Source organism: Xanthomonas sp. 4461 (assembly GCF_024806475.1).
GTDB lineage: Bacteria > Pseudomonadota > Gammaproteobacteria > Xanthomonadales > Xanthomonadaceae > Xanthomonas > Xanthomonas arboricola_F.
Genome location: NZ_JANTYV010000005.1, coordinates 115,344 through 173,014, shown reverse-complemented (window position 1 = coordinate 173,014; position 57,671 = coordinate 115,344). Strand labels below are relative to the sequence as shown.

Here is a 57,671-nt window from a genome sequence, read left to right as displayed (position 1 = left end):
ACGCAAACCGAACACCGCCGACTGATAAGTTAACCTGACCCCGTTACTCGTCGAAGCCAAGACCCGCCGCTTTGCGGGCGTCAGGCCCGCGCATCGACCACGCAAGCCGAGCGCCGTCGATTGATAAGTGAACCTGACCCCGTTATTTGAACCTGGACCCGTTATTGCGCCGTTATTGCGATAACTGAACCTTACCCCGTTATTTGGTTATTCCGATGGCTTCTTAGCAGGTCGCCTTGAACGCCCGGCCTTCGCTGGTAATCGCTTCTTTTCAAGCTGCTGCTCATTGAACGGAAGGCTTGCCTGAGCTTTCCCGCCGCCCGACACCTCTCCGCGCTCGAGTAGGTGATGAGTACGATCAGCCAATCTGAGAAACTGCTCCAAAGCTGATTTTAGCGCGATTTCACGAACTGAATTATCCGGACGTGCTCGTTGCTCAGGCTCTGCAATTTTTAATTCAATAGCCAGGCGAAACTGGCAAACCGCACCCGGCACAATTTCAATTGATAGTGTGCGTGCAGCTAAACGTGCTACTTCTGATAACACTTGTATCCCGCTAAACGTTTGTGAAAGCCATGCATACTCCATCCAACAGATATCACAGACAGAGGGCTCATCCAAGCGGAGCTTACCTCTAAGCTGGCGTTCGACACCCTTGACCGCCCTCGACCACTGGGTGTCCCAACCGTTAGCACCAAGGAGTGAAGCCATGAGCCCAAACCAAACAAAAGCTAAAGGGGCAAATATCGGTGATTTGCGTAGCAGGAAGGAATGACTTGTTCCTCTACCTACAAGAAATGCGCCCGCAGCAAGAGTCGCGGCGGCAAGCTGCTTGCTTGAACCATGATTCAAGTCAACATCGAGTGCTTTAACCAGCCGCTGGAAGGCAAGTACTCTTTCCTCAGCAGAATCTCCGAACAACTCTGGGAAGCCACTAATCTTTGGAACAATTCGCCCCCCATCGACGCCTGTTGCATAACTAGCCGCTGCACTCAGCACCAATTCAACAATGTCTCGGATGTGATTCCCTATTCCAACATCCGCGCTTATTAGAGCCCATATGGAATGCAGCTCAGTGCTCACTACCTGCCGCCTTAAGAAACGGCTATCTGCTTCGACACTACGGAGCCGTTCGCTACAAATCTTAAGAAGTTCAGAGCGGCCATAAGCCATGTCTGCCCGCGCTATGGCTGTCGAGAAACACGCAGAAGCACGAGACAGAGGCACCGATGAAACGTCTGTATCTATCTCTCCTTGAGCAAGAATTTCCCCGAGAACAACGCAAGCCCACCTATCCGCGCGAGCATCGACCTCGCTACCAGCGTATTTCTTAACAGCCTTCCAATCATCATTTGAAATTACACGGGCGAACTGACTTAGCGGAAAAGACTCAGGAGCATATACTTTCAACCATGAAAGAACTTCTGGGATCTCCTTGTCTCGAAGGACAAACAAGGATGGCGGATAATAGTCTCGCGACTGCACCCCTTCACGAGAATACCCGACAGTAACGCCCGCCCCCAGAAGGTCGTCCGGCGTAGGCGAACCACCTCCTCGCGCATTTACCTCCCCAAACGCGAGAGCTGGCACATCATCCTTGCTGGCGGAGTACCATATTAAATCGTGCCAACTCATGAATTCCCCTCAGAAAAGAGAGCGTCAAGGTCCATGTGTGTAGGTTCTGCAAACGCGGCTTCCAGCACATGACTTGTTGGTCCTGTTCGATATGCGTTCAATGCAGTTTTTGCTCGAGTTACTGCAGTATATGCCAACTTCCTGCGGTTGAGCGGAAATTTATTCAATTCCTCAGCACCATAAATATGGACAGCCCTAAACTCAGTCCCCTTGGCTGCATGCATTGTCATGATATGAATAAGCTTATCACCGCCAAAGCCTCCTCCGCCGTAGCCGTGCAAACAAACTTTATCCTCAAATTCTGTTCCGACGAAACGCTCCATCAACTCAATTGCACTATTCTTTCGACCGCAGAATATGCCAATACTATCGCCTTTGAATGCATCTAGCTGAACAGAGATCAGGCCACACATTTTATCGAATTGCGCATCCCTGCTGTCGCACTCATGCATCTTGGCAGTTGCTGTTCCGTATGTCTTCGCCTTGTAGTTGGCAGTAGCGGATAGCGTATCGCCACCGTCAACTGGTGGGAGAATTCTATCTGCAACTTCCGCGACTCGCTGACCAATTCTGTAGTGCTTTTTAAGAGTGAACCTCTGCAAGCCGAGCTTATCCGCTATAGAGAGTCCATCCTTCTCGTATAGACCTTGCCGAACATCTCCGCAGACACAAATTTTATCCGAGAGCTCAAGCAGACACTCTAACTCGTCAACCGAGAAGTCTTGTGCCTCATCAACAAATATGCCGCTATAAAGCTTGTTTGCTGGGAGCTTGCTTCTAGCATCACGAACAAGGCTTAACGCACGCACTCTTGTCTCGTCATCGAACTCATTACCGTCATACACGAGTGCTTCACCAAGATATTGGCGAATGTGTTCATTTGCCCAAGAATGATAAGTGCGAACTTGGTCACCCGAAATTAGTCCCTTGCCTTCAACCCCACTTCTCATGAAGTCAGCGAGCGACCTTGTGAATGAAATGATCAGTACGTTTTTCTCGCCTTGCCCGGCTATGAACTGCGCCCTTAAAAGTAGCAGATTTGTTTTTCCAGACCCTGGAGGCCCCTCCAGCATCAACCTTCCCGCCGAAGGAACAAGAATAAAAGCCTTCTGCTCATCGTCCAACTCATCTTTCTTCCGCCACCAGCTCGTATCCATTCGCGGTTACCCTAGGCTTTTGAGAATGCGAATGTGCCAATATCGATGCCATTCAACATACTCTTATCTGGTGAAGACTCAGTTATATCGAGTGCTTTTCCTAACGCCGCAGCAAGACTGCAGGCTACAGCATATGCGGAGACTTCTTCAGCTTCATTGATTGTTGCAACGCAGATAATGAAGCTCTCAAGTGCATCCACCTGTACACTACCGCCAACCCGCAGCACGGCAGACGCCCCAACATCGGCGGATTTACGTTGAAGGCCATCCTGCCAAGAAAAGTACAAAATGACCTGCAACTGACAGTCAGTACCGAGGGCAAATTCAAAGACATACTTGTTCGTTGAGTTGATTTGAGATTGCTTAAGTGTGAACGGAACTTTGTTTGTACAAACGGCCGTTAGCTCGGTTCGGATTAACTCACAGAATCGCTTTGTGAACTCCGACCTTTCGAAAGCTAGTCGTGAATCGTTCGCGACATGTGCATGCAAACCAGCAGCGCCCTCTTCCTTGGTTAGCCGAACACGCAGTGTGGACAACTGATCAGTTGATGCCTCTAAGTCAAAGTCAGACCAATCCACCAGACTTAGGCGCGTGCTAAGGTCCTTCACAAGACATCGTGCCGCCAAGGCCTTGAAGGCCGCAAGCCGCGTAGGATTAGCATCAGGAAAGCTCGGTACACGACTCAAGACTGCCCGTGCAACTAACCAGCGATTCCCAAGACTCACTTCTTGCTGAAATAGTGGGGATTTCACAATGAGGTCATGGAGTACGGCCCCTACTTGATACAGAGATAAACCTTTCCACAAGGTTGGAGAGGGAGCATCTAGCCGGAACAGATACTCTGGCGAGCTATATTGAGCCGTGGCTATGAAGGGACGGAGAGCACCATGGTCAGTAGCAGAAACGGCCTCCTCTTCGTTGAGTACCAACTCACGCGCGACGCCTAGATCAATGAGCTTGAGGGCGCTGAAGTCCGGAGAAACGTGGATATTCTCTGGCTTAATGTCGCGGTGCACAATATCGAGCCTTTCTAAATAAGTGACAGCCTCTACTAGCTGCTTAATTAGTACCGCGACTGAGGAGTCTGGCACTTGTCCGAGGACTCTCTTAAGCTGCGGCCACTCAAGAAACTCCATTTCAACGAAAGCTGTACCGTCCGCTTCGTCAACTCTGAGAATTTCAACCAATGTCGGGCAGGCATGGCCAATTAACGCACGCTGCAATTCCAGCCGCCTTTTCTCGGCTGCGAAGGTTGGACCGACTAAAAACGCAGGGTCGTAGACCTTGATAGCCCTTGGACCCCATGGAGTTTCGACGCGGTAGAGAGCGGCAGATCCACCCGAATCAACGAATTTCGGCCCAACGTACCCTTCGCGAGTGAGTAGGTAACAGTTCAAGCGGGCCTCAACATCGCTCCTTACTTCTGGCGTCATCTCTGGCAAATGGAACCCCCTGTTCGCATGTCGGCATGAACACTATACCCGGACTGTCTAAGGGTATGCTCTGTACCGACCAAGTGGCCGTACCCGCGAAATCGAAAAGGACGCCGGCATCAGTGCTGGTAGTGGATAGCCAACTGTTGACCTAGTTACTGATACCCATAGCAGAAAGCTAGACACAAAAAACCACCCCTTCTCAGGGGCGGTTCTCTTCAGGACATTTTCCACCCTGCCATTCATCAAATGACCACAAATTAAGTCATTGATACTTTAGCGGTCTAGGCAGTGTTTGAATCTGCGTCTCCCACCATGTAAAAGCAAGCGGCTTAGATCAATCAAACCCCAACAGGATTCGCCTTCTCAGGATCAATCTTGTACTGCTTGATCGCCCGGGCAACATCCTTACCCGTCATCTTGCCATCCTTAGCAAGCGCGGCAATCGCCGCATGTGCGATGTAGTAGCGGTCCACCTCGAAGAAGCGGCGCAGGTTGGCACGCGTGTCCGAGCGACCGAACCCATCCGTGCCGAGCACGGTGTAGGTCATCGGGACGAAGGCGCGGATCTGGTCGGCAAAGGCGCGCACGTAGTCCGTTGCGGCGATGGCCGGGCCCTGGCGGCCTTCCAGCAGCTGGGTGACGTAGGGCTTGCGCTGTTCGGCCTCCGGGTGCAGGCGGTTCCAGCGTTCGACGTCGAAGCCGTCGCGGCGCACTTCGTTGAGGCTGGGGCAGGACCAGATGTCGGCGGTGACGCCGAAGTCCTTGTCCAGCAGCTCGGCCGCGGCAATGGCCTCGCGCAGGATGGTGCCGCTGCCCAGCAGCTGCACGCGCAACTCGCCCTTCTTGGGCTTGCCGGCGTCCTTGAGCAGGTACATGCCCTTGATGATGCCCTCGGCTGCGCCGTCCGGCATGCCGGGGTGGGCGTAGTTCTCGTTCATCAGGGTGATGTAGTAGTACTCGTCGATCTGGTCTTCCATCATCGCCTTCATGCCGTGCTGCATGATGACGGTGACTTCGAAGCCGAAGGTCGGGTCGTAGCTACGCACATTCGGGATGGAGCCGGCGATGACCTGGCTGAAGCCGTCTTCGTGCTGCAGGCCTTCGCCATTGAGCGTGGTGCGGCCGGCGGTGCCGCCGAGCAGGAAGCCACGCGTGCGCATGTCCGCTGCCTGCCAGGCGATGTCGCCCACGCGCTGGAAGCCGAACATGGAGTAGTAGATGTAGAACGGCAGCATCGGCACGTCGGAGACCGAGTAGCTGGTGCCGGCGGCCATCCACGAGGCAATCGCGCCCGGCTCGCTGATGCCCTGCTGCAGCACCTGGCCGGTCTGGTCTTCGCGGTAGTACATCAGCTGGTCGGCATCGACCGGCTTGTACTTCTGGCCGAACGGGGCATAGATGCCGATCTGGCGGAACATGCCTTCCATCCCGAAGGTGCGCGCCTCATCGGCCACGATCGGCACGATGCGCGGGCCCAGTTCCTTGTCGCGCAGCGCGATGTTGAGGCTCTGCACGAAGGACATGGTGGTGGAATAGCTGCGCTCGCCGCTGTCCTTGAGCAGGCGCTCGAACTTGTCGAGCGTGGGCGCCACGAACGACTTGCTGGCCTTGGGACGGCGCTGCGGCAGGAAGCCGCCGAGCACGTTGCGGCGTTCCTTGAGGTACTGCACTTCCGGGGAGTCTTCGCCGGGGTGGTAGAACGGCACCTGGCCGTCTTCCAGCTGGGCGTCGGTCACCGGGATGTTGAAGCGGTCGCGGAAGTGCTTGACCGCCGCGTCGTCCAGCTTCTTGGTCTGGTGGGTGGGGTTAAGCGCCTCACCGGCCGAACCCATGCCGTAGCCCTTGACCGTCTTGGCCAGGATCACGGTGGGCATGCCCTTGGTGTTCACGGCCTGGTGGTAGGCGGCGTACACCTTGTGCGGGTCGTGGCCGCCACGGTTCAGGCGCCAGATGTCGTCGTCGGACAGGCCGGCGACCATGGCCGCGGTCTCCGGATACTTGCCGAAGAAATTCTCGCGGGTGTAGGCGCCGCCGAAGGCCTTGCAGTTCTGGTATTCGCCGTCGACGGTTTCCATCATCAGCTTGGTCAGGACGCCATTGGTGTCCTTGGCCAGCAGGGCGTCCCAGTAGCCGCCCCAGAGCAGCTTGATGACGTTCCAGCCGCCGCCACGGAACACGCCTTCCAGTTCCTGGATGATCTTGCCGTTGCCGCGCACCGGGCCGTCCAGGCGCTGCAGGTTGCAGTTGACCACGAAGATCAGGTTGTCCAGGCCTTCGCGGCCGGCCAGGGCGATGGCGCCGAGGGTTTCTGGCTCATCCGACTCGCCGTCGCCGATGAAGCACCACACCTTGCGGTCGGACTTCTCGATCAAGCCGCGGTTTTCCAGGTAGCGCATGAACTGCGCCTGGTAAATGGCGGCCAGCGGGCCCAGGCCCATCGACACGGTGGGGGTCTGCCAGAACTCGGGCATCAGCCACGGGTGCGGGTAGGAGGAGATGCCCTGGCCGTCCACTTCCATGCGGAAGTTGTCCAGCTGGTCCTGGCTGATGCGGCCTTCCAGGAAGGCGCGGGCGTAGATGCCCGGGGCGCTGTGGCCCTGGACGAACAGCAGGTCGCCCGGGTGGGTGTCCGAGGGCGCGCGCCAGAAGTGGTTGAAGCCCACGTCGTACAGCGTGGCGCTGGAAGCGAACGAGGCGATGTGGCCGCCCAGATCGCCCGGCTTGCGGTTGGCCCGCACGACGGTGGCCATGGCGTTCCAGCGGATGATCGAGCGGATCTTCCACTCCAGCGCGGAGTCGCCGGGGTTCTTGGCCTCGTTGGCCGGTGCGATGGTGTTGACGTACTCGGTGGTGGGCGAGAACGGCAGGTAAGCGCCGGCGCGGCGGGTCTGCTCGACCATGCCTTCCAGCAGCTGATGGGCGCGCTCAGGGCCTTCGACGTCGATGACGGCCTTGATCGATTCGAGCCACTCCTGCGTCTCGAGCGGGTTCGGATCGTTGTGCAGCACTTCGTTCAACCAGTTCATTAGCGCTCCCGGGGGGACACACCCCGCGGGTGTGTCGACATCGTGAATTCGTGAACCCCCAAGTGTACCGCACGCACCTGTTGCCATTCCTCGCTACGGGGGCGTATGGAATGGGACGGTGTTGTGCGATGGGTGGGGTCTCGGCGCCGACTGGAGCGAGGATCCGGCGCAGCGGGCGCTGCCGGTGTACGACCAAAGGATGAGGGGCGGTGGCCGGCGCAGCGCGGAACGTACCAGACGTAGGAGCGCACCCGGGCGCGACGGGCATTCCCGGTAACGCCCTGTCGCGCCCGGGTGCGCTCCTACGAGGTGGCGGGGTCTTTTGCGGTCTTTGGCAGGAACAGCCGGCCATCGGCGCTGGCAGGCAGGTGCTGTCGAGGGAGCGATTGCGCGGCCCAATGTACGTCTCGGCACAGCCATTCGTAGGAGCGCACCCGGGCGCGACGGGCTTTCCCGGTAACGCCCCGTCGCGCCCGGGTGCGCTCCTACGGGGTGGCGGGGTCTTTTGCGGTCTTTGGCAGGGACAGCCGGCCATCCGCGCTGGCGGGCAGGCGCTGTCGAGGGAGCGATTGCGCGGCCCAATTCACGTCTCGGCACAACCATTCGTAGGAGCGCACCCGGGCGCGACGGGCTTTCCCGGTAACGCCCTGTCGCGCCCGGGTGCGCTCCTACGGGGTGGCGGGGTCTTTTGCGGTCTTTGGCAGGAACAGCCAGCCATCCGCACTGGCAGGCAGGTGCTGTCGAGTGAGCGATTGCGCGGCGCGGCTCGCGTCTCGGTACGCCCATCCGTAGGAGCGCACCTGGGCGCGACGGGCATTCTCGGTAACGCCCGTCGCGCCCGGGTGCGCTCCTACGGGGTGGCGGGGTCTTTTGCGGTCTTTGGCAGGGACAGCCGGCCATCGGCGCTGGCGGGCAGGTGCTGTCGAGGGAGCGATTGCGCGGCGCGGCTCGCGTCTCGGTACGCCCATTCGTAGGAGCGCACCTGGGCGCGACGGGCTTTCCCGGTAACGCCCTGTCGCGCCCGGGTGCGCTCCTACGGGGTGGCGGGTTGGTCAGAACGCCTGCAGCGCTTCGGTCAGCTGGCCGTTGTTGTTGACTGCGCCCAAGGTGTAGCCCTGCCAGCCCGGGTAGGCGTTGGGTTCCCAATAGAACACGCCGAGCACGCGCGAGCCGATGGCGTTGCTGCGGCTGAGCAGGTTGGTGAGCATGGCGCGGGTGGTGGCGGCCTGCTGCCAGTCCATGCCGACCTCGGCCACGATCACGTCGCTGCCGTAGCGGCTGATCATGTCGCGCATGTTGGTGTCCAGCTGCCCGTTGGTTTGCTGCCAGCTGCTGGCCTTGGGGTAATGCGACATGCCGATGACGTCCCACTTGCCGCCGGCCGAGCGCAGGCTGTCGAAGAACCAGCGGAAGTTGGCGTTGTCGTAGCCGTTGGCCAGATGCACGATGACCTTGGCGTTGGGGTACACCGCCTTGGTGGCGTTGTAGCCGCTGTTGATGAACTGCGCCACGTTGGCGAAGTTCACCGGCTGCGTGCACTTGTCGCAGAACATGCCGGCGTTGATCTCGTTGCCCACCTGCACCCAGCTGACGGTGATGCCGTTGTCCTTGAGGTACTTGAGGATGCCCTGGGTGTGGCTGTAGATATCGGTGTTGAGCTGGGCAACGGAGTGGCCGGCCCAGGCCGCCGGGCGGTGCTGATCGTCAGGGTCTGCCCAGGTGTCGCTGTAATGGAAGTCGATCATGATGCGCATGCCCTGCGCGGCGGCGCGCTTGGCCTTGTCGAGCGTGTCGCGGCCGTCGTTCCAGCCGCCGGAGGGGTTGACCCACACGCGCAGGCGGATGGCGTTGCCACCCACGTCCTTGAACAGCTTGATGAAGTCGGTGGTCTTGCCTGCCGCATCGCGAAACACCTGCGGCGGGTTGGCTGCAGCCTGCTGGTTGAGCCAGCTGACATCGGCGCCCTTGGCGATGCCTTGCGCGCCGGCACCGGAACTGACAAGCCCCAGCAACAGCACCAGTAGCAAACGGCTGTACCCGGTACGAAAAATGCGCATGAAACCCTCTCCCTTGATCGATGGATGTCGCGCCAGGTGGCGCCCTGCCTGATCCCCCCGAACCCGCCGCGCGGTGGAGCGATGCGGGCGATGCGCGCGACGGCCAGGCACGCCGCGAAACGGGGGCGATTCCAGCACGGCAGCGCAATGCGGTCGCGCTCGCTATAGCTGTTGCGCGATTGCGGCATAGTTCGCGGCCGCAAAACGCTTGCGCCAGCGAACTGGCGCTATTTTCGCCAACGCATTGTTGTGCGGGTGCAACAGAAAAACGGCACGGGAGTGCGCAGCGGGTGTGTGACTGGCGATCCGTCGCTGTGGCGACCGGCATGGTCGATTGTTGGCGACAGCACCAGCATCCTGCTTGCTGCGATGCCATGCGGCAACACGCTGCAGGCTTCCCGGCACCGCGTTGCGTTGCTGGCAGCACACACCACTGCCGCACGCTCGCCGCGTGCATCGGCTGCGGCTCATGGCTGACTCTGGAATGGCGCCCTATGGCGCGATGACCGTCAGCGGCGCCACGCGGCAAGATGGGCGATGTCAGCCCGGCAACAGTAGCCTGACGAGGGAGAGCGATCCGCGTTTTTGACGCCCTGCCCGCTTGGTGCGCTCGACAAGCTTGCGCCCGTAAATGGGTAGCGACCGAACGAAAAACGCCGGACACGCCGGCATTTTTTCTGTGCACCATTCGATGGCGCAGTTGGCAGATCGAAGCGTCGTCGCATCAGGCCTGCGGGGCGGGCGCATTCACCATCAAAAATTACCAACAGCACGTCGCGAAAGGCCATCCGGTGGTGCGGACGGCGCGCCCAGAACCGCGGTGCACGCGTGATCCATGCCGATGCCGGGCAGCAGCGGCGTCCGCCTGACAGCTGCACAGCCGATTTTTAGGCTGCGCAACGCCACGCCGGCATGCGCGCACTCAACCCAGCGCGCGTGCGCCCTGCTGTTGTTGCTGGGTCTGCGCCTGCTGCTGTTCCAACGCTACCGACTGACGTGCGGCGTTGTCGGCCACGCGCTGGCTGCTCTGCTCGAGCGGCGTGTTCATGGCGCTCACGGTGTCGACGCTGACGCGCAGCTGCGCCGGATCATCCACGCGGCCCTGTACCGCGAAGGTCCGTGCGGCATCCGGGCTCATCATCACCGCGTCGATGCGCTGGCCACCGGCAGCGTGCATCTCCGAGGCCAGCGAGCCGGACAACTGCGCACTCTGGTGATCGGGGCTGCGCCCGGCACGCGCATCCTGCGCATGCACGCCACGTTGCGCATCCTGGAACAAGGGGTTGCCCACGTGCCCAGGTTGATCGATGCGCAACGAGGTGTGGTCATTGCCATGCTCGCGCGCGTCGCGCTTGGCCGGCTCGCCAGGAGCGAGCGGGCCGCGGATGGCGTCGATGGCATCCTGGCCCAGCCCCTTCGGCCCGCGGCTCAACAAGGTGATCCCGGTCCGGATCTCGTCCAGGTCGGATCGGTACTCGTCGATCATTCTCTTGTTTTGATCCGCGAGCTGACGCGCTCGCGGGTCATTGAGCGGAGATCGCTCGTCCAAGAAGTTCTTGATGGTATGCGAACCCAGCGAACTGACAGCAGAGGCCACAGGTGAATCGGGAATCAGGAAGTTCACTCTGCTGTTGCTGTAGCCCAGGGCGCCGAGCGTTGCGATCTCGTTGGGCCTGGCATAAACGCGCACTTCTCCATAATGCGGAGAGGCTGCGCTCACAGGATCGGCGGCCATGACGTGGTTGACGACGCTAGTACCGCCTTCCGGAATGCGATACGCCAGGCTCGCTGCGCCGTAGGCGTTGAAGGTTTCCCCTTTCAGATCGAAGTGGTGCGCGCTTACCTGCGCAAGCGCTCCGCCTAGGGAGTGACCAGTCACGCTGACCTCGGGAGCGTGCCCGGTACGCTGTTCCTGCTTGGCTGCATAGCCAAGTGCACTTTTTGTCAGGGCTATCGCATCTTCCGCTTGTGGATTGATGCGCTCAAGCACCATGGAGCCATCCGCCTGCACCGCGTCACGAAGGATTTCCTCGGTGCCCCGGTGCGCGACGACGATATCTCCGCCGCTAACGCGCTGGTAGATCGTCCCCTGATAGCCCGTTTTTCGATTGTTGACGTGCTCCAGAATTTCGTAACTCTCGCCGCCAACATCCACTCGCTCACGGTCGGCAGGGCCACGCTTACCGACCTTGTGATCAACGTAGCCCTCGTTTGAAAGAATGGCGTACTGCTGCGAGGTAGGTTTCACGGCGAAATCTCTTTGGCGACAAGCGTCAGCGAGAACAGTTGATCGCGCAGTTCCGGCTTGAAGTCCTGCGCCGATGGCAATCCGTTGTCGGCATAGTCTTCGATCTCTTCCTTGGGATAACCGCCCTTCCAGAAGTACAGGGTGACCGGTTTGCCAGCAATGACATCCTTGGTCTCAATGAATGGCAAAAAAGCGGTTTCCTCTTTTTTTCCACTGGCCTTCAAAGCAACCCGCGTGCCGGTCATTTTCCAGTGGCATACCCCGCGGCCGTAATAATCTTCATCCAGCATGAGATCGAGGTGGATGACGCCTTGATATTGCTGCTCGGAGACTTTCTTCAGCACCACCGGCTCGCTGCTCGTGATGCGCTGTCCAACGCCTGTTTGCGGATGAATCTGGCCGCATTCGCTGTCGTTGCTGACGTCGTACTGTGCATACCCATTCACTGCCGCAAACGGACCTGGCGCCTTATCCAAGGTGAGCGTCAACGCGTAGGCCTTGCGCGGGCTGGGATTCAGCTTGGCAAGGCCGCGGCCGCCTGCCTCCACGTCGGCTTCTGCGGTGGCCTCGGTTGCGGGGGAAAGGGTCTGGGTCATGCTGGTCTCCGGGGCGTTACAGGCCGTAAGCAGTAGGGCCAGCAGGCTCGGTGTGAGAATCAGGCGCAAGGCCGGCCTCCATGGCGATAGGGGGCTCAGGCTAGTTCGCTCGAGCTGGTAGGGTCAATTTACGGGAGCTGAGGATGAGGCCGCCGTGAGCGGGCATCGGGCAGTTGTCGCCGGCGGGAAAACTGCGATGATCGGCGCTATCCGCCAGGGGAGCGTGTTATCGCCACGGTTCTCACATCGCCCGCCGACAGCGTGGCTGTCACCCCGCGCGTGCATTGGCGGCATAGCCTGCGCATGCGCGTATTGCTCGCCGCCACCGCGGTACTGGTGGTGTTGCTGAGCGTGCTGGGCACGGTGTTCTACCTGGGCGCGCGCGCGGAACTGGTGGAAGCGGCGCGCGTGGAAGTGGACGGCTTGACCGAGCAGACCGCGCGCAGCCTGGCGGCGATGCTGGATTCGGTGCAGGTGAGCGGGCGCACGCTGGCGGCCAGCAGCGGCGCGGTAGGGCTGCAGCCGTTCAACCTGCGCGCGTTGTTGCTGGCCACGCTCAGTGGCGACCCGGATATCGGTGCGGCGCGCCTGATCATCGAACCGCGAACGCAAAAAGCCGGCGATACCGGGTTTGTCTGGTACGTGCATCGCAACGGCACGCGCACCGTCGAAAAGTCGGTGGCGGAACTGGGCTACGACTATCGCGCGATGCCGTGGTACCTGCGCACCCAGCGCGAAGGCCGCGCGTGGTGGTCCGAGCCGTACCTCAACACCAATGGCGGCAACGAGCTGTACACCAGTTACAACCTGCCGCTACGGCGGCCGGGCGATGCGCCGGATGCGCCGCCGGTGGGTATGGTGAGTGCGGATCTGCCGTTGCGGCATCTGCGCGAGATCATCGACCAGTTGCCGCGCGATATCGGTATCCGGCCGATGCTGTTGTCGCCGGAAGGCATGCTGGTGTTCAGCCCGGATCCGGCGCTGGATCTGCACACCACGCTCGATCGCTATGTGGCGCGTTCGCGGCCGGATCTGGCACCGTTGCAGCGTGCGATGGCGGCCGGCCAGCCGATCTCGTTCTCGCACACTGCGCCCGACGGCGAGCGCTTTTTGACCCATAGCGCGGCAGTTGGGCACAGCGGCTGGACGTTTGTGCTGTCGGCCTCGGAAGGCTATGTGCTGTCTGGCCTGAACTGGCTGGCGGCATGGGTGGCTGCGGCGGCCTTGGTGGGCGCGGGCGTGTGGTGGTGGCTGATGGTGGGGATCACGCGCAAGTTGACGCGGCCGATCGAGGAATTGACCGACACCGCCGAGCACTTCCGTCGTGGCGAATTCGAGTACCCGTTACGGCACATCGAGCGCAATGACGAAGTGGGCGTGATGGCGCGCGCCTTCGACAGCGCACGCGATGCGATCCGCCACCATATCGCCGAGATCGGCGAGATGACCGCCGCACGCGAACGCATGCACAGCGAGCTGCAGATTGCGCGCGAGATCCAGCAGGCGATGCTGCCCTCCGGGCGCACCTTCGACCGTGCGAGTTCGCATCTGGAAACCTGCGCCTGGCTGGAGCCGGCCAAGGCGGTGGGCGGCGACTTCTACCACTTCGTCGAAACCGAGCCGGGGCTGCTGTGGTTCGTGGTCGGCGATGTGTCCGACAAGGGCGTGCCGGCGGCGTTGTTCATGGCGCGCGCGGTCAGCGTGCTGGAAATCGCCGCGCGCCGGCACACGCGCCCGGACGGCATCCTGATCGCCGCCTCCACGCGACTGGCCGAGAACAACGACACCTGCATGTTCGCCACCGTGCTGTGCGGGCTGATCAATGTGGTGAGCGGCGACTACTGGCTGGCCAGCGCCGGGCACGAGCCACCGTTGCTGATCGACATCGACGGCAAGGCATCTGCGCTGGCGCTGGAAACCGGCCCGCCGCTGGGGATCGAACCGCAGGCATCGTTCCCGGTGCTGCAGGGCCGGATGACCGCTGGGCAGACCTTGTTGGGGTACACCGACGGGGTGACCGAGGCGATGGACGAGCACGGCGCCAGCTACGGGCTGAAGCGGCTGCTCGCCACGCTGCACCCGCGCCGTAGTGCCGCGGCGCAGTGCAAGGCAGTGATCGCCAACATCGCGCGCTTTACCGGCAACGCCGAGCCATACGACGACATCACCCTGCTGGCGATCCGGCTGCGTCAGGAGCATGCTGGACGGGTCGCAGAGACCGGCCGGGGCGTCCCCGGAAAGGCAACCAGCCCATGAAGTTCGATCTGGCCATTGCACCGTCGCTGGCCCAGCTGGCCGGCGCCAACGACGCGCTGGAAGACTCGCTCACCCGCGAGGGCCTGCACGCCGAACGTATCGGCCAGATCCGGCTGATCGTGGAAGAGCTGGGCTGCAATGCACTCACCCACGGGCAATGCACCGAACAGCCGCTGCGCCTGCAACTGCAACTGGACCCGCAGGCGCTGGTATTGGAAATGCACGACCCCGGCACTGCGTTCGACCCGTGCGCTGCGCCAATGCCCGATGTGACAAGCGAGCTCGACGATCGCCAGATCGGCGGTTTGGGCTTGTTTCTGGTGCATCAGTTCGCCGATCACATCGACTACCGCCGCGATGGTGCATACAACATCGTGCGCGTCACCCTGCTGCACCCGTACGCCCCTGTCCCCGAGGCTTTGTCATGACCACGCTCGCCATCCAGATCGACCCGCCGCAAGACACCCGCCAACGCGTCATCCTGACCGGGCGGCTGGACACCCACACCTACCAGGACCTGGACGCGGCGCTGTCGCCGCTGCTGGGCACCTTGATCACCACGCTGGTGCTGGACCTGTCCGCGCTGGAATACATCTCCAGCGCCGGCATCCGCTGCATCTTCAAGGCGCGCAAGGCGCTGGCCACACGTCAGGGCAAGGTGCTGGTGGCCAACCCGCAGCCGCAGATCCGCAAGGTGTTCGACATGGTCAAGGCGGTGCCGCTGAGCGATGTGTTCGCCTCCACCGAAGAGCTGGACGCCTACCTGGCCGCAATGCAGCGCAAGGTCATCGAACAAAGCGCGCACAGCGATGCGCCCATCGTGTCGCATTTCGCCGAAGCCTAGAGCCGCATCGCCTGCGCGCACACGTGGGGACGTGTGTGCGTGCGGCATGTGGGCGTGCTTGGTTAGGCTATGACGCCCTGCTCGTTGCGTCGCAATGCCTGCACTGATCATTTTCGATTTCGACGGCACCCTGGCCGATTCGTTCGGCTTCTTTTTGAGCACGCAGCGCGCATTGGCCGCGCGGCACGGCTTTCGCGCAGCGCAAGCGCATGAAGTGGACGCCGCGCGCCGGCTGACCACGCGCGCGCTGCTCAAACAATCGGGATTGCCCGCCTGGCGGGTGCCGCTGGTGGCGGCCGACTTCATCCGCCTGATGCGCTCTGCGCCACCGGCCGCGCTCTTTCCCGGCATTGCGCAAACCGTGAGCGCGCTGCACGCCGGCGGCACGCGCCTGGCGGTGGTGTCGTCCAACTCGGTGGACAACGTGCAACGCGCGCTGGGCGAGGAACTGGGCACGAAGTTCGCCGTCATCGAGGGCGGCGCGCATCTGCTGGGAAAACAGCGGGCGCTGCGACGCGTCTTGCGTGCGACCTCGCACACCCCGGCGCAGGCGGTCTACGTGGGCGACCAGGTCGCTGACTGGGAAGCGGCCCAGGTGGTGGGATTGCCGTTCGCCGCGGTGGCCTGGGGCTATGCGCATCCGGACGTGTTTGCGGGATTGGCGGGGGCGCAGCTGATCGAGCGCGTGGAAGAGCTGCTGGCACTGGGGGTGCGCTAGCTGCGGCCACGCCTAGCCGCGATTGGGGTACCTGCTTTTGACGACGGAGCCGTAGGCAGGGTCCGCACTGAGCGACGGCCGGTCATTGGCACTGGCACCCCCTTCCTGGCCCGGCTCTGGCGCTCGCTGATGTTGGTGTTTGCGTAGTGAGCGGATGCTGTGTTCAGCGCTGTTGTTCTTGCTGTTGTTCAAGAGTCACCCGCCTGAAGGGTGCGGAAGCGTTTGACTTTGCCGTGGCCTAAGCGCTGTAGCTTTGGCGTTGTGGTTTAAGCACTGACGCTTGAACGCTGCGCTTGAAATTTCCTCAGGGCCAACAGGTGCATCTGTTGGAAATCCCTGGTAACCGTACCCTCATCCGCCCTTCGGGCACCTTCTCCCGGAGGGAGAAGGAACTGCACTCAGCGAGTCTGGCGCCGTGCCGCGCATGGCGCGCGTGGCACGGAGGGACACCCTTGAACACTGCGACGTGCGCCGCATGACCTTCCGAAACTACGCGCGGATGTCTATACCCCGCCCGACCGCGGCAATGGCGCCGGCACGTTCAACATCCCGCCCGCCGCCACGTAGGCCGCCAGCGCCTGGCCCTGGCTCAACAGATGTCCGTGCATGGTGCGCTCGGCCCCTTCGGCATCGCCGCGTCGCACGCAGTCCATCAACTGCCGGTGCTCGGCCAGCGACTGCGCCATCCGCCCCGGCGTCAGCAACTGCCGGCCACGGTGCATCTTCAAGATGCGATGCAGATCGTGGGTGACCCGGATCAACCACGGATTGCCTGCGTACTGCTGCACGGTCTCGTGGATCAGATAGTTGTTGCGGTAATACTCGGCCAGATCGCCTGAAGCGGCAGCCGCCTCCATCGCCGCATGCAACTCTTCCAGGCGCTGCACACCGGCCGCATCGATGCGCTTGACCGCGTCATGCGCGCAGCGGCCTTCCAGCATCGCCATCACCGGGAACAACTGATTGAGATCTTCCAGCGTCAGCCGCGTGACCCGGCTGCCGCGGCCTGCATCCAGTTGCACCAGGCCCTCGGCCGCGAGCAGCTTGAGACTTTCGCGCAGCGGCGTACGGCTGATGCCCAGTTCTTCGGCCAGTGCCGGCTCGTCGATCCATTCGCCCGGCGGCAGCGCGTAGTCGTAGATCTTCTGGCGTAGGCGCTCGGCCACTTCCTCGTACAGCGGTACGCGCTTCTTGGCGTTGCGCGAATCAGGGGCGAGGGTCATGGCGGGCAGGTCGTCGGCAGCGGATCGGGGGCGCCCATTCTACGGGCGCGCCCGCCGACCCTGCCCACCGGCGGCAATCTCACAGCCAACCCGGCACCACGAACAGCAGCCACGCCGCCAGCGGCCCCAACAACACCACCAGCCCGCTATAGACCAGAAACCGGCGGAACAGCCCGTCGCGCTCTTCCTTGGCCGCCGAAGCCACCACCAGCGCGCCATTGGTGGAAAACGGGCTGACATCGACGATGGTGGACGACACCGCAAGCGCGCAGATCACCCCGGCCGCACCCAGCTGGCCCTGCATCAGGAACGGCACGGCCAGCGGAATGGTGGCGCCGAGCACCGCCGCCGACGAGGCGAACGCGGACACGATGCCGCCCACGTAGCACACCAGCAACGCGCCCAACAACGGCATGCCGATGTGCGACACGCCGGTACCGATGTAGTCCACCGCGCCGGCCTTTTCCAGCACCGCCACATAGGTGACCACGCCGCTGATCAACAGCACCGTGGACCAGCTGATGCCATCCACTGCGCCCTTCTGCGCATTCGGCGAGATCAATGCCAACGCCACGGCCACGGTGATCGACACCAGGCCGACGTTGAGGTTGTAGACCAGCGCCGCCACGCCCAGGCCCAGCAGGCCGATCAGCGTGATCACGCGGTCGCGGGTGATGGACACCGCCTCCAGCGCCAGCGGGTCGGTGGACAAGGTGCCGCCGCCGGCCGCCACTAGCGCTCCGTGGCCTTCGATGGCAAAGCGACGCGGCGATGCCTGATCGCCACTGACCGGCACGTACTGCGCATCGGCCAGCGACACTTCCTGCCGCCGCATCAGCTTGAGCCCGCCGAAGGCGCAGAAACAGATGATCGCCATCATCAGATTGAAACCCAGGCTGGTGAGAAATACCGCCATCTCGGTGACGTCCAGCCCGGCTTTTTCGACCACCTTGTTGGTGATGCCGCCGTACACGCTGATCGGCGAAAAGCCGCCGCCCTGCGCGCCATGGATCACCAGCAGGCCCATCATCAGCGGATTGATGCGGTACTGCTTGGCAAAGCGCAGCGCCACCGGGCCAATGATGGCCACGGCCGCCGGCCCCAGTGCACCGAAGGCGGTAAGCAGGCCGGTGATGACGAACATCACCCACGGGATCGCCACGATGCGCCCGCGCACCGCGCGCACCGCCCAATGCACCAATAGATCGATCGTGCCGTTCTTCTGCGCGATGGCGAACAGATAGGTGATGCCGACCAGGGTCAGGAACAGGTCGCCGGGAAAGCCGGCCAGCACTTCCTTGCCATCCAGCCCCACCCACACGCCACCGACGATGAACGCCAGCGCGAAGGCCACTGCACCCATGTTGATGGGCAATGCGGTGGCCACGATGAACATGAGTACCAAGCCAAGAATCGTTGCAATTTGCGGGGTCATGCGCCCTCCCAGACACCTGATACGCGTACAGCACGGATGGCCACCCGCCACCCAAGGGTCACGCCGTGTACGACACCTACCTGGTGGTCATGCCGCGCGTTCGCATGCGGCATTGACCCACTCCACAACGCCTTGGGTGCTATGGAAATCGTCGACCGACCGCGCTTGGCAGCCCGGCAGGATCTCGCGCGCCATGCGCGCCAGCGCGCTGCCGGGGCCGAGTTCGAGAAACACGCGCGCACCGCGTTCGGCGGCCTGCACCAGCACGTCGTGCCAGCGCACGGTCTGCGCGATCTGCGCGGCCAGGCTGTCGATCACCTGCGGCGGCGTGGCGACAGCTCGCGCATCGATGCCGGCCAGTACGCGCACCGTCGGCGCGCGAATCGCCGCCTTGGTTAGCGCTGTGGCGAAGGCATCGGCCGCTGCGCGTAGCCACGGCGTATGCGCAGGCACGCTGACCGGCAGCACGCTGACGCGTGCGCCGCGCGCCTGCGCCTCGTCGCCCAGCGCCTGCAAGGCGGCGCGCGGCCCACCAAGCACGGCGTGGTCGTCGCCGTTGATGATGGCCACTGCTGCACCATGCGTCTTGCATAGGGAATCCAGCGTGGGCAGCGACAGGCCGGTCACGGCCATCAACCCGGCATCGTCGGGGCTGGCCGCATCCATCGCGCGCGCGCGGGTGGCCGCGAGCTGCAGACAGGTCTGGATATCGATGCTGCCGGCCACTGCGTGCGCAGCCAGCTCGCCGACGCTGTAACCCAGCACCAGCAGCGGTGTCGGCAGATGCGCGCGCAGCACCTGCCACTGGGCCAGGGTGCCTGCGCATACCAGCGGCTGGGCGACGGCATTGGCGTAACGGCCAGGGTCTGCGGCAAGGGTTTGCGGCGCGCCGCCAAGCACCTGACCTGCTGCAGCGAACACCGCGGCGGCGGCGGGCGCATCGGCAATCCGCGCGAACATGTCGGCGTGCTGGCCACCCTGGCCCGGGCAGAGGATGGCCAGGGTCATGCTGTGCGCCATCTGCATGCTGTCACACGACCGCGATGACGACGCGCACGTGCGCTGCCGGCGATGTTGCCCGGCGCGTGGTGCAAGCAAGCGGCGGCGTCTGTGCGACATGACGCGAAAGCGTGCAGCGTGCACAAGCGCGCTTGTGCGGCGGCGAAGGGCAGGCGACTGCTCATACCGTCTCCTGACGATGCAGGAACCACGCACACGCCAGCAGGTCCGCACTGCCGCCGGGGCTGAGGCGACGCGCCACGAAGTGCCTGCCGATCGACGACAGCCGATCGCGCCAGCCCGGTTGCGCGATACCGCCGTCAGCGAGAAAGCTGCGCGCCTGCGCCTTGGCATATGCCAGACCGTCTGCGCCGCCACGATGCAGCAGATTGAGGTCGTCGACGTGCGCAACCAGCTGCATCAAGGTCTGCGCAAGCGCAGCGTCCTGCGTGGCGCCGCTGTCCAACGCGGCGCGCAGATGCGGCAGCGCGATCTCGCGCAGTAGCGGGTAGCCCGCTGCGGCCTGTTCGCGGACGCCGCCAACCTGGTACTGCGCACGCACGCGCTGGCCATTGCTGCGCGAGTCCAGCGGCGCCGCGCGCAACGCCGCGCTCCACACCTGCACACCGTTGCAGACCGCCTCGGCAGATGGCCGGTGGCCGTGCGCCACGCGCAGGCGTGCGGCCTGTGCGGTAAGCAGGCCGAGGCTGAAGATCGCGCCGCGGTGGGTATTGATGCCGCCGGTGGCGCGCAGCATCGCCGCCTCGGCCGCGATGCCCAGATCGCGCAGGCGTGCGAAGGGAGCGTTGTCGCTGCCGGCCTGCGCGATGGAGACAAAATAGCCACGCAAGGCGAACAGGCTGCGCAGGAAGGTTGCGGCATCCATGTCGGCATGGCTGCCACTATCGAACGGCGTCACCAGCCCGGGCTTGGGCGCGCAGGCCAGTTCCGCGTGCAGTGCGCCAACGGCAAGCCGGCCGAGCCGGTGCGCAAGGCCGCGCGGCGCGGCAGGCACGTCGACACGGCGGATATGGCGCGCGTGTGCGCTCATGCCGCGCTCCTCAATTGGAACAACGCAGTCCGCGCCAACATGCGGCAGCCGTTGCCGGATTTCACCAGCACCTGCTGTGCATTGCCGGCGTACTCGCGCCAGTTCACTGCGATGTCGCCGGGAAGCAGCAACTCGCCATCGGCGCGCACGCCGTGGCGGTGTTCCCAGCGCTGCAACAGCGCAACCACTGCCTGCGCCTGCCCGGGCGTCTCGATGGACCACAACAGATCCAGATCCGATTGCACATGCACATACGTCAAGCCCGTCAACGCCTGCCACGCAAAACTGCCAAATACGCGCGGATGCAGTGCGTCAGCCTGCGCGTGCGCTTGCAACGCCTGCAACGCGGGCTGCAGCGCGCCGGGTGCGTGGGCGATCACCGCATCCAACGACAACGGTGGGCTGCAGCGTGCGATTTCCACGACGCTGGCCTGCAATGCCAGACGTTGCTTGCCCTCGGCGGGCGGCAACGGCACGCCCAGGCGCAGGCTGCCCGGCGCTTCGGTCCCGTCGCCACGGGCCACCACCGCCGGCAGGCCTGCGGCAAACCAGCGCTGCAAGCGCGGCTGCGCGCCAGGCGTGTGCGCCTGCCAATGCGCATCGTCGCGCAACCACACCAGGGCGTGGCGCGGCGCCATGCTCAGGCCTCGCCCGCTGCCACGGCGGCAGCGACATCGCGCGCCAGGGTGCGGCCGCCGCGCTGCGCGCCCAGTGCGCGCCGCTGGTCGCCATCGACGGGAGCGGCCAATGCGCCGAGCAGCGCCTGTGCCAGATCGCCGCCCCACAGCGAGTCCACCGCGCCCATGCGCACATAGTTCTCCACGCCCGGCGCAAACACCGGCGAGCTCTTGCTCAGCGCCTGCAAGGTGTCCACCGATTGCTTGGTGACACGGGACATCGCACGCAGATCCATCACGCGCACCTGCGCATCCGGCAATGCATGGATCTGATCGGCCATCAAACCGAACGACAGGAAGCCGCCGCTCACCGCTTCGCCATAGACCAGCGTGACAAGCCGCGCGCCGCGCCGGCGTGCCAGGTCCAACGCACGCGCCAGATGCGCAAAATAGCCGTTGATGCCCAGCAATTCATCGCGACGTGCGAGGCGTTGCCCAGCGGTATCGGCCAGCATCACGATCGGCCGCTGCGGATGCGCACGGGTGCTGGCCAATACGGTGGCAGCCAGGGCCAGCGCGTGGTCCACGCCCACTTCCAGCCTGTTGGCGGTGCCGATCACCGTGACCTCGCCGGTGGCGGTGGTGGCGCTGCCGGTAAGCACATCGTGGTTGCGCGCGATGGCGTGGCCTAGCGGAAACAGCTGGTCGAGCAGTTGGCTCAGTTCCATGGTGTGCTCCGATCTGCAGTGGCCGCCAGGAAGGCGTCGGTGTCCAGCAGCGGCAGCCGCTGCGGATCGGCGATGCCCTGGCGCGCCCAGATGTCCAGGCCGTCGCGGCAATCGCCATACGCATCGATGCGCGCAGACAGTTGCTGATGTGCCTGCTCCAGGGCGTGCAGCGCTGCATCGCCGTCGGGCTCTGCAAGTGTGTCCAAGGTGCTCGCCGCGGCATCGGCAAACGCCGCGATGCGGTCGGCCACAAACACCTGCGCCTCGCCCAGCAGATAGCGGTGTTTGCCACCGGTCACGCGCCAGACCAGGGCGCGGTCGCGCGCGTCGAACTCTTCCACGCCACGCACGGTTTCGATCACGTCCGGGCCGGACAGCGACAGGCGGCCTTCTTCGGACATAATCACCGTGCTGCAGCAGCGCGCCACGATGCCCATGCCGCCGAACGCGCCATTGCCGCTACCGATCAGTGCCAACACCGGCACGCCGGCCGCGCGCGCGCCCAGCACGGCGCGCATGACTTCGGAAATCGCGATCAGGCCGGCATTGGCTTCATGCAGACGCACGCCACCGGTGTCGAGCAACAACAGCACCGCTGCCGGATGCGTGGCTGCCGCGCGTTCGAGCAGGCCGGTGAGCTTGGCGCCATGCACCTCGCCGACGCCACCGCCCATGAAGGCGCCCTGCTGCGCAGCGATCAGCACCGCGCGGCCACGCAGGCTGCCCTCGCCCACCACGATGCCGTCGTCGAAGGCCCCCGGCACGTCGAGCTGCGCCAGATGCGGGCTGACCAGGCGCCGACGCGGGCCGACGAATTCGCGAAAGCTGCCGGCGTCCAGCAGCCCGTCGATACGCTCGCGGGCATCGGCTTCGTAATAGCTGCGCTCGGCCATGGGGATGGTGGTGCTCATAAGGGTCTCCCGACAACAGGCGTAGGAGCGCACCTGGGCGCGACCGCGGCATTACCGGGAACGCCCGTCGCGCCCGGGTGCGCTCCTACGAGGCCGCGGGTGCGTGCTGGAAGGCGGCGGCTCATGCGGCCGCTCCCTGCAGCACATCGATCGCCTGCTCCAGACGCAGGCTCACCACCGCCGGCGTGGCGCCGACATCGTTGATGCTGATGCGCACATCGCGCAGCGGATGGCGTGCGGCGAAGTCGCCCAGCACCGCTTGCCAGATCGTGCCGAAACCGCGTGCGGCGGTCAGGACTTCGATCTCCATCGCACCGCCCAGCGGCACCCGCTCGACCAGCACTTCCAGGTTGCCGGAGGCGACCACGCCTACCAGCGCATGCTCCAGACCGGTGCGCGCACCGTGCTGGCCGTCAAAGCGATATCGCAGGGTTTCCATGCTGAGCCCTTACCAATTGCGGAAACGTTTCGGCGGGTCGTACAACCCACCGGACCAGCGCACCAGATCCTTGACCGTGCGCGCGGCAAGCAGATCGCGGGTGGCATCGCGCGGACGGATGCCCAGATCTTCCGGCCGCTTGATGACGCCCCGATCGCGCAGGTTTTCGACCATGCGCTTGTCGCGCCCCAGGCCCACGGCGGTATAGCCGGACACCCCGCGAATCGCCTGCTCGCGTTCTTCCGGTGTGCGGCACAACAACAGGTTGGCGATGCCTTCTTCGGTCAGCACATGGCTGACGTCATCGCCGTAGATCATCACCGGCGGCAGCGGCATGTTGGCGCGTTCGGCCAGCTCCCAGGCATCGAGCCTGTCGACGAAGGCCGGCGCCATGTGTTCGCGGAAGGTTTCCACCATCTGCACCACCAGCTTGCGCCCGCGCGGCATCTCGCCCGGCCGTGCAGCTTCGCGTCCGGCCTTGAGCCAGGCAGCGCTGGCATGCCGGCGGCCGCGCGCGTCCGAGCCCATGTTGGGCGCGCCGCCGAAGCCGGCAATGCGGTCGCGCGTGGCAGTGGAGCTATTGCCCTGCAGATCGATCTGCAGCGTAGACCCGATGAACATGTCGCAGGCATACAAACCGGCCGTCTGCGATAGCGCACGGTTGGACCGCATGCTGCCGTCGGCGCCGGTAAAGAACACATCCGGGCGGGCGGCGATGTAGTTTTCCATGCCCAGCTCGGAGCCGAACGAATGCACCGATTCGACGAAGCCCGATTCGATCGCCGGGATCAGCGCCGGATGCGGATTCAGCGCCCAGTGGCGACAGATCTTGCCTTTCAATCCCAGCGATTGCGCGTAGGTGGGCAGCAGCAGTTCGATTGCTGCGGTGTCGAAGCCGATGCCGTGATTGAGCCGGTCCACGCCGTACTCGGCGTAGATGCCCTTGATCGCCATCATCGCCATCAGCACCTGGATCTCCGAGATCAACGCCGGGTCGCGGGTAAACAGGGGTTCGATGTAATTGGGCTTGGGCGCTTCGGTCACGAAGTCGACCCAATCGGCCGGAATATCCACGCGCGGCAAGGTGTCGAGAATTTCGTTGACCTGCGCGATCACGATACCGCCCTTGAATGCGGTGGCTTCCACAATCACCGGCGTGTCTTCGGTATTGGGGCCGGTGTAGAGATTGCCGTGGCGGTCGGCGGCCTGCGCGGTGATCAGCGCGATGCGCGGGGTCAGGTCGATGAAATAGCGGCCGAACAATTCCAGATAGGTGTGGATGGCACCGATCTCGATGCGGCCTTCGCCGACCAGGCCGGCCAGACGTGCGGCCTGCGGGCCGGAGAACGAAAAATCCAGGCGTTTGGCGATGCCGCGCTCGAACACGTCCAGATGCGCGGCCAGCGACAGCACCGACTGCACCATGTGCAGGTCGTGCACGCGCGTGGGGTCCACCTCGGTCAGGCAGCGCGCCAGGAAATCGGCCTGCTTCTGGTTGTTGCCCTCCAGGCACACCCGGTCGCCGGGCTCGATCACCGCCTCCAGCAGCGCCACCACATCGTTGGCGGCAACCACGCGGCCTTGCGGCGCCAGCGCGGCGGCACGCTGCAAGCGCTTGCGTCGGCTTTCGGCCTGAGTGTCCCACTGTCGACTCATCGCGATGCCTCACCGGGCCGGGCCCGTAATGTCGAAGTAATTACATCGTAATTATAGAGCTCGATCGTGTCTAGACGCGTTGCAGCATCGGCGCAGGACGTGACGACAGCCAGTCAGCAATGCGACAGCCAGACGCTTGCGGGCGCCGCCACTTCGATATATCGTTTTCGCGTGCTTCGATATATCGAATGAACATGACTCCCCGCCACCACAAGGTCTTGGCCGATCTGGATGCGTCAGATGGACACGCCTCCGGGCGCGGCGGTGCGCGCACCCGTCCGCTGGGGCATGGCGATCTGCGCCTGCTGCTGCTGGCCTTGATCGAGCAGCAACCACGCCATGGCTACGAGCTGATGCGGCAGATCGCGGCGCTGTTCAAAGGGCTGTACACACCCAGCGCCGGCGCGATCTACCCGGCGCTGGCGCAGCTGGAAGCCGACGGTTGGGTGCAGACCGATCTGGAGCAGGGCCGCAAGCGGTATCGGATCACCGACACGGGCCGCAGCCATGCCGCCGATCAGCGCGACGCCATGGATGCCGCACTGGCGCGCACCCATCGCCGCGCCCGCGAGCTGATCAAGGCACAGACGCCCCCACCCATCCGCGAGGCGATTCACCGCATCAAGCACGGCCTGTTCGCACGGCACGGGCAGTGGAGCGAGGCCGAAACCGAACGGATTGCCGCACTGCTCAACGCCGCCGCCGACGGCATGGAGCAGGACGCACGCTGAGTGTTGAAGCATCGACGCCAGTCGATCGCCACTGGGTGCCGTGTCGCAACGCCACCGCATCCGCCTCCCCCACCAACACCGCGCCTGTGAGCGCGACACCATCAGGAATCGCACCACCATGGCTGCACACACCAATACCCAAGTTCGTCGCGACACGCGGCTACGCGACGTGCAGGTGATCCGTTGCGAGTCGATCACTCCGCAGATGCGCCGCATCGTCTTCGGCGGCAGCGAGCTGGCCGGCTTTCAAAGCGAAGCGCCGGACGATCACGTCAAACTGTTCTTCCCCAATGCCGATGGCGCCTTCGTGCTGCCGACCATGACCGCGGAAGGGCCGCGCTATGCCGAAGGCGCACTGCCCTCGCCCGGGCGCGACTACACGCCGCGCGCCTTCGATCCACAGAGCGGCGAGCTGAGCATCGATTTCGTGCTGCATGGCGATGGCGTGGCATCCAGTTGGGCCGCACACGCCCGACCCGGCGACGCGCTGACGATCGGCGGCCCGCGCGGCTCGTTCCTGGTGGCCGACGACTACGACCATTACGTGCTGATCGGCGACGAGACCGCGCTGCCGGCAATCGGCCGCTGGCTGGAATCGATGCCGGCCGACCTGCACGCAGACGTCTTTATCGAAGTGGCCGATGCCGACGAGCGGCAGGAGCTGATCAGCGCCGCCGATGTGGACGTGTACTGGCTGGAGCGTAATGGCTTCGATGCCGCCAGCAGCACCTTGCTGGAAGACAGCCTGCGCGATTACGAGCCACACGACGGCGACACCTTTTACTGGATCGGCGCCGAATCGATGCGTGCGCGGGCAATGCGCAAGTTCGTGGAAGAGCACCTGGGCGTGGACAAGGAATCGATCCGCGCAAAGGGGTACTGGAAGGCGCATCCGGCTGCGGAGTGAGGTCAAGCACTCTTGCCTCTGCCGATCAGTGGAGAGTGGCGAACAAACTACGTCGCATCTGACGAACGCCCAACCTTCGGAGTCGGAAACCTCGACGTGTAAGACCACTGGGCTGGCTTGCGAGACGGTCTGTGCTGTTACTTCTGCCGTACCAGCGCGTTCAAAGCGCGGTACGGCGCATGCACATCAGTGATGACTGGAAACGGTCCTGCACCTGGGTTTTCTGCATCACCTCGAGCCGAACGCATCGTCAATAAGAAGCGCGTGCCTACGACACAGCCCGCGCCGCAATACTTTCCAGATCAATTGGCTATCTCGTTTGAAATCGATGCAACCAAGCATCAGGAGGCATCCATTGCGAAGATAAATGCGATTACAAGGTGTCCCAGATGCTCATTAACATGAGCCGAGCACCCAACACTGTAGGCTTGAAGCGATGCTTGACGAGCCAGACGCCTGAGCTTCATGAAAGAGACACCGACGGTATCGATCGTCCGATCTAAAGTTAACTGCAGAGGTTAGCCCGGACTTGCTATGCGCTCATGCAACACGGATGACACCTCGCACGCTGCATACTATTCCTCGGCGACAGGTCGCAATATCGATAATGCATCGATACGCAGTCGTCACTGGCTCAGGCTGTTTCAAAGGATCCGCCCATAAAGTAAGGGCTTGATACGTACGAACACGCATAGAAAGTGGCATGAGATACAACGAACGCAGGATGACCCGATCATCATCAGTGCAGACTTACGTTCGGATGGCAACGTTGAACAAGCGAACACAGCAACTATTGACACCCATAAATTCGCTTGTTAGAACGCAAACTCAAGGATTTCTAAATCTTTATCTGATCGGTGCACTATCACCCGATGGACCTGCTCAATCGAGAGGCTTCCCATGAAAGATATGAAGACAGATGAACGTCGCCGTTTTTTGATGGGAGCAGTTGCCATCGCGCTTTTGGCAGCCTCGCCTACCGCTGCTTACTCGGCTCAGCGAGCAGACACCACCGCCCTTCAACAGGCAACGCCGAGGAAACAGATATTAGAAGTGAAGGTTCGAGGTGATCTGAGCGGAAGGGAAATCGACCTTCAGCTAAGCCCAGGCGAAATCTCGCCAGTCCTGATTCTACCCGACAATAGAAAATACCGCGTCAAAGCCTCCATCATCCGTACGGACCACCTATTTGGTGACATCTACGCACCGGTGCTGGCAGATGCAAATGGAAGGACGCTTGCAGAAATGAATATTGCGGGAAACACGACCGCGACCTTCAGCGATCACCGCGTTCAGATATATCTACTTCCAATCGAGCAAGCCGCCTGATCAGGGATGATGCTCTCAAGGGTTTAGCTGCTTGAAATTTTCTCGAAAAAGTTAGGGCCCGCCAATGGCGGGCCCTAATGTGAGCTATTGCCTGATTACTTCGCAGCAGCGTCGCCGGCCTTGGCCTGCAGGGCCTCGGTGGTGATGCGGATCTTGACTTCGTCGCTGACGTTCGGGGCGTACTGGCCAACGCCGAAGTCGCTGCGCTTGATCGTGGTGGTGGCATCGAAACCGGCCGCAGGCACCTTCTTCATCGGGTGCTCGCCGGCACCGTTGAGGGTGACGTCCAGCACGACCGGCTTGGTCTGATCCTTGATGGTCAGGTCACCGGTGACGGTCAGCTTGTTGGTGCCAGCCGCTTCGACCTTGGTGCTCTTGAAGGTGGCGGTCGGGAACTTGGCCGCGTCGAAGAAGTCGCCGCTCTTCAGGTGCTCGTCGAACTTGGCGGTGAAGCTGTTCAAGCCGGACAGCGGCAGGGTGACCTGCACGGTGGACTTGGTCACGTCGGCCGCGTCGTACACCAGGGTGCCGTCGACATTGCCGAAATGCGCGCTCGGGTTGGAGAAGCCGAAGTGGCTCCACTGCGCGATCACGTCGGTGTGGCTCGGATCCAGGGTGTAGGTGCCGGAGGCCACTTCCACGGCCGGAGCGGTCGAGGCGGCAGGCGTCGCAGCCGGGGCCGGGGTGGTGGCAGCGGCATCGGCCGGCGCAGTGGCGGCCGGGGTTTCGGCGGCCGGCGTGGCGGCGTTATCGGCCGGCTTGGAGCAGGCGGCGATGGCCAGGGTCAGGGCGAGCGGCAGCAGCAGTTTGTGGGTGGTCTTCATTGAAACTCCTTGAGATGAGGGACCGCATTGGATCAACGCGGATGGAACGGACGCAGACGGACGAGGACTGCAGGAAACTGTAGAACGGCAAACCTATCTTGCACGGCAGTGGTCAGAAGGCGAAGGACGGCTGGCCCGGAATGCGCAGTGGACACATGGCATCGGCCGCCTCCTGGCATCGGCCGCGCTCACTGATGGGTGGGCGCAATCGCTTGATCGACGACACACAGCAATACAGCAATACATGGAGCGATCGGTATTGGGCGGCCACCATGACGACGTGCCATGAGCGCAGACAGACACGCCGAGGCATTGATGTCGCAGCGGAGACGCCACACGCGGCGTTGCTCACTGCAGAGCATTACTCAAAGCGCGCCGCTTCATCGAAGCTCAGGCGCGGCGAGCGCGGGAACAGCCCGGCCGGGTCGCCGTAGCCAAGATTGATCAGGAAGTTGGACTTGATCGGCGTGCCGGCGAAGAACGCTTCATCCACCTTGGCATTGTCGAAACCCGACATCGGGCCGGCATCCAGGCCCAGCGCGCGCGCGGCCAGGATCAGATAGGCGCCCTGCAGCGAGCCGTTACGGAATGCGCCACTCACGCGCATCTCGCGCGCACCGTCGAACCAGCTCTTGGCATCGGCATGCGGGAACAGGTACGGCAGCTTTTCGTGGAAGTCTTCGTCGTGCGCCACGATCACCGTGACCGGCGCGGCCAGCGTCTTGGCCGCATTGCCTTCGGACAGCGCCGGCTTGAGCTTCTGCTTGCCCTGCGCCGTGGTCACGAACACGAACCGCCCCGGCGAACCGTTGGCCGCCGTCGGGCCCCACTTCAACAGGTCGTAAAGCTCGCGCAACTGCGCCTGGCTGACCGGCTTGTCGAGAAAGGCGTTTTGGGTGCGGGCGGTACGGAACAGCTGATCCAGTGCGGCAGCGTTGAGCGAATCGGACATGAGCACTCCAGAAGAAGGGATGGCGCGACGGTAAGCTGTGGCGCCGGCACCAGTGTGAAGACCCGCAGTGTAGAGTGGCGCGATTGCCGCCACACGCGTTCAATCTGAAACAAATCTATGTCGGATCTGAAACGATGGCGGTGACCTGGGCGCTGAGCGACGGCCGCGCCGGCAATGCACGCCAGGCCGAGGCACTGGCGCGGGCATTGCGCCCGGGGGTCTTCCAGCCAATCCATCTGCACCCTCAGCCGCCCTGGCGTTGGGCGGCGCCGCGTGTGCTGCCCGGCGCGCAAGCTGCTTTCGGTGCCGCATTCGCCCGGCAACTGCAGCAGCCGCCCGCCCTGGCCATCGGTTGCGGCCGCCAGGCGGCGCTGGCCACCCGGCTGCTGCGCGCCCGCGGCAGCCGTAGCGTGCAGATCCTGGACCCACGCCTGGATGCCCGCCACTGGGACCTGCTGATCGTGCCCGAGCACGATGCGTTGCGGGGCGAGAACGTGCTCACCCTGCTCGGCAGCCTGCACCCGGTGGACGATGCCTGGCTGGCGGACGGGCGTGCCGCTTTCCCGGCTCTGGGCCGCCTGCCCGGCCCACGGCTGGCGCTGCTGGTCGGCGGACCCACCACGCAGGTGCCCTGGACAGCGCAGGATCTGGCCACGCTGTGCACGCCGTTGCGCGCGCAACTGCGCGCGCTCGGCGGCAGCCTGCTGGTCACCGTCTCGCGGCGCACGCCAGCGGACGCAATCGCCCCACTGCGAACGGCCTGCAAAGGCGTGCCACACCTGCTGTGGTGCGACGACCGCGACGGCCCCAATCCCTACGCCGGCCTGCTGGGGTGGGCCGATGCCATCGTGGCGACCGCCGACTCGGTCAACCTGTTGTCGGAGGCCTGCGCCACGCGCGTGCCGGTGACGGCCGCATTCGGCGACCGCGCCAGCGGGCGCGTCGGTCGCCATGTGCAGGCGCTGCGGCTGCGTCGGCGGCTGCGTGCAGGCGATGAAGTTTTAGGTGCCGCGGCCGATATCCTGCCGGTGCGCGAAACCGAGCGCATCGCCCTGCAGGTGCGCGCGCGCCTGTCGCCGTGAATCACGCGCCCGACGATGGCGCCCGACACAAGGATGCTGCGATCGATGAAGCCACCAAGGAGCAAACACGCCATCGGACGGGCGGTCACGCTGGCACTGCTGGCCGCCTTGCCGTTGGCCGCAGCCGCAACGCCTGCATGCGTGCCGCGCTACCCCACGCCGCAGGCCACCGCTGCGATGTTCGACATGGCCAGCGACACCGCGCAGGCGCTGGATGCATTGCCCGATGCGCAGGTCGTGCTGTTGGCGCGCGGCGGCCAGGACCTGAGCCGTTATGGCCTCAAACATAGCCACCTGGCATTTGCGCTGCGCGACGAGGATGGTCTGTGGCGCGTGCGGCACCTGCTCAATCGCTGCAAGAGCGACGCGTCCCAGCTGTATATGGAAGGCCTGAGCAATTTTGTCGGCGAAAGCGCATTGAGCAGCGACCTGCGCGTAGGCATCCCGACCCGCGCAGTGCAGCAACGGCTGCACGATCTGCTGAGCGGCAGCGGCAACATCGCCCACCGGTTGCATGAAACGCGCTACAGCATCGTGGCGTATCCGTTCTCCACCGAATACCAGAATTCCAACCAATGGGTGCTGGAAGTGCTGGCGGTCGCGTTGGCGGCGCAAGCGCAACCGCCGGAGCTGATTGACGACCGCCGCAAGGCGCAAGCCTGGTTGCGTGCCGCGCGCTACCACCCCAGCATCCTGCATCTGGATCTGCGCCAGCGCCTGGGCGCGCGCTTCGTCGCCGCCAATGCCGCAACCTCGGACCACCCCGCCGGTGAGCGGGTGTCCGGCGATTATTCGGTGGTCACGGTCGAGTCAATCTTCGACTTCCTGCATCAACGCGACGCCGTCCTGCAGGAACTGTCTATCGCTCGCGTCGTCGACACAGCTGGAGAAACGCCATGATGCACGCCCGTTCCTGTCTCGCTGCGGGAGCATGCCTGTTCGCTGCCCTGGCCGTGCCCTGCGCGCACGCCGGCGAAGCGACCACACCCGGTGAAAAATCCGAGTTCTATTCTGCGCTCGCGTTGGCCACGCCGGTGCTGGCCGCGTCCGCTGTGGTGGGATCGGTCTTTGCCCCACCGGTTGCAGCATATAACGCATTGGCCGAGTCACGTCGCGAGACACGCGCGCACAAGCTGCCGGCAATGCGCGTGGAGGCCGTCGATACCCTGCCCGAAGGCGCACGCCAGGTGCGCCTGCAAGACCCGCAACAGGCCGAAACCACTGCGGTACTGCAATGGCCGGCACGCCAGGATGACCCCGCCGCAGGCTTCCGCGTCGGCGAGGTGGTGACGTTCCAGCCCAGCCCCGCCGGCAGTGGCTGGACCGTGCATGCGCAGCAGGGCCAGGCCCTGGCCTTCCTGCCGACCGGCGATGCAGTGGTCAACAGCAGCAGTCGCGTCTGGTGAGTTCAGTGAGCCGCCGGGGCGGCGCGACCAAGGCACCGTAACGCCGCCCTGGTCGCAGCATCACGATTGCGGCCGATCGCGCCATCGACCTGCGGCGACGGGCAAACCACGCCATCGCACCGCGCTTGTGCGCGCGCCGCACCACCTGCACCTCCGGCGCTCGCATCCATCTATCGCGCTCGTACACTAGCGACCTGCGCGCGTTGCCGATCGCCAGCGACACCCGCGCCCTCCGTTCTGTTTGCACCGTATCGCTGCCATGTCCTCCGCGCCCCCTGCCCCGTTTGCTCCACTTACCGCCCGCGCACTGAGCTGGGCGGTGCTGGCGATGGGCGCAGTGGTGCTGCTGTCCAACATCCTGGTGCAGTACCCGATCAACGACTGGCTGACCTGGGGCGCGTTCTCGTATCCATTGGCGTTTTTGGTCAGCAACCTGATCAATCGCCGCTTTGGCCCGCGTGCGGCGCGCACGGTGGCCTGGTGCGGGTTCGCACTGGCGGTGGTGTTGTCGATCTGGCTGGCGACGCCGCGCATTGCGGCGGCCTCGTGCACGGCCTTCATCGCGGCGCAGCTGCTGGATATCACCGTGTTCGACCGGCTGCGCAACGGCAGCTGGTGGCGCGCGCCCATCGTGGCCACCACCTGCAGCGCCACGCTGGATACCGCGCTTTTCTGGAGCATCGCCTTTGCCGGTGCATCGCTGCCGTGGCTGAGCTGGGCTGCAGGCGATCTGGCGGTGAAGCTGGGCATGGGCGTGTTCCTGCTCGGGCCGTTCCGCGCGTTGCTGTGGCGTAGCGCACCTCGGGCGAACAGCTGAATCACCGTTGGGTCATCGCAGCGTTGCACACACAGGTCTGTGCGCTGCAGACGATCGGTCGGCGCCATCGGCACGCCGTCGGCGCACACCGCCTGCATGGCGGCCAGGCCGCGTCACGTCGCGGTGTGCGCGGCACCTCACACGACTCATGAAACACCCGCATGAAGGCATGCGCGTGGCAGTAATGCTCTGGCGCAGCGCCTGACCTACATTGGGCCACCGCAAGGCGCACCACCGCGGCAGCAACGCCCACCGACTGCAGCAGGTGGGTACGCAAAACGCGCAGTAGACAACCAGTGGCGTGACCATGCAGACATCGCGGCGGACCGCTTGCACACGGTGATGCAGCGCGGTCGTCGGCGACATCGCAATGGCCAATGCCGCAGCGCTGCCGGTGCCCGCACCGCGTCGCCCGTTCGCCGCACACCTCATCCCTTCATCCACCGGCAAATGCAACCGCAACGGCACACAGGTGCGGGCGGCGTGCACCTTCATGAGAGCCACACCATGCAACTGCGCATCCTCCTTTTGCTGCTCTTGCTCGTTTCATTCCCAACGCCAGGAGCAGACATGTCCAGCGGTGCCGATAATTTCTACACCAGCGATGCGGTGACCATGCAAAAGGTCACTTTCAAGAATCAGTACCGGATGACCGTGGCCGGCAACCTGTTCGTGCCCAAGGGTCTGGACACCAGCAAGCGGCATCCGGCCATTGTGGTCGGGCATCCGATGGGGGCGGTCAAGGAACAAAGCGCCAATCTCTACGCCACCAAACTTGCCGAGCAGGGCTTTGTGACGCTGTCGCTGGACCTGTCGTTCTGGGGCGAAAGCGAGGGGCAGCCGCGCAATGCGGTGTCGCCGGACATCTATGCGGAAGACTTCAGCGCGGCGGTGGATTTCCTGGAAACGCAGGCGTTTGTCGATCGCGAGCAGATCGGCGCGCTGGGTATCTGCGGCAGCGGCAGCTTCGTGATCAGCGCGGCCAAGATCGACCCGCGCATGCGCGCGATCGCAACGGTGAGCATGTACGACATGGGCGCGGCCAACCGCAATGGCCTGCGTCACGGGCTCAGCCTGGCGCAGCGCAAGCAGATCATCGCTGCGGCCGCCAAACAACGCACTGCCGAATTCAGCGGCGGGCCGGTGGAGTACACCGGCGGCACGGTCCTGGCGCTGACGCCGCAGTCCACGCCGATCGAGCGCGAGTTCTACGATTTCTATCGGACACCGCGCGGACGGTACACGCCCAAGGGTCAGTCGCCCGAACACACCACCCGCCCGACGCTGACCAGCAACGTCAAGTTCATGAACTTCTACCCGTTCAACGACATCGAGAGCATTTCGCCGCGCGCGATGCTGTTCATTACCGGCGAGAAGGCGCATTCGCGCGAGTTCAGCGAAGAGGCCTACCGTCTGGCCGGCCAACCCAGGCAACTGGTGATCGTGCCGGGTGCAGGACATGTGGACCTGTATGACCGCGTGGATCTGATTCCATTCGACACGCTCACCGCGTTCTTCCGCGACCACCTGCAGTAATCCACGAGGACAGCGCCGATGCCGATCCTTCGCTCCAGCACCTGTCTGCGCACCCTGGTGCTGGGGTGCGCCGTCCTGGTCGCCGCCTGCCCGGCTGCAACGCCACCGGCGGCGACCGCCCCACCGACACCGGAGCGTACGATGCGTATCGCCCTCACCATCGGCAACGAAGTCGTCGAAGCCGAACTGGTCGATCACTCGGCCACGCGCGACCTGCTGGCGCGGCTGCCGATGACCGTGTCTTTCGAAGACTTCCATGCCAGCGAGAAGATCAGCTACCTGCCGAATAAACTCGACCTGAGCGCCGTTGGCCCTGCCGGCCCGGCGCAGGTGGGCGACCTGATGTATTACGTGCCGTGGGGCAACCTGGCGGTGTTCTACCGCGGCTATACGCCATCGCGCGATCTGGTGCGCCTGGGGCGGATCGTGTCCAACCCGCAGGCGCTGACACGCTCGGCCGGCTTCACCGCGACCATCGCGCGTGCGCAGCCTGCGGCTGCGGCATCGCCACCGCACTGACGCGGCCGATCACAACCGACTCGCCGCTGCGCTGCGCATGGCGTGCTGCCATCACCTGCACACATCATGCAATGCCTCACGCACGCGGTTCGTCCCTGCCGCGCGGGAACGCCAGGCCTTGCGCCTGCGCGATCGCGAAGATGCTGCCGGTGGCCTGCTGGATGGCGGCGGTAGGCGTGATCAGGCGCGGACGCCGGTCCAGCGTGCAGGCCAGCCCGGCCTCCACCAGCGTGGCATGTGCGTCGTGCAGCGTTTGCGCGGCAGTGCCGGGCAGCCACTGCGCCTGCACCAGTGCATCGATCAAGGCCGGCGTGTCGCAGACCTGCAGCAGCGGCGGATGCTGCGCCGCCTGGCCCAGCACACCGGCCTGCAGCAGGAATTCCAGATCCACCAGGCCGCCGGCGCCCTGCTTGAGATCCAGTCGGCCGGCATCGCTGCGATCGAGTTCGGCGCGCATGCGTGCGCGCATCTTGCGCACGTCTTCGTGCAGCAGCGCAGTGTCGCGCACGCGCGCCAGCGTCTGGCGACGCACCTGTGTAAAGGCCTCGCACAGCGCCGCGTCGCCCGCGACCGCGCGTGCGCGCACCAGCGCCTGATGCTCCCAGGTCCACGCGCGCTCGCGCTGATACTCGCGGTAGCTGGCCAGCGACGACACCAGCGCCCCCTTGCCGCCATCCGGGCGCAGCCGCACATCGATGTCGTACAGGCGGCCGGCGCCGGTTTCGGCCGCGAGCAACGCCATCACCTTCTGCGCAAAGCGTGCGAACCAGCGCCCGGCCTCCAACGGCCGTTTGCCGTCCGAGCTTTCCACCGCGCGCGGATGATCGTAGAGAAACACCAGGTCCAGATCCGAGCCGAAGCCCAGTTCCAACCCACCCAGGCTGCCGTAGCCGATGATGGCGAATGTGCCGCCGGGCACCTGCCCGTGCGCGGCAACCAGCTCCACGCGCGCCAGCTGCAGGACGGTCTGCACCACCGCCTCGGCAAGCCAGGCCAGTTGCCGGGTGCTGTCCACCGCAAGCTGGCGGCCGTCGAGCGTGGCCAGCGCGATGCGGAAGCTCAGCGCCAGCCGGCGCTCGTTGAGTTCGCGCAGGGCCGCTTCGGTATCGTCGATCTGCAGCGTGTCGGCACACGCCGCCTGCAGGGCCGCGCGATCCGGCAATGGCCCGCTGATGCGGGTGTCGAGCAGCTCGTCCAGCAGCAGCGGGTACGCGGCCAGGCGCTCGGCCAGCAGCGCGCTGCGCGAAAGCACATCGACCAGGCGCGCGAGCGCGCTGGGTTGTTCGTCCAGCAGCGCCAGATAGCTGGTGCGACGCAAGGTGGCCTGCAACAGGCCCAGCATGCGTCGCACAGCCGCATCGGGCTGGCTGGCGCGCGTGGCCGCGTGCAGCAGCGCCGGCATCACCCGATCCAGCCGCGCACGCGCGGTGTCCGACAGCGCACGCACGCCGGACGACTGCGCAAAATCGCTCAGCACCTGATGCGCGTTGCCGGGATCGTGCAAGCCGATGCCCCGCAACGGCGCCGCATCGCCCTCGGGCAATGCGCGCCAGTAATCGGCCAGCGCATCCGGCGCGCTGGCACGCACGCGCGGCGCCAGCAGCTCGGCAAATTCCGCCGCCACCCGGCTGCGATGCGGGGCCAGCGCGTCCAGCAGCGCCGGCCAGTCCGCATGGCCCAGGCCCAACGCAATCCGCTCGCGGTCCAGCGGCGCCTGCGGCAAGGCATGGGTCTGGGCATCGCGCAGCATCTGCAGGCGGTTTTCCAGACGCCGCAAGAAGCGATACGCCTCGGTCAAGGCCGCACCGTTGTCCGCTTCGATCTGGCCTGCGGCCACCAGCGCCTGCAACGCGGGCAACAGGCGTCGTTCGCGCAGCGCGGGCTCGCGTCCGGCGCGGATCAGTTGCAGCGATTGCGCAAGAAATTCGATCTCGCGAATGCCGCCGGGCCCGCGCTTGATGTCGTCCAGCCGGTCGTGCCGCGCCACTTCGGCAGTGATGGCGGCCTTCATTTCGCGCAGGCCGTCCAGTGCGGTGAAATCCAGGTAGCGCCGGTAGACGAACGGCCGCAGCGTCTCCAGCCACGCCTCGCCGGCGGCGATGTCGCCTGCCACCGGGCGCGCCTTGAGCCAGGCATAGCGCTCCCAATCGCGGCCCTCGCGCTGGAAGTACTGGTCCATGCCGGTGAACGACAACGCCACGCGGCCGGCGGTGCCGAATGGCCGCAGGCGCAGATCCACGCGGTGACTGAACCCGTCGGCGGTGGTCTCGTCGAGCAGCTTGGCCAGTTGCTGGCCCAAGCGCGCGAAATACTCCTCGGCCGCCAGCGGGCGCGCGCCGTCGGACTGCCCGCCCTGCGGGTAGGCATAGACCAGATCCACATCCGAGGAGAAATTCAGCTCGCCGCCGCCGAGTTTGCCCAGCCCGAACACCACCAGCCGCTGCACGCTGCCGTCGTCGGCCATCACCTGCCCGTGGCGGCTGTCGAACTGCTGCTCCAGCGCCTGCAGTGCGCATTGCAGGCAGGTTTCCGCCAACCGGGTCGCACCGGCAAGCGTGTCGTCCACGCTGTCCAGCCCCAGCACGTCGCGCCACACCAGGCGGGTGGATTCGGCGGCGCGGTAGCGCCGTAACTGCGCCGCCCAGGCCTGTGGCTGCGCCGGGTCCAGCGTCGGTACCGGCAGCGGCGGCGGATCGGCCTGGGCCAGGTGCTGCAGCAAGGCGGGCTGACGCGCCAGGGTTTCCAGCGCGAAGTCGCTGACCAGCGCCACCTGTTCGAGCGCTGACGCAAGATCGCCGCCAGGCCAGGGTTGCTCGGCCGGGACGGCCTGGCGGACACGCGCCACGGCCCGCTCGATCAGAGCGGTGAGCGCAGGAGAAGCGGAGGAAATGGGTAGCGACATGCGCCGATTCTGGCATCCCGCCACGACAGTGGCATGTAGGCGCGCCCGATCGCCCGACAACCGCAGGCTGCTGCTCCCGTTTGTACGATGCGCGATGCACGCCAGGCCCCGCGAGTGGCTGTACGCCACAGCGTCGATCGCAGCCGCGATCGGGACGACGCCGTGTCTGGGCACCAGACCGCAGGCCGCAGCGCAGGCGCAGCCCCGGCGTCGAGGTTGCAGCGCAGCGCGCTGATGCTGGCGATGCACCCGACGCACTCGGGCAAGCGCCAGCAGGTCAGCACGAGGACTGCAGGCTGTCGATCGTCAGCGGACTTTCAATCCACCGTGAGCAGGCAAACCGACGGGCGGCGCACATTGCGTGTCCGTTGCGACAGGCGCGCGATTTCCAAGCGTTGAACATCCCGCTGACGGAGCCCTGACGATGGCCGTGCTGCACTGCGGCTTTCGCACGAGGCTCCGCCATGTCACCCACGCTGCTGCCCGCCGCACTGCTGCCATCCCAGGTTGCGTTGAACAACGACGGCACCGATCTGGGGTTGCCACCCAGCCTGCCGTTCCTGCACCTGTGGACCGGGCCGGATGGCGTCAGCCAGCTCACTCCTTCGCAATTGCCGGGTTTCGGCAGCAAGAGCGTGGGCGGCGGTGCAGCGCCGCAGTGGCTGCGGCCGTTCCCGGGTGAGGTGCTTGGCATCCAGTTTGCGGTGCTGCCGGTGGGCTGGGTCGGCGACTGGCACGAGAGCCCGCATCCGCAGTGGGTGATTCCGCTGCGTGGTCGCTGGTTCATCGAAACCGGCGACGGCACGCGGGTGGAAATGGGCCCTGGCGATATCCATTTCGGCCAGGACCAGGGCACCACCGATGCGCGTGGCCACCGTTCCGGCCAGCTCGGCGATGCGCCGTGCTTTCAGATGCTGGTGCAGTTTGCGCAGTCACCCGGCGCGGCGGTGGCGCATCCGTTCGGTCACGAGGCGCCGCGTTGATGCACAGCCATTGCCGCGTGCGGCCGCCCGGCCCGCCGCAGCCAACCCGGTGCGCACCGCCGGCGACGCAGCACCCTGCCCTGGCCGCGCGGCTGGGCAACGCGCGCCTGCACACGCTGTACGACCAGGCGACCTGGAGCGAAGGCCCGGTGTGGTGGGAGGCGCAGTGGACGTGTTGCTGGACGCCACGGCCTTTACTAACGGCAATGCGGTGGATGCGCAACAGCGGCTGGTGCATTGCGAGCATGGCCGCCGCGCGATCATCCGCAGCGATGCGGATGGACGGGCGCATCTACTGGTCGGCCGCTTCCAGGGCAAGCGGCTGAATTCGCCGAACGATCTGATCGTCGCGCGCGATGGCGCGATCTGGTTCACCGACCCACCATTCGGCCTGCTCAAGCCCAGCCAGGGCTGCCCCGGCCCGCAGGAGCTGGGCCATCACGGCCTCTACCGGCTGCCGCCCGATGGTGGCGCGCTGCATTGCATGGCCCGGCTGGATCACCCCAATGGGCTGGCGTTTTCGCCCGACGAACGCGTGCTGTACGTGTCGCAAACCCCGGAAACCGGCTCTGGCGATCAGGAGATCATTGCAATGGACTGGCGCGATGGTGCACTGCACGATCCACGCCGCTTTGCAGTGGTGCCCGAGGGCCTGCCAGATGGCCTGTGCGTGGACCGGCAAGGCTGGCTATGGAGCAGTTCCGGCGCCGGCGTGTGCGTCTTCGATCCGGAGGGCCGCCTGCTGGGGCTGGTGCCGACCCCGCATACCGCATCCAATTGCAGTTTCGACCAGGATCACCAGCGCCTGTTCATCACCGGCGGCAGCGCGCTGTGGCTGCTGGAACTGGCGTAAATCCAGGGGTTTGCGGGCTGCACACGCTTGACCGGCCAGACGTCAGGCAATAAAAAAGCCCGCTTGCAGCGAACTGCCAGCGGGCTTTGCTCCCTCCCCCACGTCGGGATGCAGGAGCATAGTGCGCGCCCCGAATCCGACTTGCACGCTGCACTGCAAAACAACACCAGACGGTACAGAACTGGCCCAGTTTTCTTCACGCAGCGCTGGCATGGACGGCGCTCAGCGGATCAGGTCCGGCTGCGCCCGATACCACTCCGGCGCGCGCCGCAGGTGCCACTCGGGGCTGTCGTTGCGCAGGCCGATCGCGGCACTCAAGACGCCCCAGCGTGCGAGCAGGCTGCCGCTGCGCTGCGTGCCCTGCAGGCGCAATCGCGCATCGATCTGAAAACGCTCGTTGCTTGCCTGCAGTCGATCGACGATGACGGTGTTGCCTTGCCACTGCACACGGCCGGTCACCTGCGCCTGCCCTGCATCCACCAGGCGCAGCATCCAGTCGGGAATGGAGCGGTCGCGCGCGTACAGCGCCATCAGGAACGCCAGGTCGCGCACCTGGATGCGCACGCGCCCATCCACGCCGATCGGCTGCCGCCACTGCATGCGGGTGTCGTCCAGCACGATGCGCGCCCACCAGCCATCGCGGCGTTGGCCGTCCGGACCGGTGAAACCCACATTGCGCAGCTGCACCGTGCTTGCATCGAGGCGAAAGTTTTCTGCGCGCAGATCGCCACGTTGCAGACGCAGATCGGCATCCACGTCGCCGCGCAACGCGAGCCCTGCGAACTGCAGGCGCGCCGCGCGCGCACCGATACGCAAGCCGCCCTTGCCGATACGCCCGCCGGGTTCGATCTGCAGATCGCCGCTGAGCACACCGTTGCCGCCATCGAACCGCAGCTGCTGTTGCGGCAGATAGCGGTTGTACGCGCGCAGGTCCGGCACACGCGCGTTGGCGAAGGTCAGATGCGCCCGCGTGGCATCGCGCAAGGTGGTGAGGTTGCGTGCGTCGGCGCGCGTCTGCAGATCCAGGCGCAGATCGCGGCCTTGCACGAACGGACGCGTGGGCGCGTCGCTGTGCGCGATCGAAAACTGCTGCATCTGCAGTGCAAGCGCGGGCAGCAGCTGACCGTCTGCATCGGCGTCCACGCGCAGATCGGCACTGGCCTGACCGTCGATGGCATGCCCCATCACGCCGACATGCGCGCGCACATGCGGCACCTGCAGACGGCTGCCTGCACCGAGCTGGCCGCGCGTAATGCGCAGGTCCGCATCGACCAGGCCATCGCCGTCCAGGGTGAGCCAGTCGACATCCGGAAACAGCGCAGGAATCCAGCTGAGCGAGGCCAGTTGCCAATGCAGCCTTGCATGCCCGGAGGTGCGCGGTAGCAGGTGGCGCAGCGATGTCAGCGGCAACTGCCGGCCCTGCACGCGCAGGTCGGCGTCCAGCGTCAGCCCCGCATCGGCAGGCTCGGGCATGCTCACGGTCAGGCGCATGTTGTCGTCCACCTGCAACTGCGCCGCCACCTCGCCCAGCAACGCGGCAGGCGTGCGCGTACTGTCGTGCAGGGGCGCGCGCCAGTGCAGCTGGCTGCCGGGTTGCAATGCACCGCGCGTCCAGCGCAACTCGCCATCTGCGCGCCCCTTGCCCGGCCGCGTGACCACCGTGTGCCGACCCTGCGCAGTGCGGGTAACGTCCAGCGCCGCGGTGTCGCCGTGCAGGGCCACCAGCGCATCGGTCAGCTGCAGCAGGGCCAGCCCGCGCGCCTGGTCGGGGACATGCCGCGCAATGCTCGCTTCCAGGCGCAGCTGCCCGTTGCGCAGCACCTCGCTCTTGCCCCAGTGCACGCGCGCGTTGTCGAACGCGGCGTGCGACGGAAACAGCTCCATCGGCCCGCCACGCAACTGCTTGAACAGGCCGAGCTGCAACTGGCCGTCACCTTCGATCCGCAGTTGACGCAGCGACAGCGCGTGGACCTGCGCGGCCTCGATGCGGTCGAACTGCAGTGTCCAGGCGGGTGTGGCAGGTGCTGGGTTTGCAGGGGTGTTGGCGGCTGGCGGATCGCGTGCCTGGTCTGACGACGATGTTGCTGTTGGTGTTGGTGTTGGCTTCGCACGTTCTGCGGCTGCCGCTGTTGGTGCTGTGGAAGGCGCAGCTGTCGCGCGCGTTGCATGCGCTGCGACTTGTTCGCTTGGATCGGTTGCGGGTGCAGGCGATGTTGCGCCCGGCGTAGTGGTTGCAGGCTGCGCACCGACCACGGCAGCGGCGGGAGGCGTGGCCACGGCATCCGCCATCGAGGTTGCCGACTGCAGACCGGCACGCACACCGTACACCTGCAGTTCCGGCACCAGCAGTTGCCGATGCAGCAAGGGCAACATCCGTATCTGCCCGCTCATGCGCTCCGCGCTGACGTTCCAGCGGTTGCGCGTGGAGCGGCCGTGCAAGTCGACATTCCACAACATCACCCGTCCCGGCCACCAGGTCAGCCCGGGGCCCCACTGCATGGCGAAGGTGTCCGGCTTGCGGTTGAGCGCTGCCGGCCCCAGCGGGGTGTTGAGCAGCAGATTGCCGAGCAGCAGGTAGCCGACATACAGCGCGATCACTGCCGCTAATGGCCAACGCAGCGTGCGAGGCAATGCACGCCAACGGGCGCGAACGGGCATCGTCATGACGGCAGGCTCCTTCAGGGACCGCGCAGGCGGCGCCGCGCAGTGTGCCAAGCGGTCCGTGAGCGCGGTGCGTATCGGGGCATGTTGCCGTGCCTGCGAGGGGCGAAGGCGCTGACGTCCGCGCGGCGTGGCACGTGGCGGGGATGCCAGGGGCCGAACGCTCCACGCCATGTCTGAGCATGGCGAGCGGATGATTTAGAGCGGCTACGAAAACGTGGCGAACGGTGGTCAGATGGGTGTGGACGGTGCGCTCAGCATCGGAGTGCGCGTGGTAGATGCCGTACCGAGCACCGCCTGCGCCCACCTGGCGGTGGGCACAGTCTGTTTGTCAGCTGCTCTTGGCAGGTTGCCAGCACTTACCGGGCAATGGTCTGTTGGAGATGCACGGCGCACGGCGGATGCAGTGGGTGCGTGGGCCATGCCGATTCCGCACACTGGCCGCGCCCGTCGGCGGCTGTGCGATGGTTTTGTCAGCCGCTTCCAGCCATCTGATGCATCGGCAGCGCCGCCTGCAACCCGCGCCGACACTGCATCGCACCGATTCGCGTCTCATCCATCACCGCGCCCGCCACGAACCCACCAAGCGCTTAGTTGCGCTTGGACACCGGCGGTAGCAGACCCGGCTGCTCGTCGTACCACTCGCGTGCGCCGGCAAGATGCCACTGGCGCTGTTTGCCATCGATTTCGATGCCGGCGCCGAGCACGCCCCAGCGCAGATACAGGTTGCCACGGCGCGCGTCGTCGTCCAGGGCCAGACGCGCGCGCAACGACAGACGTGCATTTTCCGCCTGCAGGTCGTCGACCGTCAGCTGTTGCTTGCGCCAGCGCACCCGCCCGGTGGCATCGAGCTCGCCCGAATCCAGCAGGCCCACCACCCAGCGCGGATAGTCGGCCCGCTGTGCGAACACCGACAGCAACGGCGCGGCATCGCGCATGCGCAGCGCGGCGTCGGCATCCAGCTGGAACGGCGCACTGGCCTGGATGGTGCCGGCCCCGACCTGCAGCTCGCCCCACCAATTGGCGTCGGCAGTGTCATCGCCCACGCGCATGTTGCGCAAACGCACGCGTGTGCCGCTGAGGTCGAAGAACCTGGTCTTGAAGTCGGCGCGTTGCAGCTGCGCCTGCAATTCGGCATCGCCGCGCATCTGCATCCCGGCCAGCGCCAGATGCGCGCCCTGCCCACGCAGATGCGCATGCCCGCTGCCGACATCGCCGGAGGCGTTGAGCGCGACATCGCCGGTCAGGCTGCCGCTGCCGCCGAGCAGGCGCACCGCTTTGCCGGAGAGATAGCGGTTGTAGACCGTCAGGTCGGGCACCTTCGCATCGCTGAAACGCAGCTGCGCCTTGAGCGTGTCGCGCAGGCGCGCCAGTTCGGCATCGCCATGCATGGCCAGCTGCAGGTCGCGGCCATCCAGCAGGATCTGCCTGGGCGCATCGCGCGGTGCGGCGCGGAACGTGGGAATGCTCACATCCAGATGCGCCTGCGGGGTGGCGGCATCGTCGATGCGACCGCGCGCCCTGGCGATGCCGGTCAGGCGCGTGTCGAACACTTGTGCCGCCGCCTCCACGCGCGGGATCTCCAGGCTGCTGCCGCTGGTGAGCCGGCCTTGCGCCAGGCGTAGATCGGCCTCCACCAGGCCACCGCCTTCCAGCTGAAACCACGGCTTGCGCACGAACAGCTCGGCGATCCAGTTCAAGGATTCGAACTTCCAGCGCCCCTGCACCTGGCCCGACAACCGCGGCAGGAGCTGCGCCGGCTCCTGGAAGGGAATGCTGCGGCCGGCAACGCGCAGATCGGCGTGCAGTTCGCTGCCGGTGTCTGCATCGCGCGGCAACCGCGCCTGTACGCGGATGTCCTGCGCCACATCCAGCTGCAGCGCCAGCATGCCGCGGTCGGTGGCGCCGACACCGGCCATCAATGGCAGCCGCCACACCGCATGGCTGCCCGGCTGCAGTGCGCCGCGATCCAGCGTGATGTCGGCCTCCACACGCGCCGCCGATGGACCGCTACGGATATCCACGTGCGGCGCCCCGGTATCGATCTTCAACGCCACCGTACCGGCCTTCAACTGCAGCCGCGCATGGGTGATGCCGAGCTTGCGCAGGCCGGGCGCTTCATCGCGGTAGTGGCGCGGAAACTGGAACTGCGCATCCAGCTGCGCGCCATTGAAGACCTGCACGCCATCGAAGCTGACCACCGCATCGCGGAAGCCCGCCTCGGACGCAAACAGCTCCGATGGCCCGCCCTTGAGCTGTTTCAGAAAGCCCACCGTGCCGTGGCCGTTGCCGGCGATCAGCAGTTTGCCCAGCCGCGCACTGCGGATGCTGTTGCTGCTGATCGCATCGAAGCGCAGCGTCCAGCCCTGATCGCCGCGTGGTGGTGGCGGAATGGGGGTGTCGGAGGTTTCCACTTCCGCGCTCAGGCCGGTGGCATGCAGCCACGGCAGACGGACCTCGCGCCGAAACAAGGCCAGCAACGCGACGCGCGCATGCGCACGATCGGCGTGGAAGACATACACGGTGCGGTTGGCCTGCCCGCGCATGCGCACGTTCCAGGCCATCACCTCGCCCGGGAACAGCGTCAGCGCCGGGCCGGTCTGCATGGTGAACTTGTGCGGCTGCCGGTTGGTGGTGGCGTCGAACAACGGCGTGTTGAGGAACACATTGCCGGCAACCAGATACAGCGCGTACAGCGCCAACAGCACAAGCACCGCAAGCCGCCACGGCCGGGGCCAGCGCTGAAAGCGTTCGCGAAGAGAGGGCATGGGCGCAAGCAGAGAAGAGTCTGCCGTCACTATCGCGGGTGCGCCGACGGCGAGGCGTGAACGCTGAGCGCGCGCGATACCGTGGAGGCGTTGTCAGGTGCACGATGGAGCGCGCGCAGCAGCATCTGCGCGTGCTCCCAGGCAGGGGCGCGCCGGCCGTGTTCGGCTGGCCATGTACGCCGCGCTTCCCGGCGGTATGGTCAATGGACGTGGACGCCGCTGCCCGTTGCAGCAGGGTCGTATGCGGCAAGATGCTGGGCGCGGCCTTGGTGGGCGTGCCGGTTTCCGCTATGCCCGGCATGTCCAGCCTACCCATCCTGCACGCGCCACTGCGCGAAAGACGGATATCTGCGCCGGCGGCGCAGCCGCGCCGACTCAACCGGGCCAGACCGTGGCGATGAGTGGCTTCACCGGCCCGGGCGCCCCCGAAGCGAAGCCGATGGCGATGGCGATGGCGATGGCGATGGCGATGGCGCAGCGTATCGAAGCGGCGCACCTGCGCAAGCTGCTGGCTGCGTTGTCACGCATGCGGCGATCTCCGCAGTGAAGCACCGCTGCGGCGTCGATTAACTCTTTCGAAACTTCATGTCTGCCGACGCCACGCAGCGACATGCGCGGGCCATGCGCGCGGGGGATAACGTTCCTACTCGCTCGCCGGCGGTGCGCAACGACTCCCCCTCCTGGCCGCCACAGCGACGAGTCACCAGTGGGTGGTGTTGTTCAATCCGCCGGACCGGCTCCCTGCGCCGGTCCGGCGTTTTTTTGGCCGCTGGTATGGCCGTTCAGGCGTTGGAGGATGGTGTTCCGCCGCACCATCGCCCCAGCCCTTTCCCACAGGCACAGGGGTTTTCGTTTCGCGAAAGAAAGACGCTTCACGATGGCGAGGCGGGCTGCCTTCATTCCGTCAGGAGCAGCAGCGCTCCTGACCTTCTCCCACCGGAGAAGTGGCGCATCGCGCCGAAAGGATTCGGGCGACGCCCGGTGCCGCATCCGCAAGCCGCCCGACGCGCAATCCTGCCATCGGCCCGACAATGCCACCTCCCGGGCTCATGCAGCCTCGGCAACCCGCCGCGCACGACGTGCACGCACCGCTGTCGCCAGACGCTCCAGCACCTGCACCGAAGCGTCCCAATCCAGGCAGCCGTCGGTGATGCTCTGGCCGTAGGTCAGCTCGCAACCGGGCACCAGCTCCTGGCGGCCGCCGACCAGGTGGCTCTCCACCATGACGCCGACGATGCGCGTCTCGCCACCTTCCAGCTGCGTGGCGATGTCGTCGATGACCTTGGGCTGGTTGTCGGGATTCTTGCCGCTGTTGGCATGGCTGGCATCGATCATCAGGCGTGCCGGCAACCCGGATTTGTTGAGCACCTGACTGGCCGCTTCCACATTGGCCGCATCGAAGTTGGGCTGCTTGCCGCCGCGCAGGATTACATGGCAATCCGGATTGCCTGCGGTTGCGGCCACCGCGGTCTGGCCGTCCTTGGTCACGGCCAGGAAATGATGTGGGTGCGAGGCCGCGCCCACCGCATCCACCGCGATCTTGACGTCGCCACCGGTGCCGTTCTTGAAGCCCACCGGGCACGACAGGCCCGAGGCCATTTCGCGGTGCACCTGGCTTTCGGTGGTGCGTGCGCCGATCGCGCCCCAGGCCACCAGGTCGGCGATGTATTGCGGCGAAATGATGTCGAGAAATTCCACACCCGCCGGCAAGCCGAGGTTGTTGATGTCGCGCAGCAGGCCGCGCGCCACACGCAGCCCCTTGTTGATCTGGAAGCTGCCATCCAGGTCCGGATCGTTGATCAGGCCCTTCCAGCCGATGGTGGTACGCGGCTTTTCGAAGTACACCCGCATCACGATCTCCAGCGCGTCGCCGAACTGCTCGCGCAATGGGCGCAGCCGCTGCGCATACTCCATCGCCGCGACCGGGTCGTGGATCGAGCAGGGCCCGATCACCACCGCCAGGCGGTCGTCGCGCCCATGCAGGATGGCGTGCAGGGCGGCGCGCGAGTTGGTCACGGTCTCGGAGGCGCGCTCGTCGCAGGGCAGCAGCGACAGCAGCTGCGAAGGCGGTGCGAGGGCTTCGATCTTGCGGATACGCAGGTCATCGGTCACGGGCGGCATAACGTTGTCTCGGGTCGGCAGTGCATAGGGAAGCCAGGCAAGGCGGCAACAAAAAAGCCGCCAGTGTGCGCTGGCGGCTTTTCGGGAATGCTGCTGAAGATTTCTTCAGGGTGAGCGCAATCCGTCCTCCGCCAGCGGCATCGGAAAACCGTAGTACCAAAAATAAAACTGGCTGCGGGGTGCGTTCATGGGATGCATTGATACCACGCGTATTTGCGCGTTGCCACTGTTTCATCGGCAACGGACCATGCGCGTGGAAGCAATCGTCGGGTGGCGCGGCAAGCAGTCGTACGCATGGCAGCAGCGGTTGATCAGGGCAACGGGGCGCAATCCGATCGATGCTGACGTGCAGACTTCCTTACCTGCAGCAGCAGTGTCACGGAATGTTGCCGCGCGTGCCCGGCGCGGTGCGATGCTGGCGTGGAGGTCTACCCGCCTGAAAGCGGATGCAAAAGGTACAGGGCGCGCCTCACCTCGGCACACCATGCGGTGTTTCAGGCCCGCTCTTGGCGACAAGCGGATGCGCGCACCGCGTCCGGGCGTTGTGACATGAACGATGCCGCACTGCGACGCTCGTCGTTTCTCAAGCGCCGCTGGGGCCGTCCAGCTCTGTGCAAGATCGTGCTCCGGGCACTCTCCGGCCCAGAAACACCGAAAGTATCGTTTCACTCTCAATACCTGATGTATCTCTGAATTGTGAAATTTCCCATACAAGTCATGTACTTGTTACGCGATCAAACCTGATATATCGTTTCATAAATCGTTTCACTCGTGGTTTGCATGCCTCAGCCCGAAGCAGTAGAACGCCTGGTCACCACGCTGCGCGTCAACGGCCCGTTGCGCGGCGCCGATCTTGCCGCGCGATTGGGCGTGAGCAAGGCAACACTTTCTCGCCTGGTTGCCGCCGCAGGAACTGCGGTGCGGCGCTACGGCAGCGCACGCGCCACCAGTTATGCCGCCGCAGGCGAGGTGCGGGGCGCGCGCGCCTGGCCGCTCTACCGCATCGACAGCCATGCCCGCGTTGTGGCGCTGGGCCAGCTGCATGCACTCCATCACGACCATTTCTTCGTGGAGCTGCTGCAGGAAAACCCGGTGCTCCTGCATCCGCCGATGCAGCTGGGCGTGTTCGAGTCGCTGCCCTGGTTTCTGGATGACCAACGCCCGCAGGGATTTCTCGGGCGCAATCTGGCACGTCGCGTCTCCGGGTCGTTGCGGCTACCTGAAAATCTCATGCTGTGGTCGCCCAGTGACACACTCGTCGCGCTGCTGTCCGATGGTCACGACCAGCTCGGTGACCTGCTCGTGGGCGAGCATGCGCTGGCTCGCGCGCTGTCGTCGATCGACCAGCCTGAGTGCATCGACATCGAGGCGCGCCTGCACGCATATCTCCAGCATGCCGATGCCGCCCTGCGCGGCGAGGACGTCGGCTCGTCCGCTGCAGGCGAGCAACCGAAGTTCACTGCCGTGCTGCGCGAACATGGCGTGTATCGTCCGGTCATTGTGAAGTTCTCCGACCGGATCGATCAGCCGGCCGGGCGGCGCTGGGCGGACCTGCTGCAGATGGAGCACCTTGCGAGCAACGTGCTACTTGCCGGCGGCATCGCAGCCGCAACGACGCAGCGGCTGCAGGCCGGCGAGCGCGTCTTTCTCGAATCCACGCGCTTCGATCGCACTCCAACGCTGGGCCGCCACGGTTTTGTCTCGTTGATGGCGATCTTTACCGCGTTCTATGGGCAGTCGGAGGTCGGCACGTGGCGCGCGCTTGCGCCACTGCTCAAGCGCGATGGTTGGCTGAGTGCGGACGATGCAGAGCGTCTTGAGGTGATCAGCTGGTTCGGCGTGCTGATCGGCAACACCGACATGCATCTGGGCAATGCAGCGCTGATTCTTGCCGACACCTTTCCGCTGCGGCTTGCGCCGGTGTACGACATGTTGCCGATGGCGCTGCGGCCGGCATCCAGTGGCGAAATCGTGCCGCGGGATATCGAGATTCCACCACCCACGGTCGGTCAATTCGCACAATGGCGACGCGCCGCGGAGATGGCCGAACAGTTCTGGCAGCGGTCCATCGACGACGTGGCCTTGAGCGATCCAATGCGCGGCATCGCCACGCGTGCGTTGGCAAGCTTGCGCCGAACCGCATCGCGTCTTGCCTGACATCGCGTCTTGCCTGGTGTTACGCCGCGCCTATATGTGTCACCGCAATACCCGACTGCACGCCACGGCGATGAGGCCATGGCGTGCAGTGGGGCAAACGTCACTCAAAACGTAAACACATACTCCGCCGCCACTTCGCGGCCGATCGGGTTGAACAAGGTGGTGTTGTAGAACCCGTAGCCGTAGAAGCGCTCCTTGTTCTCGTAGCCCACTTCGTTGAACACGTTGTTGACGTAGAAGTTGACCTTGGCGTGGTCGGTGATCTTGTAGCCGGTGCTCAGGTTCCAGTAGATCGCCGGGCCCACGCGGCCGAAATAGCGCTTGCTGGTCCGGCCCAGATTCACGTTGCCGGTGTCGGTGACCAGGCATTCGTCCGAGGCGCTGGGCTGGTAGCCGTCGTCGAAGCGGGCGCAGGTGCCCCAGTTGACCGCGCGCATCGAGCCGAGCCGGCGGAAGTACACCGTCCAGTCCCAGGCGCCGCCGTTGTCCCAGTGCACGCTGCCGCGCACGCGGCTGCGCACGCGTTCGTCGCGACGGTTCTCGTCGCTGTCGGTGCGGTAGATCTGTTCGCGGTAGGCGGTCAGGGTGTTGTAATCCAGCGACAGCTGGAAGTTGCCCCAGCCGGCGGTGGCAAGGCGATACTTCAGCGAGGCATCGATGCCGGAGGTTTCCATCTGCGCCAGGTTGATCGGGCCGCGCTCGATGCTGGCGATGGTGCCATCGGCATTGCGCACCACGCGCGAGGTGATGGTGTCGCAATACCCCGCACCGCCTGGATTGTTCCAGGCACCGCCGCTGATGGTGGTGCCGGTGCGGCAGCCGGCTTCGGCCGACAGGATCTCGTCGCGGTCCAGATCCTTGATCATTTCCTCCAGCTGGATGCGGTAGTAATCCACGCTCAGCGACAGCCCTTGCGCGATGTCCCACACCACCCCGCCAGTGAACGAGCGGCCGGTTTCCGAGCGAAGATCCGGGGTGCCGCGCCGATTCACATCCACGGTGTAGTAGATGTTGTTGTTTTCGTCGTTGCAGCCGCCGGTCTGATACGCGCCAGAGGTAATGCAGCGGTACTGGTCGATCACGGTCTGGTTGGTGGAGCTGGGTTCGCCGAGCACGTAGTGCATGTCCGGCGCGCGGAAGCTGGTGGCCAGCGTGCTGCGCAACAACAGGCTCTCGACCGGGCGCCATTCCAGACCCGCGCTCCAGGTGGTATCGCTTTGCGTGCCGACATCGGTCGCAATCGCGGCCGAAGAGCGGTAATTGCCGTAGCGATCGTAGCGACCGGCGACATTGGCGCTCAACGTCGACAACAACGGGATCTGGAATTCAAGACCGGCCGAGCTGCGCAGGCGTTCGCCGCCGCCGCTATCGACCACGTCCACCGGGTAGCACTCGTTGGCGCACGGGTCCGGCGACAGTTGATAACCCTGCTTGGCCACTTCGGCCACGGTGGCGAAACGGATCGGCCCGGCCCAGCCCTGCACCAGATCGCCGCTGAGGCTGAAACTGGCCTGATTCACCCACGAATACGCCGAGTTATGCGATTTGGCGACCAGCTGGTCGTACTGGTTCGACGACAGCGGCGCATACAGCCGTGCTTCGTTGATCGCATAAATCGGCGAGCCGTCGGCGGCGGTGCCGGTGGGGCTGCCGAGGAAGTACTCGGTGGCGCGCGCGGTATCCACAGTGCGGATGTATTCGTCCACGGTGTAGCGCGAGCGGCCCACGCTCAGCTCCCAATCGAAGCGATCGGCCCAGACCCCGCGCAAGCCGGCGCTCAGATCCCAGGACTGTTCCTTGTTGTAGTTGGCCAGCCGGTCCCAGCCGCCGGCTTCGCGCCGGGTGAGCTGACGGATCAGGTTCAACGAGCGTCCGGTGGCCGCGTCCTGGAACGGGCCCAGGTAGGCGTATGGCGGATCGTAGGTCCAGCGCCCGATGCTGCGGTTGGCCGACAGCGTGGCCCACGCCTCGGTGGCCTCGCCGAACTTCCAGGTGCCGTAGAGATACGCCGAATAATCTTCGCTGCCGGTGACCAGGCCCCAATCGCCGTAATCGCGCGCCACGCCGCAATAGTTGCCCGCATTGGTCAGCGCGCCGCTGTTCTGGTCGTAGCTCAGCCGCGGCGCATCGACGAACTCGCCGCCGAAGCGCGCGCAGGTGCCCGCAGGCGGCGCCAGACGCTCGTTGGTGTTGGCATCGACCAGGCTCAGGCCGGTGAACGGGTTGAAGCCGTACAGACGGTTCTGCCCGGTCCAGTTGGAATAGGACATGTCGTCCGAGTCGTCCATCTGCGGGCGATCGCGGCCGCTCAAGGGGTCGCGCCGGGTGGCCTGCAGGGCGTAGGTCACGCTCCAGTTTTCGCCGGTGCGCCCGCCCGCCCACGACACATCGAAACTGTCGCGCCCACCTTCGGTGGCAGTGCCGCCACGCAGGCGCAGCTGGTCGCCCTGGTAGTCGCGTTTGAGGATCACGTTGACCACGCCGGCCACCGCGTCCGAGCCATAGATCGCCGAGGCGCCGCCGGTGAGGATCTCGATGCGCTCCACCGCCGCAGACGGGATGTTGCTGTAGTTGGAAAAGTTGCTTTCGCCGCCGTACGGCAGCGGGTAATCGGCCACGCGGTGGCCGTTGACCAGCAGCAGGGTGCGCCCGGGCCCCAGGTCGCGCAGATTGATCGGCGAGGCATTGGGCGTGTGCGAGCCCCATTGCGTATCGGCTTCCACCGAGCCCTGCTGGTTCATGCTGTTGAGCACGTCGTAGACAGTGGCAAAGCCTTCCTGCTGGATCTGCTGCGCGGAGATGGTGACCACCGGCTGCGCGCCTTCGACCTGCGCGCGCTTGATGCGCGAGCCGGTGACGCTGACCGCATCCAGGGTGGAGGTGGCGCGTGGTGTGTCCGGCTCGGTTTGCTGGGCCATGAGCGGCGGCGCAGCGGCGGCCGTCAGTGCAAGGGACACGGAAATCGACAAGGCAAGACGATGACTGCGGCAGTTCATAAGATCCCCGGGAGAAGCCGGACGCGGCCGGCGTGGCAGTGCACTGCAACGACGTCTGCCGGCGATGCACGCACCGCCGCCCCTTGTCCGATGGCCCCCCGACCACGCGGCGCAAACGCCTGCCCGAATGACGCTAGAACTGCGATGACATCGGTGTCAACACCTAGTCATGCAAGTGTGATTGACGTCGCGATCTGCGTGGTTTTGCGATGTCGCACACGGTTGGGGCCGCGAGCCGGTTGCGCGGGCGCCGCATCGATCCTGCGTAGGAGCGCACCCGGGCGCGACCGGAGCGTTATCGGTGAGGCCTCTTCGCGCCCAGGTGCGCTCCTACGAGGTCGTGGGGGTCTGCTTGGTCATGCATGCGCGAGGGTTCGGCCGCGAGCCGGTTGCGCGGGCCCTGCATTGGCCGTGAGTAGGAGCGCACCCGGGCGCGACGGGGCGTTATCGGTGAAGCCTCTTCGCGCCCAGGTGCGCTCCTACGAGGTCGTGGGGGTCTGCTTGGCCTGCGCGACCAACGGCGAACGTGCATCTGCCACATGCTCCGGTGCAGATCATCCATCGACGACCGCCTCTTGCGGCATCCACGACCGCCCACAAAAAACCCCGCCTTTCGGCGGGGTCCTTTTGTGTTGCAACAGCCGAAGTGGCGTGGATCAGAAATCCATGCCGCCCATGCCGCCCATGCCACCGCCGGCCGGCATCGCCGGCTCGTCCTTCTTCGGTGCATCGGCCACCATGGCTTCGGTGGTGATCATCAGGCCGGCGATCGAGGCTGCGTTCTGCAGCGCCGAACGGGTGACCTTGGTCGGATCCAGGATGCCGAACTCGACCATGTCGCCGAACTCGCCGTTGGCGGCGTTGTAGCCGTAGTTGCCGGTGCCTTCCTTGACCTTGTTCAGGATCACGGACGGCTCTTCGCCGGCATTGGCCACGATTTCGCGCAGCGGGGCTTCCATCGCGCGCAGGGCGATCTGGATGCCGTGGGTCTGGTCTTCGTTGGCACCGGTCAGGTTGCCGACGGCCACCAGCGCACGCACCAGGGCCACGCCGCCGCCCGGGACCACGCCTTCTTCGACGGCTGCACGGGTGGCGTGCAGGGCGTCTTCGACGCGGGCCTTCTTTTCCTTCATTTCGATTTCGGTCGAGGCGCCGACCTTGATCACGGCAACGCCGCCGGCCAGCTTGGCCACACGTTCCTGCAGCTTCTCGCGGTCGTAATCGGACGAGGTGTCTTCGATCTGGGTCTTGATCTGGCCGACGCGCGACTCGATCGCGGCCGAATCGCCAGCACCGTCGATGATGGTGGTGTTTTCCTTGGAGACCTGCACCTTCTTGGCACGGCCCAGGTCCTTGATGGTCGCCTTCTCAAGCGCCAGACCCACTTCCTCGGAGATCACGGTGCCGCCGGTCAGCACGGCCATGTCTTCCAGCATCGCCTTGCGACGGTCGCCGAAGCCCGGTGCCTTGACGGCCACGACCTTGACGATGCCACGGATGGTGTTGACCACCAGGGTCGCCAGCGCTTCGCCTTCGACTTCTTCGGCGACGATCAGCAGCGGCTTGCCGGCCTTGGCCACGCCTTCCAGCACGGGCAGCAGGTCACGCACGTTGGAGATCTTCTTGTCGTGCAGCAGGATGAACGGATCATCCAGGTCGGCCGACTGGCTCTGCTGGTTGTTGATGAAGTACGGGGACAGGTAGCCGCGATCGAACTGCATGCCCTCGACCACGTCCAGCTCGTTTTCCAGGCCCGAGCCTTCTTCAACGGTGATCACGCCTTCCTTGCCGACCTTCTGCATCGCTTCGGCAATGATGTTGCCGATCGATTCGTCCGAGTTGGCCGAGATGGTGCCGACCTGGGCAATCGCCTTGTCGTCGGTGGTGGGCTTGGAGATGTTCTTCAGCTCGATGACGGCGGCCTTGACGGCCTGGTCGATACCGCGCTTGAGGTCCATCGGGTTCATGCCGGCGGCCACGGCCTTGGCGCCTTCGCGGATCAGGGCCTGGGCCAGCACGGTGGCGGTGGTGGTGCCGTCGCCGGCGTTGTCGTTGGTCTTGGAAGCGACTTCCTTGACCATCTGCGCGCCCATGTTCTCGAACTTGTCAGCCAGTTCGATTTCCTTGGCGACGGAGACGCCGTCCTTGGTGATGGTCGGCGCGCCGAAGCTCTTCTCGAGCACGACGTTGCGGCCCTTCGGGCCCAGGGTGGCCTTGACGGCATTGGCGAGAACGTTGACGCCACGGACCATGCGGGTACGTGCGTCTTCACCGAAACGAATGTCTTTAGCAGCCATTTGTATGTAACTCCGGAAATGGGGAATGGGGAATGGGGAATCGGTCAATCAAGGGCGGATATCGAGGCGGGGTGGGATGGCGAAGGGCGCTAGCCGCTTTGCCCATTCCCGATTCCCCACTCCCGATTCCCGGCGCAGAGCGCCTGATCAGCCGATGACCGCCAGGATGTCGTCTTCGCGCAGCACCTTGTACTCGACGCCTTCGGACTTGTAGCTGCTGCCGGCGTACTGGCCGTAGATCACCTTGTCGCCGACCTTGACCACCGGCGCGCGCAGGCTGCCGTTGTCCAGCGGCTTGCCGGCGCCGATGGCGACGACTTCACCCTTGGTGGACTTTTCCTTGGCGGAGTCCGGAATCACGATGCCGCCGGCGGAAACTTCGTCGGCTTCGATCGGCTTGACTACAACGCGGTCGTGAAGCGGCTTGATGCTCATAGAGAAAGACCCTCTTAAGTGATTGATTGGCCTGGAAATTATCGGCGATGTTAGCACTCGCATATGACGACTGCCAGCACAGCGCGCGGAAAAAACCCGACAGAGCGGGTGCGGGCCAGAGATTGTGCTGGGCGGGCGGGTTTCAAGGGCCGGGCGCAAACTTTTTTCTTCGGCAGGTCTGATTCGCAGGCCAGGCAGCGACAACGGAGGCCCAGTAAACCGTCATCGGGCGGGCCTGGGGCGGCGCGCAGACAGGCCGCGCGCGTAGCCGTCGCTAGCTCATCCCCTGGCCGCCGCTCCACCCGCCCCGCCATGCGGGCCGGGCGGCACGCGCTCTAAAAATGGAACCAGGTTCCATCGTTTGTCATGCGCAGACTCTACAGTCGGACCCGCATTCCCCGATCACAAGGAGCTGTCGATGAGGTTGCCGTTCCGTAGTCTTCCGCTGGCCTGCGCCATTGTCCTGGCCGTCCCCGCCGCCCACGCCGCGGTGTTCATCAACGAACTGCATTACGACGACGCGGGCGCCTCCGGCGATACCGGCGAAGGCGTGGAAGTGGTGGCCACCGCCGGCGAGTCGCTGAGCGGCTACCGGATCTATCTGTACAACGGCAGCGCGCCCAGTGCGGCGACGGTCTATGCCAACACGGCAGTCCCGGCCGGCAGCCTGGTCAGCTGCGGCAGCCAGGTGCGCGTGGCCACGGTGAGCTACGCCAGCAACGGCGTGCAGAACGGGCCCAACGACGGCGTGGCGCTGGTCGATCCCAGCGGGCAACTGGTGCAGTTCCTCAGCTACGAAGGCGCCATCACCGGCAGCGGCGGGCCCGCCGCCGGCGTCACCAGCCAGAACCTGCCGGTCAGCGAGAGCAACAGCAGCGCGGTCGGCAGTTCGCTGCAACTGACCGGCACCGGCAGCAGCGCGGCCAACTTCAGCTGGGCCGGCTCGTCGGCGCAGACCTTTGGCGCGTGCAACCGCGGCCAGACCTTCAACGGCAGCGGCGGTGGCGGCGAAACCGGCGCTGCACCATCGATCACCAGCACCACTCCAACCCAGGGCGCGACCGGCTTCCCCGCCGCGGGCGATCTGAGCGTGGGCTTCAGCGAGGCGGTGACGCTGAGCGGCGGCGCCTTTGCGCTGAGCTGCGCCAGCTCCGGCACGGTGGCCTTGAGCTACCCGAGCAGCGGCACCCGCTTCACCCTGTCCACCAACACCGCCCTGGTCGGCGGCGAGCGTTGCACCCTGGCGATCACGGCCAGCGCCATCCGCGATGCCAGCGGGCTGAGCCCGGCGGCCAATCAGTCGATCGCCTTCACCGTGGCGACCGCCAGCGGCGGCGGTACCGGCTACTACTCGCGGGTCAACACCACCAGCCCCAGCCAGCTGCGCTGCTCGCTCAATGCGACCATCCGCGGCCACACGGTCTATCCCTACAGCGGAACCGGCACCAACACCTGGACCATCCTGGAGATGGCCGACGAGGACCCCAACAACAGCGGCCGGATCCTGGACGCCTACCGCAACCGCAGCTACGCCAAGGGCAGCGACCGGGCCGGCACCGGCAGCGGCCTGACCTACAACCGCGAGCACACCTGGCCCAACTCGCTGGGTTTCGGCAGCGCCACCGGCGATCGCGGCCTGCCGTATGCGCCCTACACCGACACCCACATGCTGTACCTGACCGACACCACCTTCAACGCCGACCGCGGCAACAAGCCCTACGCCACCTGCACCAGCAGCTGCGGCGAGCGGGTGACCGAGGTCAACGACGGCAGCGGCGGCGGCAGCGGGCGCTATCCGGGCAATTCCAACTGGGTACGCACGCCGGACGGCAACAGCGGCACCTTCGAGGTGTGGGGCAAGCGCAAGGGCGACATGGCACGCGCGGTGATGTACATGGCGATCCGCTACGAAGGCGGCGTTGATGCGACCACCGGCCAGTCCGAACCGGATCTGGAACTCACCGACGACCGCAGCCGGATCGTGCAGACCGCATCCTCGCCCGCCTACATGGGCCTGCTGTCCACGCTGCTGGCCTGGCACCAGGCCGACCCGCCGGACGATGCAGAACGCGCGCGCAACCAGGTGATCTTCAGCTTCCAGGGCAACCGCAACCCGTTCGTCGATCACCCCGAATGGGCCACCGCCGGCCTATTTACCTCGGCCAAACCGGCCAGCTGCCAGCTGGCCAACTGAGCCACGCCGGCCCGACGCGCGCTGCGTCGGGCCGGTGCGGCTGGACCGCTGTTCCGCGCGTGCCAGGAAGGCCGGCGTGCCGTGAGGCGTCGGGCGCCAGCGGCGATGGTCGGCAGCATGTCGCCAATCGCCGCGAGGCTGCCGCCTGGCGTTGCACGCAAACCGA

Annotated in this window: 41 protein-coding genes, 1 other RNA gene and 2 pseudogenes; 18 read left to right on the top strand and 26 right to left on the bottom strand. The window is 65.1% G+C overall.

What is annotated here, in order from left to right:
- Positions 1 to 207: 207 nt before the first annotated feature.
- The 8 genes from FHY19_RS17615 to FHY19_RS17580 form a co-directional block, all read right to left on the bottom strand.
- On the bottom strand, positions 208 to 1,635 hold the full coding sequence (locus FHY19_RS17615; protein WP_259167499.1) for a hypothetical protein: 1,428 nt from the start codon (positions 1,633 to 1,635) through the stop codon (positions 208 to 210).
- Positions 1,632 to 2,792, bottom strand: a complete 1,161-nt coding sequence (locus FHY19_RS17610; RefSeq protein WP_259167498.1) for an ATP-binding domain-containing protein — start codon at positions 2,790 to 2,792, stop codon at positions 1,632 to 1,634. Before FHY19_RS17610 ends, FHY19_RS17615 begins: the two co-directional genes overlap by 4 nt.
- 11 nt (positions 2,793 to 2,803) lie before the next feature.
- Positions 2,804 to 4,228, bottom strand: coding sequence for a protein kinase (locus tag FHY19_RS17605; protein WP_259167497.1), 1,425 nt, complete (start codon positions 4,226 to 4,228; stop codon positions 2,804 to 2,806).
- 341 nt (positions 4,229 to 4,569) lie between these two features.
- The gene (gene aceE, locus FHY19_RS17600; RefSeq protein ID WP_259167496.1) at positions 4,570 to 7,257 is read right to left on the bottom strand and encodes a pyruvate dehydrogenase (acetyl-transferring), homodimeric type; all 2,688 of its coding nucleotides are present in this window, start codon (positions 7,255 to 7,257) and stop codon (positions 4,570 to 4,572) included.
- A gap of 1,052 nt (positions 7,258 to 8,309) precedes the next feature.
- A complete protein-coding gene (locus FHY19_RS17595; RefSeq protein ID WP_259167495.1) occupies positions 8,310 to 9,314 on the bottom strand; it encodes an arabinogalactan endo-1,4-beta-galactosidase in 1,005 nt (334 codons plus the stop codon).
- A gap of 761 nt (positions 9,315 to 10,075) precedes the next feature.
- Positions 10,076 to 10,151: non-coding RNA, sX9 sRNA (locus FHY19_RS17590), on the bottom strand.
- An 85-nt stretch (positions 10,152 to 10,236) separates the two neighbouring features.
- Complete coding sequence (locus FHY19_RS17585) at positions 10,237 to 11,562, bottom strand: XVIPCD domain-containing protein (RefSeq protein ID WP_259167494.1); 1,326 nt, start codon at positions 11,560 to 11,562, stop codon at positions 10,237 to 10,239.
- Positions 11,559 to 12,158 carry a hypothetical protein gene (locus FHY19_RS17580; protein WP_259155552.1) on the bottom strand — a complete coding sequence of 200 codons (600 nt, stop codon included), beginning with the start codon at positions 12,156 to 12,158 and terminating at the stop codon, positions 11,559 to 11,561. The genes FHY19_RS17585 and FHY19_RS17580 overlap by 4 nt, the downstream gene beginning before the upstream one ends.
- Positions 12,159 to 12,461: 303 nt before the next feature.
- Here FHY19_RS17580 and FHY19_RS17575 point away from each other — a divergent pair, with 303 nt between their 5' ends.
- The 4 genes from FHY19_RS17575 to FHY19_RS17560 all read left to right on the top strand — a co-directional run bounded on the left by FHY19_RS17575 (position 12,462) and on the right by FHY19_RS17560 (position 15,976).
- On the top strand, positions 12,462 to 14,414 hold the full coding sequence (locus FHY19_RS17575) for a SpoIIE family protein phosphatase (protein WP_276580901.1): 1,953 nt from the start codon (positions 12,462 to 12,464) through the stop codon (positions 14,412 to 14,414).
- Positions 14,411 to 14,842, top strand: a complete 432-nt coding sequence (locus FHY19_RS17570) for an ATP-binding protein (RefSeq protein WP_259167493.1) — start codon at positions 14,411 to 14,413, stop codon at positions 14,840 to 14,842. The genes FHY19_RS17575 and FHY19_RS17570 overlap by 4 nt, the downstream gene beginning before the upstream one ends.
- On the top strand, positions 14,839 to 15,258 hold the full coding sequence (locus FHY19_RS17565) for an STAS domain-containing protein (RefSeq protein ID WP_259155577.1): 420 nt from the start codon (positions 14,839 to 14,841) through the stop codon (positions 15,256 to 15,258). Before FHY19_RS17570 ends, FHY19_RS17565 begins: the two co-directional genes overlap by 4 nt.
- Before the next feature lie 94 nt (positions 15,259 to 15,352).
- Positions 15,353 to 15,976 (top strand): HAD hydrolase-like protein, encoded by a 624-nt coding sequence (locus tag FHY19_RS17560; RefSeq protein WP_259167492.1) that lies wholly within the window; start codon positions 15,353 to 15,355, stop codon positions 15,974 to 15,976.
- Positions 15,977 to 16,479: 503 nt separating this feature from the next.
- On the opposite strand, the gene FHY19_RS17555 is transcribed toward FHY19_RS17560, so the two are convergent.
- From FHY19_RS17555 to mdcA, 9 genes are all read right to left on the bottom strand, one after another.
- Entirely contained in the window at positions 16,480 to 17,199 is a 720-nt protein-coding gene (locus FHY19_RS17555; protein WP_259167491.1) for a GntR family transcriptional regulator, read from the bottom strand.
- A gap of 79 nt (positions 17,200 to 17,278) precedes the next feature.
- Positions 17,279 to 18,634, bottom strand: a complete 1,356-nt coding sequence (locus FHY19_RS17550; RefSeq protein ID WP_259167490.1) for an SLC13 family permease — start codon at positions 18,632 to 18,634, stop codon at positions 17,279 to 17,281.
- An 87-nt stretch (positions 18,635 to 18,721) separates the two neighbouring features.
- Positions 18,722 to 19,642, bottom strand: coding sequence for a malonate decarboxylase subunit epsilon (mdcH, locus tag FHY19_RS17545; RefSeq protein ID WP_259167489.1), 921 nt, complete (start codon positions 19,640 to 19,642; stop codon positions 18,722 to 18,724).
- A 172-nt stretch (positions 19,643 to 19,814) separates the two neighbouring features.
- Positions 19,815 to 20,684, bottom strand: a complete 870-nt coding sequence (mdcB, locus tag FHY19_RS17540; RefSeq protein ID WP_259167488.1) for a triphosphoribosyl-dephospho-CoA synthase MdcB — start codon at positions 20,682 to 20,684, stop codon at positions 19,815 to 19,817.
- The gene (gene mdcG, locus FHY19_RS17535) at positions 20,681 to 21,322 is read right to left on the bottom strand and encodes a malonate decarboxylase holo-[acyl-carrier-protein] synthase (protein WP_259167486.1); all 642 of its coding nucleotides are present in this window, start codon (positions 21,320 to 21,322) and stop codon (positions 20,681 to 20,683) included. Before mdcG ends, mdcB begins: the two co-directional genes overlap by 4 nt.
- Before the next feature lie 2 nt (positions 21,323 to 21,324).
- On the bottom strand, positions 21,325 to 22,029 hold the full coding sequence (gene mdcE, locus FHY19_RS17530; RefSeq protein ID WP_259167483.1) for a biotin-independent malonate decarboxylase subunit gamma: 705 nt from the start codon (positions 22,027 to 22,029) through the stop codon (positions 21,325 to 21,327).
- Positions 22,020 to 22,922 (bottom strand): biotin-independent malonate decarboxylase subunit beta, encoded by a 903-nt coding sequence (locus FHY19_RS17525; RefSeq protein WP_259167712.1) that lies wholly within the window; start codon positions 22,920 to 22,922, stop codon positions 22,020 to 22,022. Before FHY19_RS17525 ends, mdcE begins: the two co-directional genes overlap by 10 nt.
- A gap of 139 nt (positions 22,923 to 23,061) precedes the next feature.
- Positions 23,062 to 23,379 (bottom strand): malonate decarboxylase acyl carrier protein, encoded by a 318-nt coding sequence (gene mdcC, locus FHY19_RS17520; RefSeq protein WP_259167479.1) that lies wholly within the window; start codon positions 23,377 to 23,379, stop codon positions 23,062 to 23,064.
- A gap of 9 nt (positions 23,380 to 23,388) precedes the next feature.
- Positions 23,389 to 25,035: a malonate decarboxylase subunit alpha gene (mdcA, locus tag FHY19_RS17515; RefSeq protein ID WP_259155625.1), complete on the bottom strand. Its 1,647-nt coding sequence runs from the start codon at positions 25,033 to 25,035 to the stop codon at positions 23,389 to 23,391.
- 194 nt (positions 25,036 to 25,229) lie between these two features.
- Here mdcA and FHY19_RS17510 point away from each other — a divergent pair, with 194 nt between their 5' ends.
- The 3 genes from FHY19_RS17510 to FHY19_RS17500 all read left to right on the top strand — a co-directional run bounded on the left by FHY19_RS17510 (position 25,230) and on the right by FHY19_RS17500 (position 28,002).
- Positions 25,230 to 25,766 (top strand): PadR family transcriptional regulator, encoded by a 537-nt coding sequence (locus FHY19_RS17510; RefSeq protein ID WP_259167710.1) that lies wholly within the window; start codon positions 25,230 to 25,232, stop codon positions 25,764 to 25,766.
- A 118-nt stretch (positions 25,767 to 25,884) separates the two neighbouring features.
- A complete protein-coding gene (locus FHY19_RS17505) occupies positions 25,885 to 26,673 on the top strand; it encodes a siderophore-interacting protein (RefSeq protein WP_259167478.1) in 789 nt (262 codons plus the stop codon).
- Positions 26,674 to 27,573: 900 nt separating this feature from the next.
- On the top strand, positions 27,574 to 28,002 hold the full coding sequence (locus FHY19_RS17500) for a hypothetical protein (protein ID WP_259167476.1): 429 nt from the start codon (positions 27,574 to 27,576) through the stop codon (positions 28,000 to 28,002).
- A gap of 95 nt (positions 28,003 to 28,097) precedes the next feature.
- Here FHY19_RS17500 and FHY19_RS17495 read toward each other — a convergent pair whose 3' ends face one another.
- On the bottom strand, positions 28,098 to 28,826 hold the full coding sequence (locus tag FHY19_RS17495) for a YceI family protein (protein WP_259155638.1): 729 nt from the start codon (positions 28,824 to 28,826) through the stop codon (positions 28,098 to 28,100).
- A gap of 361 nt (positions 28,827 to 29,187) precedes the next feature.
- Positions 29,188 to 29,778, bottom strand: a complete 591-nt coding sequence (locus FHY19_RS17490) for a malonic semialdehyde reductase (protein ID WP_259167475.1) — start codon at positions 29,776 to 29,778, stop codon at positions 29,188 to 29,190.
- Between the two features lie 134 nt (positions 29,779 to 29,912).
- Here FHY19_RS17490 and FHY19_RS17485 point away from each other — a divergent pair, with 134 nt between their 5' ends.
- The 6 genes from FHY19_RS17485 to FHY19_RS17460 all read left to right on the top strand — a co-directional run bounded on the left by FHY19_RS17485 (position 29,913) and on the right by FHY19_RS17460 (position 35,138).
- A complete protein-coding gene (locus tag FHY19_RS17485) occupies positions 29,913 to 30,860 on the top strand; it encodes a mitochondrial fission ELM1 family protein (protein ID WP_259167473.1) in 948 nt (315 codons plus the stop codon).
- A gap of 45 nt (positions 30,861 to 30,905) precedes the next feature.
- Entirely contained in the window at positions 30,906 to 31,760 is an 855-nt protein-coding gene (locus FHY19_RS17480) for a DUF2145 domain-containing protein (RefSeq protein ID WP_259167472.1), read from the top strand.
- A complete protein-coding gene (locus FHY19_RS17475) occupies positions 31,757 to 32,266 on the top strand; it encodes a hypothetical protein (RefSeq protein WP_259167471.1) in 510 nt (169 codons plus the stop codon). The genes FHY19_RS17480 and FHY19_RS17475 overlap by 4 nt, the downstream gene beginning before the upstream one ends.
- A 259-nt stretch (positions 32,267 to 32,525) precedes the next feature.
- On the top strand, positions 32,526 to 33,083 hold the full coding sequence (locus tag FHY19_RS17470) for a VUT family protein (RefSeq protein WP_259155655.1): 558 nt from the start codon (positions 32,526 to 32,528) through the stop codon (positions 33,081 to 33,083).
- Positions 33,084 to 33,590: 507 nt separating this feature from the next.
- Positions 33,591 to 34,619: an alpha/beta hydrolase gene (locus FHY19_RS17465; RefSeq protein ID WP_259167470.1), complete on the top strand. Its 1,029-nt coding sequence runs from the start codon at positions 33,591 to 33,593 to the stop codon at positions 34,617 to 34,619.
- Between the two features lie 18 nt (positions 34,620 to 34,637).
- Positions 34,638 to 35,138, top strand: coding sequence for a cyclophilin-like fold protein (locus FHY19_RS17460; protein WP_259167469.1), 501 nt, complete (start codon positions 34,638 to 34,640; stop codon positions 35,136 to 35,138).
- 76 nt (positions 35,139 to 35,214) lie between these two features.
- On the opposite strand, the gene glnE is transcribed toward FHY19_RS17460, so the two are convergent.
- Positions 35,215 to 38,040: a bifunctional [glutamate--ammonia ligase]-adenylyl-L-tyrosine phosphorylase/[glutamate--ammonia-ligase] adenylyltransferase gene (glnE, locus tag FHY19_RS17455; RefSeq protein ID WP_259167468.1), complete on the bottom strand. Its 2,826-nt coding sequence runs from the start codon at positions 38,038 to 38,040 to the stop codon at positions 35,215 to 35,217.
- 464 nt (positions 38,041 to 38,504) lie between these two features.
- Between glnE and FHY19_RS17450 the strand changes: the two genes are divergently transcribed.
- Complete coding sequence (locus FHY19_RS17450) at positions 38,505 to 39,023, top strand: hypothetical protein (protein ID WP_259167467.1); 519 nt, start codon at positions 38,505 to 38,507, stop codon at positions 39,021 to 39,023.
- Positions 39,023 to 39,876: pseudogene (locus FHY19_RS17445) on the top strand (SMP-30/gluconolactonase/LRE family protein). The gene FHY19_RS17450 and the pseudogene FHY19_RS17445 overlap by 1 nt, the downstream one beginning before the upstream one ends.
- 222 nt (positions 39,877 to 40,098) lie before the next feature.
- Here the strand turns inward: FHY19_RS17445 and FHY19_RS17440 are convergent.
- Complete coding sequence (locus tag FHY19_RS17440) at positions 40,099 to 42,540, bottom strand: hypothetical protein (RefSeq protein ID WP_259167466.1); 2,442 nt, start codon at positions 42,538 to 42,540, stop codon at positions 40,099 to 40,101.
- Between the two features lie 587 nt (positions 42,541 to 43,127).
- Positions 43,128 to 45,305 (bottom strand): hypothetical protein, encoded by a 2,178-nt coding sequence (locus FHY19_RS17435; RefSeq protein ID WP_259167465.1) that lies wholly within the window; start codon positions 45,303 to 45,305, stop codon positions 43,128 to 43,130.
- A 299-nt stretch (positions 45,306 to 45,604) separates the two neighbouring features.
- On the opposite strand from FHY19_RS17435, the pseudogene FHY19_RS17430 reads away from it, so the two are divergent.
- Positions 45,605 to 45,807: pseudogene (locus tag FHY19_RS17430) on the top strand (hypothetical protein); the annotation flags it as partial.
- Between the two features lie 545 nt (positions 45,808 to 46,352).
- Here FHY19_RS17430 and FHY19_RS17425 read toward each other — a convergent pair.
- Positions 46,353 to 47,426 carry a 3-deoxy-7-phosphoheptulonate synthase gene (locus FHY19_RS17425; protein ID WP_259167462.1) on the bottom strand — a complete coding sequence of 358 codons (1,074 nt, stop codon included), beginning with the start codon at positions 47,424 to 47,426 and terminating at the stop codon, positions 46,353 to 46,355.
- Between the two features lie 771 nt (positions 47,427 to 48,197).
- Between FHY19_RS17425 and yjjJ the strand changes: the two genes are divergently transcribed.
- Complete coding sequence (gene yjjJ, locus FHY19_RS17420; protein ID WP_259167460.1) at positions 48,198 to 49,583, top strand: type II toxin-antitoxin system HipA family toxin YjjJ; 1,386 nt, start codon at positions 48,198 to 48,200, stop codon at positions 49,581 to 49,583.
- Between the two features lie 104 nt (positions 49,584 to 49,687).
- Here the strand turns inward: yjjJ and FHY19_RS17415 are convergent, their stop codons facing one another.
- The 3 genes from FHY19_RS17415 to FHY19_RS17405 all read right to left on the bottom strand — a co-directional run bounded on the left by FHY19_RS17415 (position 49,688) and on the right by FHY19_RS17405 (position 55,311).
- Positions 49,688 to 52,501: a TonB-dependent receptor gene (locus FHY19_RS17415; RefSeq protein ID WP_259167459.1), complete on the bottom strand. Its 2,814-nt coding sequence runs from the start codon at positions 52,499 to 52,501 to the stop codon at positions 49,688 to 49,690.
- 734 nt (positions 52,502 to 53,235) lie between these two features.
- Positions 53,236 to 54,876 (bottom strand): chaperonin GroEL, encoded by a 1,641-nt coding sequence (gene groL, locus FHY19_RS17410; protein ID WP_039421754.1) that lies wholly within the window; start codon positions 54,874 to 54,876, stop codon positions 53,236 to 53,238.
- 147 nt (positions 54,877 to 55,023) lie between these two features.
- On the bottom strand, positions 55,024 to 55,311 hold the full coding sequence (locus FHY19_RS17405) for a co-chaperone GroES (RefSeq protein WP_003483210.1): 288 nt from the start codon (positions 55,309 to 55,311) through the stop codon (positions 55,024 to 55,026).
- Positions 55,312 to 55,729: 418 nt separating this feature from the next.
- Between FHY19_RS17405 and FHY19_RS17400 the strand changes: the two genes are divergently transcribed.
- Positions 55,730 to 57,505 (top strand): endonuclease, encoded by a 1,776-nt coding sequence (locus tag FHY19_RS17400; RefSeq protein WP_259167457.1) that lies wholly within the window; start codon positions 55,730 to 55,732, stop codon positions 57,503 to 57,505.
- The last annotated feature ends 166 nt before the right edge of the window (positions 57,506 to 57,671 follow it).

What these genes read in the sequence shown, in the direction of transcription:
- FHY19_RS17440 (WP_259167466.1), bottom strand. Translation starts at nt 42,540, where the DNA reads ATGACGATGCCCGTTCGCGCCCGTTGGCGTGCATTGCCTCGCACGCTG.
- mdcE (WP_259167483.1), bottom strand. Translation starts at nt 22,029, where the DNA reads ATGGAACTGAGCCAACTGCTCGACCAGCTGTTTCCGCTAGGCCACGCC.
- FHY19_RS17465 (WP_259167470.1), top strand. Translation starts at nt 33,591, where the DNA reads ATGCAACTGCGCATCCTCCTTTTGCTGCTCTTGCTCGTTTCATTCCCA.
- FHY19_RS17490 (WP_259167475.1), bottom strand. Translation starts at nt 29,778, where the DNA reads ATGTCCGATTCGCTCAACGCTGCCGCACTGGATCAGCTGTTCCGTACC.
- mdcA (WP_259155625.1), bottom strand. Translation starts at nt 25,035, where the DNA reads ATGAGTCGACAGTGGGACACTCAGGCCGAAAGCCGACGCAAGCGCTTG.
- FHY19_RS17570 (WP_259167493.1), top strand. Translation starts at nt 14,411, where the DNA reads ATGAAGTTCGATCTGGCCATTGCACCGTCGCTGGCCCAGCTGGCCGGC.
- FHY19_RS17595 (WP_259167495.1), bottom strand. Translation starts at nt 9,314, where the DNA reads ATGCGCATTTTTCGTACCGGGTACAGCCGTTTGCTACTGGTGCTGTTG.
- FHY19_RS17405 (WP_003483210.1), bottom strand. Translation starts at nt 55,311, where the DNA reads ATGAGCATCAAGCCGCTTCACGACCGCGTTGTAGTCAAGCCGATCGAA.
- FHY19_RS17560 (WP_259167492.1), top strand. Translation starts at nt 15,353, where the DNA reads ATGCCTGCACTGATCATTTTCGATTTCGACGGCACCCTGGCCGATTCG.
- FHY19_RS17605 (WP_259167497.1), bottom strand. Translation starts at nt 4,228, where the DNA reads ATGACGCCAGAAGTAAGGAGCGATGTTGAGGCCCGCTTGAACTGTTAC.
- FHY19_RS17500 (WP_259167476.1), top strand. Translation starts at nt 27,574, where the DNA reads ATGAAAGATATGAAGACAGATGAACGTCGCCGTTTTTTGATGGGAGCA.
- FHY19_RS17555 (WP_259167491.1), bottom strand. Translation starts at nt 17,199, where the DNA reads ATGACCCTCGCCCCTGATTCGCGCAACGCCAAGAAGCGCGTACCGCTG.
- FHY19_RS17510 (WP_259167710.1), top strand. Translation starts at nt 25,230, where the DNA reads ATGACTCCCCGCCACCACAAGGTCTTGGCCGATCTGGATGCGTCAGAT.
- FHY19_RS17480 (WP_259167472.1), top strand. Translation starts at nt 30,906, where the DNA reads ATGAAGCCACCAAGGAGCAAACACGCCATCGGACGGGCGGTCACGCTG.
- FHY19_RS17460 (WP_259167469.1), top strand. Translation starts at nt 34,638, where the DNA reads ATGCCGATCCTTCGCTCCAGCACCTGTCTGCGCACCCTGGTGCTGGGG.
- FHY19_RS17580 (WP_259155552.1), bottom strand. Translation starts at nt 12,158, where the DNA reads ATGACCCAGACCCTTTCCCCCGCAACCGAGGCCACCGCAGAAGCCGAC.
- FHY19_RS17485 (WP_259167473.1), top strand. Translation starts at nt 29,913, where the DNA reads ATGGCGGTGACCTGGGCGCTGAGCGACGGCCGCGCCGGCAATGCACGC.
- FHY19_RS17475 (WP_259167471.1), top strand. Translation starts at nt 31,757, where the DNA reads ATGATGCACGCCCGTTCCTGTCTCGCTGCGGGAGCATGCCTGTTCGCT.
- FHY19_RS17495 (WP_259155638.1), bottom strand. Translation starts at nt 28,826, where the DNA reads ATGAAGACCACCCACAAACTGCTGCTGCCGCTCGCCCTGACCCTGGCC.
- FHY19_RS17525 (WP_259167712.1), bottom strand. Translation starts at nt 22,922, where the DNA reads ATGGCCGAGCGCAGCTATTACGAAGCCGATGCCCGCGAGCGTATCGAC.
- FHY19_RS17575 (WP_276580901.1), top strand. Translation starts at nt 12,462, where the DNA reads ATGCGCGTATTGCTCGCCGCCACCGCGGTACTGGTGGTGTTGCTGAGC.
- FHY19_RS17505 (WP_259167478.1), top strand. Translation starts at nt 25,885, where the DNA reads ATGGCTGCACACACCAATACCCAAGTTCGTCGCGACACGCGGCTACGC.
- FHY19_RS17450 (WP_259167467.1), top strand. Translation starts at nt 38,505, where the DNA reads ATGTCACCCACGCTGCTGCCCGCCGCACTGCTGCCATCCCAGGTTGCG.
- FHY19_RS17435 (WP_259167465.1), bottom strand. Translation starts at nt 45,305, where the DNA reads ATGCCCTCTCTTCGCGAACGCTTTCAGCGCTGGCCCCGGCCGTGGCGG.
- aceE (WP_259167496.1), bottom strand. Translation starts at nt 7,257, where the DNA reads ATGAACTGGTTGAACGAAGTGCTGCACAACGATCCGAACCCGCTCGAG.
- glnE (WP_259167468.1), bottom strand. Translation starts at nt 38,040, where the DNA reads ATGTCGCTACCCATTTCCTCCGCTTCTCCTGCGCTCACCGCTCTGATC.
- FHY19_RS17615 (WP_259167499.1), bottom strand. Translation starts at nt 1,635, where the DNA reads ATGAGTTGGCACGATTTAATATGGTACTCCGCCAGCAAGGATGATGTG.
- FHY19_RS17470 (WP_259155655.1), top strand. Translation starts at nt 32,526, where the DNA reads ATGTCCTCCGCGCCCCCTGCCCCGTTTGCTCCACTTACCGCCCGCGCA.
- mdcH (WP_259167489.1), bottom strand. Translation starts at nt 19,642, where the DNA reads ATGACCCTGGCCATCCTCTGCCCGGGCCAGGGTGGCCAGCACGCCGAC.
- FHY19_RS17425 (WP_259167462.1), bottom strand. Translation starts at nt 47,426, where the DNA reads ATGCCGCCCGTGACCGATGACCTGCGTATCCGCAAGATCGAAGCCCTC.
- groL (WP_039421754.1), bottom strand. Translation starts at nt 54,876, where the DNA reads ATGGCTGCTAAAGACATTCGTTTCGGTGAAGACGCACGTACCCGCATG.
- mdcB (WP_259167488.1), bottom strand. Translation starts at nt 20,684, where the DNA reads ATGAGCGCACACGCGCGCCATATCCGCCGTGTCGACGTGCCTGCCGCG.
- FHY19_RS17400 (WP_259167457.1), top strand. Translation starts at nt 55,730, where the DNA reads ATGAGGTTGCCGTTCCGTAGTCTTCCGCTGGCCTGCGCCATTGTCCTG.
- mdcC (WP_259167479.1), bottom strand. Translation starts at nt 23,379, where the DNA reads ATGGAAACCCTGCGATATCGCTTTGACGGCCAGCACGGTGCGCGCACC.
- FHY19_RS17610 (WP_259167498.1), bottom strand. Translation starts at nt 2,792, where the DNA reads ATGGATACGAGCTGGTGGCGGAAGAAAGATGAGTTGGACGATGAGCAG.
- mdcG (WP_259167486.1), bottom strand. Translation starts at nt 21,322, where the DNA reads ATGGCGCCGCGCCACGCCCTGGTGTGGTTGCGCGACGATGCGCATTGG.
- FHY19_RS17550 (WP_259167490.1), bottom strand. Translation starts at nt 18,634, where the DNA reads ATGACCCCGCAAATTGCAACGATTCTTGGCTTGGTACTCATGTTCATC.
- FHY19_RS17565 (WP_259155577.1), top strand. Translation starts at nt 14,839, where the DNA reads ATGACCACGCTCGCCATCCAGATCGACCCGCCGCAAGACACCCGCCAA.
- FHY19_RS17415 (WP_259167459.1), bottom strand. Translation starts at nt 52,501, where the DNA reads ATGGCCCAGCAAACCGAGCCGGACACACCACGCGCCACCTCCACCCTG.